Here is a 42,763-nt window from a genome sequence, read left to right on the forward strand (position 1 = left end):
CCGGCGGCCCACCACCGACTCCGACCGGCCCCGCACCGGCCACCCGCAGCCCAAGGCGCGACGCCCGCCGAAATAGACCCGGCCCACTCGGGAAGGCCCCCCGGGGAACCCGACCCGACCGCCCGCCCTGTCCGCCGCTGCAGGCTGGTTTTCGCCGACCAACACACCCGTCTCGCCGAGAACTTCAAGCCTCGGGCCCCGCACGCCGCCGCTGGCGGCACACACCACGACCCGGACCGGCCCCGGACCGGCACTCCGCAACCAAAGGCGCATCATTCGCCGAAAACACCCCAACCTACCCGGAAAGACCTCCAGGCAGACTCAACCCGAGCGCCCGCTCACCCGCCGCCGCAGGCCGCCGCCTCGCCACGCAACGCACGGCGACCACGAGCGCCCGGCACCCGGCACCTACGCCTAGCCCCCACCCCCGGCCCCGCCCCCAGCCCCGGCCCCGGCCCGCGTCAGCGCGGTGACACCACCACCGCCAGCAGCCCCGGGCCCGCGTGGGCGCCGATTACCGCGCCCACCTCGCTTACGTATATCTCCCGCAGGTTCGGGAGGCGCTCCTCGAGGTGTGAGGCCAGGGCCTCCGCTCGGTCCGGGCTGGCCAAGTGGTGTACGGCGACGTCGACCGGGCCCGCGCCCGCGTGTTCCACCGCCAGTTCCTCCAGGCGGCTGATCGCGCGCGCCGATGTGCGGACCTTTTCCAGTGGGCCGACCAAGCCGTCGCTCACGTGCAGCAGCGGCTTCACCGCCAGCGCCGTGCCCATGAAGGCCGCCGCCGCCCCGATCCGGCCGCCTCGGCGCAGGTATTCGAGGGTGTCGACGTAGAAGAGGGCCGAGGCCGCCTGGGCCCGCTTCTCCGCCGCGATCGCCGCCTCCTCCAGGGTCGCGCCGTCCCGGGCCGCCTCGGCCGCCGCCAGTACGGCGAAGCCCATCCCCATCCCGAGCGTGCGCGAGTCCACCACCCGCACCGGCACCTCGGCGTCCCGTGCGGCCAGCAGGGCCGCCTCGTACGTGCCGGACAGCTCGCTGGAGAGGTGGATCGAGACGATTCCCGTCGCGCCCTTCTCGGCGAGTTCGCGGTAGGTCTCCGCGAACGTCTCGGGCGCCGGCCGCGAGGTGGTCACGATCCGGCGCTGGCGCAGGGCGTCGGCGAGCTGGGCCGGCGTGGCCTCGATGCCGTCGTCCAGCGGCCGCCCGCGCAGGACGACCTTGAGCGGGACCACCACGAGGCGGTGCCGCTCCACGAGCTCCTCGGGCAGGTAGGCCGTGGAGTCCGTGACCACGGCGAGATCGGTCGGCATCGTCGGCATGAGCGGGCAACCACCCGGATGTGAGACGACAGGGGGGCGGGTCGGTGTCCCGGCTACCCGGGGTCGGGTCGCCGATTCGGGACACCACAATCAATTTTCGGTCACCATGCCACGCCCCGGCACGCGGGTGGCGCGCGCCACGGTGCGGCCGACGCGTCCCGTCGTGGGGGCTCGCCGCCGGCACCACATGTTCAGGTCAGCCGCTTGCTTTCGGGTCGATCGGAGCGGCCGCGCCGATCGGAGCGGCCCGGCCGATCCGACGAGTCGGACGCACCCGAGCCCCCCGACGGACCCGGCAAGCCCGACGGGCCCGGCAGCCCCGACGGGCCCCGACCGCCGGCTCCACCCGCCCCGCCCTCCTCTGCGTACGCCCGCAAGGCCGCCGCCTCGCGCTCGACGTCGGTGCCGAGGCGGTCCAACTCGTCCTCGCCCAAGTGGCGTTCGCGGTCCTGGACGGCCCACCGCAGGGAGGCCGCGGCGTGCTCGATGCGGTCCGCGCGGTCCTTGAGGCCCGGCAGTTCGCGGTCGACCCGGGTCCGGTCCGGCTCGCGTTCGAGCAGCTTCAGGTCGGTGTCCAACGCCTTGGCGAAGTCGTCCAACCGGCGCAGCAGCGCGACCGCGTCGGACAGCTGGGCGTCCTGCGCGTAGCCCGCCTCCAGCACCCGCCGGGTCTGGTCGAGCGAACGGCGCACCGAGCCGCGCATCCGGGCCGCCTCGCCGGCGCCGCCGGTGAGCGTGTACGAACGGGCCTTCGACGCGGCGTCCTCCACCATGCCGCGCACACGCGGCGCGTGCCGCTCGATCCGGCGGTGCACGGCGCGGCGCATCATGGCGATCAGGCCCACCACGACGCCCACGAGGACCAGACACGCGACCACGCCGACGCCCAGCACCACGCCCAGGGTCTCGGCGCCATCGGCCAACGAGTCGGTGGGCGCGGGAACGTCGGCGAGGGCCACGAGGCGTCTCCTGCCTGGTCGGGGCCGGAAGGTACTCACTCACACTAACCCCGCCGGGAGGCTCCGCTACGCACGCGCCGGGAAAACCCCGTCTTCCGGGTCGATCGTCACCGACCGGAAACACCCCCGCCACCGACCGGAAATCGCCACACCGAAGCGCCACTCGCCCGAGCCGAGCAGCCGAGAAGCCGAGCAGCCGAGCAGCCGAGCAGCCGGACGGCAGGGAAGCCGGGCAGCCGAGAAGCCGGACGGCAGGGCCGCCCCACACGGGAGCGACCGACCGACCCACCTCCGCCCGGCCCGGCAGCCCGGTCGGCCGCCCCACCCGGAGCGGCCGACCCACCAACCCCCTACGCCGGAACCACGTTCACCAGCTTCGGCGGCTTCACGATCACCATCCGCACGCCCGCCCCGTCCAGCGCCGCCACGATCGCCGGATCGGCCAGCGCCAGCGCCTTCAGCTCGTCCTCGCCGATCGTCGGCGGCACCTCCAGCCGGGCCCGCACCTTGCCCTTGACCTGCACCACGCAGGTGACGGTGTCCTCGACCAGGTAGGCCGGATCCGCCTGCGGGAACGCCTCGTAGGTGACCGTGTCGCCGTGCCCCAGCCGCGACCACAGCTCCTCGGCCACGTGCGGCACCAGCGGCGCGACCATCAGGACCAGCTTCTCGGCGATCTCGCGCGGCACGGCCGGCAGCTTGACCAGCGCGTTGTTCAGCTCGATCGCCTTGGCGATGGCGGTGTTGAAGCGCAGCGCGTCCATGTCCCGCCGCATGCCGTCGATCGCCTTGTGGGTGGCGCGCAGCGTGGCCTCGTCGGCCGGCTCGTCGACCACGGTCGGCATGCCGGTGTGCTCGTCCACGATGTTGCGCCACAGCCGCTGCAGGAAGCGGTACGAACCGACCACCGCGCGGGTGTCCCACGGCCGGGAGATCTCCAGCGGGCCCATCGACATCTCGTACAGCCGCAGCGTGTCCGCGCCGTACTCCTCGGCCATCTGGTCGGGAGTCACCGAGTTCTTCAGCGACTTGCCCATCTTCCCGTACTCGCGGCTGACCGCCTGCTCACCCAGGAAGAAGCCGCCGTCGCGCTCGTCGACCTCGCTCGCCTCGACGTAGACGCCGCGCTCGTCCTTGTACGCGAACGCCTGGATGTAGCCCTGGTTGAACAGCTTGTGGAACGGCTCGAACGAGGACACGTGGCCCAGGTCGAACAGCACCTTGTGCCAAAAGCGCGAGTACAGCAGGTGCAGCACCGCGTGCTCGACTCCGCCGACGTACAGGTCCACGCCGCCGGTGTGGCCCTCGTGCCGCGGCCCCATCCAATACTTCTCGACCTCGGGGTCGACCAGCACCTCGGAGTTGGTCGGGTCCAGGTAGCGCAGCTCGTACCAGCACGAACCGGCCCAGTTGGGCATGGTGTTGGTCTCGCGGCGGTAGCTCTTGGGCCCGTCGCCCAGGTCCAGGGTGACGTTCACCCAGTCGGCGTTGCGCGACAGCGGCGTCTCGGGCTTGGTGTCCGCGTCGTCCGGGTCGAAGGTGCGCGGGCGGTAGTCGTCGATCTCGGGCAGCTCGACCGGCAGCATCGAATCGGGCAGCGCGTGCGCGACGCCGTCCTCGTCGAAGACGATCGGGAACGGCTCGCCCCAGTAGCGCTGCCGGGAGAACAGCCAGTCGCGCAGCTTGAAGTTGACCGTGCCCTCGCCGATGCCGCGCTCGGTCAGCCACTCGGTGATCGCCTTCTTGGCGTCGGCCACGCCCAGCCCGTCCAGGGCGATGCCCTCGCCGGTGCTGTTCACCAGCGCCGCGTCGTAGGACACGAACGCGTCGGCCCAGTCGGTGGTGTCCTCGACCGAGCGGTCGTCGCTCGGCCGGACCACACACCGGATCGGCAGCTCGAAGGCCCGCGCGAACTCGAAGTCGCGGTGGTCGTGCGCCGGGACCGCCATGATCGCGCCGGTGCCGTAGCCCATCAGCACGTAGTCGGCGATGAAGATCGGCACCCGCTTGCCGTCGACCGGGTTGGTCGCGTAGGCACCGGTGAACACGCCGGTCTTGTCCTTGCCCTCGCTCTGCCGCTCGACGTCGCTCTTGGACTGGGCGAACCGGCGGTACGCGGCGATCGCCTCGGCCGGCGTGGCCGCGCCGCCCGTCCAGACCGCCGGGACGCCCTCGGGCCACGCGTCGGCCACGATCGTGTCGACCAGGTCGTGCTCCGGCGCCAGCACCATGTAGGTGGCGCCGAACAGCGTGTCGGGGCGGGTGGTGAAGACCTCGATCGGCGCGGCGTCGGTGGCGAACGAGACCCGCGCGCCCTCGGATCGACCGATCCAGTTGCGCTGCATGATCTTGATCGGCTCGGGCCAGTCCAGCCGGTCCAGGTCGGCCAGCAGCCGGTCGGAGTACGCGGTGATCCGCATCATCCACTGCCGCAGATTCGCCTTGAACACGGGGAAGTTGCCGCGCTCGCTGCGACCGTCGGCGGTGACCTCCTCGTTGGCCAGCACGGTGCCCAGGCCCGGGGCCCAGTTGACCGGGGCCTGCGAGACGTACGCCAGGCGGAACTCGTCCAGCACGGCGGCACGCTCGGTGTCGGTCAGGTCGGCCCACGCGCGCCCGTCCGGGGTGGGCCGCTCGCCCTTCTCGAACTGCTCGACCAGTTCGGCGATCGGCCGCGCCCGACCGACGCCGCCGTCGGCGCCGGGCGCCTCGGGGTCGTACCAGGAGTTGAAGATCTGCAGGAAGATCCACTGCGTCCAGCGGTAGTACGCCGGGTCGGTGGTGGCCACCGACCGGCGCTGGTCGTGGCCCAGGCCCAGCCGGCGCAGCTGGCGGCGCATGTTGGCGATGTTCGCCTCGGTGGTCACGCGCGGGTGGGTGCCGGTCTGGACCGCGTACTGCTCGGCGGGCAGGCCGAAGGCGTCGTAGCCCAGCGTGTGCAGCACGTTGTGGCCGGTCATGCGCTTGAACCGGGCGTAGACGTCGGTCGCGATGAAGCCCAGCGGGTGTCCGACGTGCAGGCCCACACCCGAGGGGTACGGGAACATGTCCATCACCATCATCTTGGGCCGCCCGGCGACCTTCTCCGGCTCGGCCAGCGGGCCGGCCGGGTTCGGCGCCTCGAACGTGCCGTCGGCCTCCCAGCGGTCCTGCCACCGCGCCTCGATGTCGCCGGCCAGGACTGCGGTGTAGCGGTAGGGCTCGGTCGGGGCGTCGGTGTTGCCGGCAGGGCCCTGCGTCATCTCGGTCATCGTCCTCAACCATCGGGGTGTGGGCAGCCGTCGACTGCTTCTCCGGTTACGGCCGCTTCCGCGAAACGGTCGGTTCTGGAAACGAAAAGACCCCTCGCTCAGGAGGGGTCGCCGCGCCGAGTCGGGTGGGAGTGGTCTCCACCCGGCCTGCTCAGCGCGGCCCGGTAAGCAGCAGTACGGCACGCATGGCCCCAGGTTACCGCAGGACGCGGTCGGCCCGGGGGCAGCACCCGGGCCGCATCGCTCACAATCCCGGGGCGGGCCCGGTGGACAGCGACAACACCAGCAGGATCTGGGCGAGATGGTAGGCGCCGGCGATCAGCACCGGGGCGTACGGCGTCGGGGCGCGGAACCGGTTCCAGGCGACGAGGGTGTCGGAGACGTAGAACAGGAACGCGCCGGCCACCGCGCTCGGCCGGCCGGTGGCCGCGGCGGCGACGACCATCACCGACACGACGCCGACGTAGACCGGCACCATGCCGGTGTAGGCGGGCGCGGTCTCGCGCGCGCCGGTGACCAGCCGGACCGCGTACGCCCCCGCCGCGAACAGCACGACCACGATGCCCGCGGCGGCCCACAACCAGGACCAGCCCATGCGCTGGAAGCCGCCGACGTAGACGCCGTGCGCGAGCAGCGAGGCGGCCACGGCCCCGGCGAACCAGCGGGGCGCGAGCACGTCCCGCGCCAGCGACAACGCGAGCGCGACGCTGAACAGCGCGCGCAGTGCCCCGTCGACGTCGTCGAACGACCAGACGACCACGATCAGGGCACAGATCACCGCGGGTTTCAGGAGACGATCGAGCGGGAGTCGTTCCCGGGCGACGGCCACCCAGTCGGCGATCGCGAGCAGGCTCGCGAGCACCAGCACGAGTACGGCGGTGAAGGTCACGTCCGGCGACACTACTGGCCGGAAACCGGACCATTCGCCCACTCGTTCGACCCGTCACGCAACCGTGACGGGAAAGACCCCAATCGTGATCACCGATGCCGACCGGGGGCGACAAACCGACCCGGCTCGCCGCCTCATCGCGCTCGTGGCCCCGCCGACTCGGGGGGCGTCGAGCGGGCGTAGCGGGTGGTCAAGGCGCGCAGGTGGGCGACCAGTTCCGGCGGCTCGGTGACGTCGAAGTCGTGGCCGAGCAGGCCCAGGTGCACGGCCAGGGTGTCGAGCGAGTCGGCACCGGTGTCCAGCACGCAGGTGTGCGCGTCGACCACCTCGACGGTGCCCACGGCCGGGTTGATCCGCTCCAGCACCTCGGCGGCGGGCGCGTGCACCAGCACCCGGGCGCGGTATCGCCAGGCGGCGGCCGAGACCTTGCCCGCGACGTACCGCGCCGCGTCGCCCTCCGGATCCTCGCGCGGCGCGAACCTCGGCCCGGTCGGGGTGCGCGGGGTGAGCCGGTCGACCCGGAAGGTGCGCCAGGCGTCGCGGTCCACGTCCCAGGCGACCAGGTACCAGCGGCGCCCCCAGTTGACCACCCGCTGCGGCTCGACCGTGCGCCGCGTGGCCGCGCCGGTGTGGTCGCGGTAGTCCAGGCGCAGTCGCTCGCGGTCCCGGCAGGCCGCGACCAGGACGGTCAGCGCCTCGGTGTCCACCCTCGTGTCCGGCCGATCCGCGGGCACCGACACCGCGTAGCGCTGCAACGCGCGCACCCGGCGGCGCAGGCGCGCGGGCAGCACCTGTTCGAGCTTGGCCAGGGCCTGTACCGAGGTCTCCTCCATGCCCGCCATCGCGCCTCGGGCGACGGTGGTCAGGCCGACGGTGACCGCGACCGCCTCGTCGTCGGTCAGCAGCAGCGGCGGCATCGCGGCACCGGCGGCGAGCCGATAGCCGCCGGTGGAGCCGCGGGAGGCGTCGACCGGATAGCCGAGTTCGCGCAGCCGGTCGACGTCCTTGCGGATCGTGCGACCGGTCACGCCGAGTCGTTCGGCCAGTTCCGAGCCGGGCCATTCACGGGGGGTCTGGAGCAGGGACAGCAGGCGCAACAACCGCGCGGAGGTTTCCAACATTTTCTCAGCGTGCCGCCTCGATAGGATCGTAGTGTTCCTAATTCGATCCTAGTCTTCCTCCCATGGAGAACAGCAGCAGCACCGCAGCCGAGACCGTCGCCGACACCACGATCCGCCCCTTCCGGGTCGAGATCCCGCAGGCCGATCTCGACGACCTTCGCGACCGGCTGGCCCGCACCCGCTGGGCCGCGGACGTCCCGGGCGTGCCCGCCTGGACGCGCGGGGTGCCGACGGACTACCTCCGGGACCTGGCCGCTTACTGGGCGGACGGGTTCGACTGGCGCGCGGCGGAGGCACGGCTCAACGCCTTCCCGCAGTTCGTCACCCGGATCGACGGCCAGGACGTGCACTTCGCGCACGTACGCTCCGACCGGGCCGACGCCCCGGCGCTGCTGCTGATCCACGACTGGCCGGGCTCGTTCGTACAGTTCGTCGACGTGATCGAGCCGCTGTCGCGCGATTTCCACGTCGTGGTCACCGACACTCCCGGAGTCGGCTTCTCCGGCCCGCTGTCCGGCCCCGGCTGGACCACCGGCCGGATCGCGGGCGCGTTCACCGAGTTGATGGCCCGCCTGGGCTACGCGCGCTACGGCGTGCAGGGCAACGGCGGCGGTGCGTGGATCGCGGGCGAGATGGGCCGGATCGATCCGGAGCACGTGATCGGGATCCACGTCAACGGCCTGGTCACCTTCCCGTCCGAGGACCCGGCCGACTTCGTCGGGCTGACCGACGGCGAGCAGGCCAGGCTCGCCCGGCTCCAGGAGTTCCGCGACGACAGGATGGGCTTCAACGCGATCCAGTCGACCCGGCCGCAGACGCTCGCCTTCGGGCTGCACGACTCGCCCGTCGGCCAGCTCGCGTGGATCGTGGAGAAGTTCAAGGAGTGGACGGACCCCGCGAGCGTGCTGCCCGAGGACGCGGTGGACCGGGACACCCTGTTGACCAACATCAGCGTGTACTGGTTCACCGGCACCGCCGGATCCTCGGCCAACCTCTACTACGAGATGGCGCACGACCCGGGCGCGTGGGCGCCGAAGGAGCGCGGCACGGTGCCGACGGCGGTGGCCGTCGCGCTGCCGCAGGACGTGGCGATCCGCCGGTTCGCCGAGCGCGACCATCATGTGGTGCGCTGGACCGAGTTCGAGCGCGGCGGCAACTTCCTGTCGCTGGAGCGGCCGGAGTCGCTGATCGGCGACGTCCGCGAATTCTTCGCGGACCTGGACCGGTGAACGCGGTACGGACCTGAACCGATGAACACGCGGGCCCGGCGCGCGGGGCCCGAAACGGCCGAAGGCCGCCTCCCGGTTCGGGAGGCGGCCTTCGACGCGGTGTGGAGCTACGGAGAATTGAACTCCGGACCTCTTGCATGCCATGCAAGCGCTCTACCAACTGAGCTACAGCCCCGCGCGAATACGTTATGAGTCTACCCGGTCGGTCACCGTGCTCACGACCAAGGGTGGTTTGAGCGGCGGCGGGGTGCGCAACGGCCCGGCCAGGCGCAGCACGATCGCGGCGGCGAGGCCGCTCATGGCCGCGTACAGGTGCCCGAAGTCCCAGATGCTGTGGTCCACGATCACCGGCAGGACGACCCAGACGAACATCACCGCGGTGCCGGCCAGGCGGATCCAGCCGGACATGATCAGCACCGCCGCGACGCACGAGCCGACCTCGACGTAGCTGACTCCCACGTCGGTGGCGAACGCGATCTTCGCCGGCAGCCGCCCCGCCCGGATCGCGCCCTTCTCCACCGCGGCGGTGATCAGCGAGCCGAACACGTGCGCGCTCGCGCCGATCAGCAACATCCGAGGCGGCCCGTAGCGGCGCTCGGCCCAGGCCACCACGGTGCCGAACACGATCACGTACGTGGCCAGGCCGGACCCGTGGTCGGCGACCCAGAAGGCGCTGGTGAGCAGCGCTTCCACCGGGTCGTCGCCGAGGCGGAACAGGTTGGTGCTGTTCAGCTTGGTGAGCAGGTCGATCAGCCGTGGTGGCGACGTGCGTTGCACCACGGTGGACGCGGTGAAGATGGCCATGTAGGTGAAGGTGACGGGTGCGGACAGGACCCACGCGTGCAGTCGCCGGGTCCACGGACTCAGCCGGTTCACCCAACGCCGCGCCCACCACCACCGGTTGCCGAACCCGCGCAACACGTACCACGCGACGACGAGGCCGAGCCCGATTCCGACGATCACGCCGGACCGGTGCCCGAAGCCGATCACGGCCAATCCCGAGCCCGCCCCGGCGCTCAGCCCGTCGTGCTGCGGAAGCGGGCCCGGTAGGCGGAGGGGGTGACGCCCAGGCGGCGCAGGAACGCCCGGCGCAGCGACTCGTCGCTGCCGAGACCGCTGCGCGCGGCGGCGGCGGTGACCGTGGCGCCGGCCGCGAGCAGCGCCTGGGCCGCCTCGATCCGCACCGCCTCGACGTACACCGCCGGCGTCGAGCCGACCCGCTCGTGGAACAGTCGGGTCAGGTGGCGCGGACTGAACCCGCCGAGCCGGGCCAGCGCGGGCAGCGAGTGGTCGGCCGCCGGATCCGCCGCGACCGCGTCGAGCACCGGGCGCAGCGGGTCGTCGGCGCCGGGCGGGGTGCGCGAGGGCACCGAGAACTGCGACTGGCCGCCCGGTCGGCGCAGGAACACCACCAGGTCGCGGGCCACCTCGCGGGCCAGGTCGGCGCCCTCGTCGGCCTCGACCAGGGCGAGCGCGAGGTCGATGCCGGCGGTGACCCCGGCCGAGGTGTAGACCGGGCCGTCCCGGACGAAGATCGCGTCCGGCTCGACCGTGATCGCCGGGTGGTACCGGGCGAGCAGCGCGGCGTGCCGCCAGTGCGTCACCGCCCGCCGCCCGTCCAACAGGCCGGCCCGGGCCAGCACGAACGCCCCCGTGCACACCGACGCGATCCGTTCGCAGACCTCGGCGAGCGCGGCCACCGCGTCGAGCAGCGCGAGCGGCGGCGCGTACTGCGGGAACTCGACCGATCCGGGCACCACGAGGGTGTGCGCGGCGTCGATCTCCGCCGCGGCGGCGTCCACCATGAGCCGGGTGCCGGCCGAGGTGGTCACCGGCTCACCGGTCGGCGAGCACAGCGTCACGGTGTACGCCCCGCCCATGCGCTCGGCGGTGCCGAACACCTCCAGCGGTGCGCTCACGTCCATCAGCCGTACTCCGTCGTAGCCGAGCACGGCCACATTCCTGCGTCGCATGACATCCAGGCTAGCCGTCGACCGTGTCCGAATCCGAGGGATCGGTGTCCGAATGGACATGGCCCGGAACGGGCACGGAACGCGAGGCTCGACGCAGACGGAAACCCGCCACCTCCACGAAAGGACCGACGCCATGTCCGAACGCATCGCCGACGTCGACATCCCCGACAGCGCGCTCGCCAAGGAGGCGACCGAACTGGTCCGGGACACCGCCGGCCCGCTGCTCTACGACCACTCGCGCCGCGTGTACCTGTTCGGCGCGCTCCAGGGTCGCCGCCGGGGCCTGGCCTTCGACCCGGAACTGCTCTACGTGGCCGCGCTGTTCCACGACCTGGGACTGACCGCCGAGCACCGCGACTCGCAACAGCGCTTCGAACTGGACGGCGCCGACGCGGCGCGCGACTTCGTGCTCCGACACGGCCTCTCCGCCGAGCAGGCCCGCATCGTCTGGACCGCCATCGCCCTGCACACCACCCCCGGGATCCCCACCCGGATGGAGCCCGAGGTCGCCCTGGTGACCGCCGGCGTCGAACTCGACGTGCTCGGGATCGGCCTCGACGACCTCTCCGAGCAGGCGCGGGCCGCCGTGGTCGCCGCGCATCCCCGCCCGGACTTCAAGCGGCGCATCCTGCGCGCGTTCACCGAGGGCATCGAACATCGGCCGCAGACCACGTTCGGCAACGTCAAGGCGGATGTCCTGGACCGGTTCGTCCCCGGCTTCGAGCGCACGAACTTCGTCGACGTGATCGAGCAGTCGGGGTGGTCCGAGTGAGGCCGCCGCTGCCCCCGTTCACCGAGGCCGACGCCCGCGCCAAGGTGCAGGCCGCCGAGGACGCCTGGAACACCCGCGACCCCGAGCGCGTCGCACTCGCCTACACCCCCGACTCGGTGTGGCGCAATCGCGACCGCTTCGTCACCGGCCGCCCGGCCATCGTCGCGTTCCTGACCGAGAAGTGGGCCCGCGAGCAGGACTACGCGCTGCGCAAGGAGTTGTGGTCCTACACCGCCGACCGCATCGCGGTTCGCTTCCAGTACGAGTGGCACGACGGCGCCGGTGCCTTCTGGCGCAGCTACGGCAACGAGTTGTGGGAGTTCGCCGACAACGGCCTGATGCGGCGGCGCGAGGCGAGCATCAACGACGTCCCGATCACCGAGGCCGACCGGCGCATCCACGGGCCTCGGCCGGTCGAGGAGCACGGGGTCGGATTCCCGCTCGCGTGAGGGGTCGGGGGTGGTGCGGGGACGCGTCGACCGTCCCCGACCCCACCCCCGAACACCACCTCGACCCCGACCGGCCCGACCCGACACCCTCAGTCCCCGCGTCCCCCGCACTCCCCCGCCCACGGGTGGGTGAGCTCCTGGCAGCGCCGCCAGAACCAGGCCCGGTCCGGCCGGCTCTCGCGCGTGGTCGCGCGGTAGTGGGTCGGGCGCGGGAGGCGGTCCTGCCAGAACAGCCCGGTGGTGCGGCCGGGTTCGTCGGCCGCGCACAACCACACGGCGGTGTCCGCGCCCTCCTCGGGGCTGCGCAGCAGCGGTGCGGTCAGCCGCCGGAAGGTGGGCATCGACGCGCGCAGCCCCGGGGTGTCGGTCCAGCCGGGGTGGGTGGCGTGCACGACCGGGCCGCCGTCGCCCAGGTGTTCGGCCCACAGTTCGGCGAGCACGACCTGCATGCGTTTGGTCCGGGCGTGGGCGACGGTCGGCCGGTACGGGGCGCGCTCGTACTCGATGTCGTCGACCGGCAGCCGCTGGGTGTACATCCCGCCCGAGCTCATCCACACCACCCGCGCGCAGGAGGCGGCGTCGGCGGCGAGGAGCCGGGTGAGCAGGTGCGGTCCGAGCACATGCACCGCCAGGCACACCTCGTGCCCCTCGGCGGTGACCGCACGCTCCCGGGGCAATGCGCCGGCGTTGTGCACGAGCGCGTGCGGCGGACCCTGTTCGGCCCGCAGCTCCTTCGCGAAGCGGGCCACGTCCGGCAGGCTGCCCACGTCGCAGCGGCGCACGGCGAGGTCGGCGCCGGGCACCAGTTCGGCGACCCGCCGGCCGGCCGCCTCGGCCCGCGCCTCGTCCCGCCCGACCAGCACCACGGTCGCGCCGAGCCGGGCCAGGCCGGTCACCGCCGCCTCGCCGATCCCGGACGAGGCCCCGGTCACCACCACGGTGCGCCCCTTGAGCGCGGCCTGCTCGGGGTCGGCCGCGAATCCCGACCGCCGCACCCGGTACCCGATCCGGCTGTATCCGGGCACGATCGCCCGGTCCATCGCCCGCTCCCAGAACCGACTCTCCGTCATCGCACGCTCACCTTCGTCGAGATCCCGAAGGGAGAATGCCCGGAACAGGGCTTTCACACTTTTTCCACCGATGCCGGATCGAGGGTGAATCGAGGGTGCGTCGAGGACGCAAAAAAGACCGCCTCCCGGACGAATCCGGAAGGCGGTCCCACCATCTCTGTGGAGCTACGGAGAATTGAACTCCGGACCTCTTGCATGCCATGCAAGCGCTCTACCAACTGAGCTACAGCCCCGCTATTCACCTGGGTCGGTGGGCTTGCCCGCCTGACCACGAGTACTTTACACGCTCCCCCACACCGCTTCCAAACGCCTTTCCCGGCGTCGATCGCGGGTGACCGGGGATGCGCGGAGCGCGCTCGTCGAGGCACACCGCCCACCCCCGGTCCCGCCCCTAGTGGCTGCCGACCGGCCTGACCATCCCGGCCATGGCGCCGCCGTCGACGACCAATTCGGTGCCGGTCAGGTAGGACGCCGCGTCGGAGGCGACGAACGCCACCACCTCGGCGACCTCCTCCGGGGCGGCGATCCGGCGCAGCGGCACGGACGGGTACTTCCCCGCGCCCCGCTCCAGCCCGACCGCGGCGATCATCGGGGTGTCGATGGTGCCCGGGTGTACCGAGTTGACCCGGATGCCGTGCTCGCCGACCTCCAGGGCGACGGTCTTGGAGAGTCCGCGTACCGCCCACTTGGTCGCGCCGTAGGCCGCGTGTCCCGGCATGCCCTCCAGGCCGGCCTGGGACGAGATGTTGACGATCGAGCCGCCGCCGCGCGCCTTCATCGCGGGCAGCACCGCCTGCATGCCGTGCCAGACGCCGAAGAAGTTGACCCGCATGATCCGCTCCACGCGCTCCGCCGTCTCGTCGGCGAAGCCCCTGGTCCAGTAGATCGCGGCGTTGTTGACCAGGATGTCGAGGCCGCCGAACGCCTCGACCGCGACGTCCACCACCGCGGCCCAGTCCGCCGGATCGGACACGTCGTGCCGGACGAAGCGCGCGGCGGCGCCCAGTTCGGCGGCCACTCGCTCACCCTCCTCGGTCAACAGGTCGGTGAGCACCACCCGCGCCCCGGAGGCCACGAACAACCGCGCCTCGGCCGCACCTTGCCCACGGGCGGCCCCGGTGACGATCGCCACCTTGCCGGTCAGATCAGCCATGCCCACGCACCCCATCCACCCCGTCCACGCCGTCCACGGAAACCACGCCGTCCACCGGACCCGCCCCGCCCGTCACCGGACGCGGCACGATCACCCGCCTCACTGCCCCATCACGTACCGGACCGTCGGCCCCGTGGTCCACCCGCCGTCCACCGCCAGCTCCGCGCCCGTCACATACGAGGCCGCGTCGGAGAGCAGGAACGCGACGGCCGCGCCGATCTCGCTCGGCTCGCCGACCCGGCCCATCGGGGTGTTCGGGTAGTTGCCCTCGCCCTCCCGGATGCCGACCGAGGACGTCATCGGGGTGTAGATCATGCCGGGGTGCACCGAGTTGACCCGGATCCGCGCCGGGCCCAACTCCACCGCGGCGACCTTGCTCATGCCGCGCACGGCCCACTTGGACGCGCCGTAGGAGCCGGTCATCGCGAGCCCCATCAGGCCCGCCGCGGAGGAGACGTTGACGATCGACCCGCCGCCGTTCGCCTTCAGGTGCGGGATCACCGCCTGCATGCCCAGCCAGACGCCGGTCAGATTGACCTTGATCACGAACTCGAAGTGTTCGAGCGTCTCGGTGTCGAACATCGTCCCGGTGGACACGCCCGCGTTGTTGACCAGCCCGTCCACACGACCGAACTCGGCCACGGTGAAGTCGACGACGGCCTTCCACTGCTCCTCGCTCGTCACGTCGTGCCGGTGGAAGCGGGCGTGCGCGCCGAGGGCGGCGGCCGTCTCGGCCCCTTCGTCGAGCAGATCGGTGACGACCACCCGGCCGCCGGCGTCGACGATCTGCTTGGCCGCCGCGGCGCCCAGGCCGCGGGCGCCGCCGGTGACGATGACGACCTTGTCGGTCAGATTGGGGCCCTGGAGTTCAGCCATGATGCGTTCCTTCGATCCGTGCCTGCCGACTTCTCGGCTCGCATTTGCATAGTACAACTAAGCAAATCGGAATCCGACCGAACGGTTGCCGGCCGGTCCACCCGCTGCCGCCGCTACCCCCGCACCGGCGGCACGATGCCCGCCGTCGAACCGCCGTCGATCACGAACTCGGTACCGGTGATCCACGAGGACGCGTCGGAGGCCAGGAACGCCACCAGTTCGCCGATGTCCTCCGGCTCGCCCACCCGACGCAGCGGCACGGTGGGGAAGTTGCCCGGCCCGCGCGTGAAGCGGTCGCCGATCATCGGCGTGTCCACGGCGCCCGGGTGCACCGAGTTGACCCGGATCCCGTACTCCCCCAGCTCCAGGGCGGCGGTCTTGGTCAGACCGCGGACGGCCCACTTGGAGGAGCCGTAGGCCGCGTGTCCCGGGATGCCCTGGAGGCCGGCCAGCGAGGAGATGTTCACGATCGACCCGCCGCCGTTCGCCCGCATCAGCGGCGCCACCGCCTGGATCCCGTGGAAGGCGCCGAACAGGTTGACCTTCAGGATCCGGTCCAGACCCTCCGGCGTCTCCTCCAGGATCGGCTTGGTCCACATGACGCCGGCGTTGTTGACCAGCACGTCCACCGGGCCGAACTCCCGCACGGCCAGCTCGACCACCGCCGCCCAGTCCGCCGCGTTCGACACGTCGTGCCGGACGAACCGGGCCCGGGGACCGATCTCCCCGGCGACCCGGGCGCCCTCGTCCTCCAGCAGATCGGTCAGCACGACGCGGGCCCCGCGGCGGGCGAACAACCGCGCCTCGGCCTCCCCCTGGCCCCGTGCCGCACCGGTGACGATCGCCACCTTGCCGGTCAGATCGATCGAGTCGCTCACGGTAACTACCTCCCAGTCGTCGGGCCCTCGGCCCCGGGTCGGCCGGATCCGGTCCTCCGCACCGGATCCGGCCGGTCGGTCTCGCTCGGGACACCGGCGCCCACGCGCCGCGTCCCGAACGAAGTCTCGATCCCTCAGGCCCCGTACTTCGCGCGGAAGTGCGGAATGACCTGCTCCCCCCAGATCCGGATCGTCTCCATGCAGTCCGCCTGCGGGACCGTGCCCATCTGGATCAGGCACATGATCTCGTCGGCCCCCGCGTCGATCAGCTTCTGGACGTAGCCGATCGCGTCCTCCGCCGTGCCGTACGCGTGGTTCACGTTGTAGGTGGCGGTGGCGTTCACCGTGACCGGGATCTTCGCCTCGTGCAGCATCGCGACCTGCTGTTCGGCCGCCTCGTGGATGACCGCCACCTCGTCCCGGCCCTCGACCACGGCCTCGTCCGGGATGCCGGACCTGCCGCCGGAGAACCAGTGCGCGATCGACTGGGCGAAGAAGCGCTGGCCGCGCGCGCCCACCTGGCGGGCCCGGGCGCCGTCCTCGGAGACGATCGTCGGGCACAACGCGACCAGGTGGTCGTTGGTCACCGAGGACACGAACCGCTCCCCGGTGCGCTCCTTGATCGCGTCCCGGTAGATCCGGTTGAGGTTGGCCACCTCCTCCGGGCCGGCGAAGCCGAGCACCAGCGCGCCGACGCCGTACTCCGCCGCCTCGACCAGGCTCGGCTGCTTGCTGCAGGCCAGGAACAGCGGCGGGTGCGGGGTCTGCACCGGGCGCGGCAGGATCGGGTGCGAACCCTCGATGTCGAGCACGTCGCCGTGCCACTCCAACTCGTCCCGCTGCCACGCGGCGCCGATGATCCGCAGCGCCTCCTCGACCTGGGCCTTGGTCTGCTCGATGTCCACGCCGCACAACGAGGACTCCTGGAGCGTGCCGCCGCGGGCCGCGCCGACGTCGAGCCGGCCGCCGGACAGCGTGTCCAGCATGCCGATGCGCTCGGCGACCCGGGCCGGGTGGTTGAAGTTGAACGGCATGCAGACCGCGCCGTGGGCGATCCGGATCCGGCTGGTGCGCGCGGCCACCCAGGTCAGGAAGATCTCCGGGGCGCTCATGTGCGAGTACCACTTCGTCGAGTGGTGCTCCACGGCCCAGATGCGGTCGAAGCCCATGCGCTCGGCGTATACGGCCTGCTCCACGGAGTCGAGGATGACCTCACGCTCGTGTTCCGCCGTGGGGTTGGCCATCTGGGCTTCGAAGATCATCGAGAACTGCATGCCGTACTCCTGGTGCGCGAGGCGTGGAATACTTCAATTAGATGTATGACGACCAGTCAGGTCAATAGCCAACTGACGTAGAATCAGAAAAAGTCGCCGCGTACCGATGGAGGCCACGATGACGGGGGATCCGCTCCCGAAGCTGCCCGCGACCGCGTGGGCCGTGCTCGGCCTCTTGTCGTTCCCGGGCGAGCGCTCCGGCTACGACCTCAAGAAGTGGGCCGACGCGTCCCTGCGCTTCTTCTACTGGAGTCCGGCGCTCAGCCAGATCTACAGCGAGCTCAAGCGCCTGGAGCAGCTCGGCTTCGCCGTCTCGCGGATCGCCTCGCAGGACGAACTGCGCAACAAGCGGCTGTACCGCATCACCGACTCCGGCCAGGAGGCGCTGGCCGCGTGGGCGCGCGAGACCCCGGCGGGGCCGCCCGTGCTCAAGCACGGCGTCGCGCTCCGGGTCTGGCTCGGCCACCTCAGCGAGCCGGAGGAACTGCGCAAGACCCTGGTCGAGCACCGCGACTACGCGGCGAGCACGCTCGTCGAGGTGCGCGCGAGCGAGGACACCGCGCAGGACCGCTGGCCGTTCCCGGCCCTGGTGCTCAAGTGGAGCGAGCGCTACTGGCAGGCCGAGCGCGACCTCGCCGACGGCATGCTCGCCGACCTGGAGGACCTGTACCGCAAACGGGAGGGCGAGGCCGCCGGGTGAGGACCCGGTGGGGATGACGCGAAAACGGTCTCGGAACCGGGTGTGAACCCGGTTCCGAGACCGTCACATGTCTCGCGTCGCGACCGTCAGTCGTCGTCCCCGATGACCGGTTCCGGCAGCGTCCCCGCGTTGTGCTCCAGCAGGCGCCATCCCCGGGCTCCCGGGCCGAGCACCGACCAGCAGCAGTTGGACAGCGCGCCCAGCGCGCCCCAGGTCTCCCGGGGCAGGCCCAGCAGCGCGCCGAGTCCGCAACGGATCGCGCCGCCGTGCGAGACCACCACGAGCGTGCCGTCCTCGGGCAGCTTCTCGACCGCGAGGCCGATCGCCTCGGCCATCCGCTCGGCGACCTCGCTCTCCAGCTCGCCGCCGCCGCGCCGGACCGGCTCGCCGCGCCGCCAGGCGGCGAACTGCTCGGGGAAGGTCGCCTCGATCTCGCGATTCGTCAGCCCCTGCCACTCGCCCGCGTAGGTCTCACGCAGCGCCGGGTCCAGGGCGACGGGGACGTCGACCAGCCGGGCCAGCTCCGCCGCGGTGTCCACGGTGCGGGTCAGGTCGGAGGACACGATCGCGTCCGGGCGCAGCGCCGCGAGCAGCCGGGCCGAGCGCCGGGCCTGGGCCAGGCCCTCGTCGGTCAGCGGGATGTCGGTCTGGCCCTGGAAACGCCGCTCGACGTTCCACGTGGTCTGGCCGTGCCGCCACAGCAGGACCCGGCGGCCGGTGCCGCTCAGAGCGCGCCCTCCGCCGCCCCCGCCGCCTCGGCGGCCCTGGCCTGCTCGTTGCCGCGCAGCACCGCTTCCGGCAGTTCGATCCGCGGGCAGTCCTTCCACAACTTCTCGAGCGAGTAGTAGGCCCGCTCCTCGGCGTGCTGGACGTGCACCACGATGTCGATGTAGTCGAGGAGGATCCAGCGCCCTTCGCGCTCGCCCTCGCGGCGGACCGGCTTGGCGCCGAGCCCGCGCAACGCTTCCTCGACCTCGTCCATGATCGCCTTGACCTGGCGGTCGTTGGACGCGGAGGCGAGCACGAACACGTCGGTGATCGTGACCACCTCGCTCACGTCGTAGGCGACGACGTCGGTGGCGAGCTTCTCTGCACATGCCACGGCAGCCGCGGTGGCGAGCTCCAGGGCGTGGGGGGTTGCGGTCACGATTCGCTTCCTGCGGACGACAAGGGGATTACCGTTCAGGGTCTCACACGCGGGGCGTGCGACGGCGACTCGTTATTTCCCGACCGGCCGGGTCGGAGCCGACCCGGCCGGGCTCCCGGCCCACCGGTCCACGCGGGAACGGCGGGCCGAAAAGCGCCGCCGCTACGACTTGGGCGCCTCGAACGCGTAGTCCTGACCGAGCGTGACCACCACGTCCGCCAGCATCTCCCCCGTCGCCTTCTTCACCGAGGTCGGCGGCAGGTGCAGGGTCAGCGCGGCCTGTTCCGCGTCCACCTTGCGGGCGTCGTTGGAGTACTGCACGACCGACGTGGGCTGTGCGCGCTTGCCCGACGCGCCGCCGGGGACGTAGGTGACGCCCGCGTTCAGCAGTTTGGCGTGCGCGTCCTCCTGGGCGCCGTTCTTGCCGCTCGCGTCCTCGACCATCACGCGTGCCGGACCCGCCTCGACCCGGCCCTGGCGTACGGTGCCGCCCAGCAGCTCGCGCACGATCGGGACGGCGGCGTTGATGTCCAGGATGCCCTCCGGCGACACCGGCAGCGCCCGGACCTGCAACAGCTTCGCCTGGGTCGCCTTCGCCAGGTTCGCCAGGAGCGTGCTGAGCTTGTCGTCCGGCAGCGAGGGATCCGGCAGGTTCGCCATGTTGGCGAGCAGCGTCAGGACCGCGTCGGGCTGGGTCGGGAACGCGGTCAGCAGGCCCTGGAGGACCCGGCCGAACCGGTCTCCGGTCACCGTCGGCGACTCGCCCGGCTGCTTGTACGTGGCGAAGGCCAGCGCCGCGACCCCGTTCGCCGGGTTGCGGCCCTGCCCGACCAGGACCTTGCCGTCCTGGCCCTTGATCTCGACGTCGGCGTTCAGCTGGATGCCGCCCGCGAGGTCGACCAGGCCCTGCAGGACCGGCTCGGAGACCACCCAGGAGCCGTCCAGCTTGACCCCGAGCAGGTCGGACAGCGCGTCCCGGGACGCGCCGGGCCCCTCGTCGGCCATCAACTGGCCGAGCGGGAAGGAGCTGTTGTCGGAGTTGACGATGGTGACCGAGGACACGCTGACCATGGACGCGGTGTTCTTCGCCGGGTCGACGGTGAGCAGCGCGTTGGCCGAGGCGCGGCCGTCCTTGCCGCGCAGTTGCACCAGCACGCCGCCGTTCTTGCCCGGCGCGGCGACCTTCTTCTCGTCCCGCAGCCAGGTGTCCCAGGCGAACCAGCCGCCGACACCGAGCAGCGCCACCGCGATCACCACGACGAGGGCGATCAGCCGGGTCCGGATCGCCCGGCGCTTCTCGTCCCGGCGCTCGGAACGCGTCTCGGCGAAGGAGAGCCAGTCGATGACGTCCTCGGCCTGCTCGCTCTCGTCGTCGACGAAGGCGAACTCGTCCGAGCCGTAGCCGGGTCGTCCCGGCCGCCCCGGACCCGGGCGGCGGGTCCTCGGCGGCGGCACCCGACCGTCCCCGGTCGAGCCGGCCTCGGCCCTCGCGGCGGGCGGGGCCGACGCGGTCGAGTCGCCCTTCGCCCCCGCGGACCGCGAGCGCGACGGCCGCACCGGCGTCGACCCCGCCGCGACCCCGATCGAGGCCGGGTCCGTACCGGCCGCCGGCAGCGACGCGGCCGACCCGGGCCGGCTCGCCGGCACCACGGGCGGCGTGGGCGGCGCGGGCGCGGCGGGGGGCTGCTCGTAGTACGCGGTGGGCTGCTGCGGTTCGGGGCGGCCCTGCGGCGCGTCCGGGTATCCGCCCCGGTTGCCCTGCTGCGGATACGCCTCGCCCGAAGGGGCCGCCGGATCATAGGCGTTGGGGTTGTACGCGTTCGGGTCGTACGGGTTCGGGTCGTACGCGTTGGCGTCGTAGCCGCCGGAGGTGTAGCCGGTGGGGTCGTACGTGCCGGGGGTGTACGCACCCTGCGGGTAGGCGCCGGCGTCGGGGGCGTAGCCCGTGCCGTAGCCGCCGCTCCCGTCGTACGTCCCGGCGCCCGTTCCCTGGCCGTACCCGTTCGGGTCCGGACCGGGATTCGCCGCCGGGTAGGCCCCGGACCCGTACGCGTTCGGGTCGTAACCACCCGCGCCGTAACCGGTGTTCGGGTCATAGGCCGCGTTCGGGTCGTAACCGGCGTTCGGGTCGTACGGGTACTGCTGCGGCGCGAAGTTCACCGGCTCCAGCCCCTCCGGGCCCGATCCCGCCGGCGGCTGTGCGGGGTATCCCGGGTGTCCGCCGTCGCCCCGCCCCGAGCCGTACGGTTCCTGCGTCTGCCCGCCGTCCCCTCGCTCGGTGCCGTAAGGCTCCCACTCGCGCCGGTCGTCGTTGCTCACGAAGCTCCCCGGTACAGCCCCCGCTTGCTGATGTATTGAACGACCCCGTCCGGTACCAGGTACCAGACCGGATCGCCCCCGGCCACCCTTGCACGGATGTCGGTCGACGAGATGGCCAGTGCGGGGACCTCCACCAGGCTCACGCCGCCGTCCGGGAAACCCGGGTCGGACAGAGTGTGCCCCGGACGGGTGCAACCCACGAAATGCGCGAGCTCGAACATCTCGTGCGCGTTGTGCCAGGAGAAGATCTGGGACAGCGCGTCGGCGCCGGTGATGAAGAATATTTCGGTGCCCTCGGGCGAGGACTCGCGCAGGTCGCGCAGGGTGTCGAGGGTGTACGTCTCGCCCTCGCGGTCGATGTCCACCCGGCTCACCGAGAACCTCGGGTTGGACGCGGTGGCGATCACCGTCATCAGGTATCGGTCCTCGGGCGAGGACACGTCCTGCGCGGACTTCTGCCAGGGTCGACCGGTCGGCACGAACACGACCTCGTCGAGCTCGAACTGGCCCGCCACCTCGCTCGCGGCGACGAGGTGCCCGTGGTGGATGGGATCGAAGGTGCCGCCCATGACACCGACACGTCTGTTCCGCTCGCTCATGGCGCGAGAATCTATCGTTCCGCGCTCCCCGAGCGCGCGCCCCTACTCCTTGACCGCCCCCGAGGTGATCCCCGCGACGATCCGCTTCTGGAAGACGAGCACCAGGACGACCACCGGAATGCTCACCACGACGGAGGCCGCCGCGATCGCGGCGGTGGGCTGCTGGAACTGCGAGGCGCCGGTGAAGAAGGCCAACGCGGCGGGTACGGTACGGGAGTTGTTGGTCGAGGTCAGCGACACCGCGAAGACGAAGTCGTTCCAGGCGAAGAAGAACACCAGGATCGCGGTGGTCACCACGGCCGGCACCGCCATCGGCGCGATCACGTATCGAAACGCCTGCCACGCGGAGGCGCCGTCGATTCGCGCGGCGTCCTCCAGGGCCCACGGGATCTGCTTGAAGAACGAGGTCAGCGTCCAGATCGACAGCGGCATGGTGAACGACAGGTAGGGCAGGATCAGCCCGATCCAGGTGTCGAACAGGCCGATCGTGCGCCACATGTCGAACAGCGGGCCGACCACCGCGATGGTCGGGAACATCGCGATCGCCAACGCGCCGAGCAGGATCAACCGCTTGCCCGGGAACTCCATCCGCACGATCGCGTACGCGGTGCCGGTGGCGCAGGCGACCGCGATCGTGGTGGCGATCAGCGAGATGCCGATCGAGTTGCGCAGCGCGTCGGTGAAGAGGTCGTTGCGAAAGACCGTGCGGTAGTTGTCCAGGCTCCAGGTCCTGGGCAGGAACTGCGCGTTGTTGATGTCGTCGCCGCCCTTGAAGGACAGCGAGAGCATCCAGGCCAGCGGGAGCACGGTGATCCCGATCACCACGACGCCGACCAGGGTGCGCACGCCCTCGCGGGCCGGGCTCGGCTGACTCACGCGGGGCTCCCGAGCTTGCTCACGTCGGTACGGAAGAGCTTGATGAACAGGAACGCGATCAGCAGCACACAGGCGAACAGCAGCACCGAGATGGCCGAACCCAGACCCAGGGCGGTACGGCCGACCAGTTGGCGATAGGCCAGGAACGACACCGTCTCGGTGTCGTTGGCGCCGCCGGTCATCACGAAGACCGAGTCGAAGATGCGGAACGCGTCCATGGTCCGGAACAGCAGCGCGACCAGGATCGCCTGCTTCATGATCGGCAGGGTGACCCGGGTGAGCCGCTGCCACGGCCCCGCGCCGTCCACCCGCGCGGCCTCGTGCACGTCCGGGGAGACCTGGATCAGGCCGCCGAGCAGCAGCAGCGACATGAACGGCGTGGTCTTCCAGATCTCCGAGAGGGCGATCACGAACAGTGCGGTCCAGCGGTGGTCGAACCAGGCGACGTCGGTGCCCAGCCAGTCGTTGACGAACCCGGTGGACGGGTCGAACGCGTAGCGCCAGGCGTAGGCGGAGACGACCGTGACGATGCCGTACGGGATCAGCACGATGGTGCGCAGCGTGCGCCGCAGGTACAGCGCGCGCTGCATCAGTTGGGCGAGCCCGAAGCCGATCACGAACTCGACCGAGACGGTGACCACGGTCAGCGCGAGGGTGGTCCACACGTCGGTCCACCACAGCGGGTCCTTGAGCACCACCCAGTAGTTCGACAGACCCGCGAACGAATCGGCGTCCGGGGTGGTCAGCCGCTTGTGGAAGAGCGAGAGCCACACGGCGTCGACCAGTGGCGCGATCGCGACCGCGAGCATGATCAGCACGGCGGGTGCGGACAGCAGCCAACCGGTGCGGCGCATGCGCTGCGCGTGGTCGAGCTGTTTCCGGGGCTTCTTGTGCCGAGGCGCGGTGCGGGTCGCGGATGCCGTGCTCACAGCAGCACCTTGTCGTGCAGGACCCCGGTGATGAGGTCGTCGGTGGCGCGGGGGGCGGAGTTCGGGTCGACGTCGGCGGGCGGGTGGTACTCGCGCTGCACCGCCGCGGAGACGTCGTTGTAGTAGGGGGTGCGCGGACGCGGACCGGCCTGGTCGAGGGACTCCTTGATCAGATCCGCCATCGGCAACGCCGCGCGGACGCCCGGATCGTCGTAGGCGGCGGCTCTGGCCGTGGTCTCCTTCGACTCCAGCATGTAGGTGATCTGGTTCTCCAGGGTGCCCGCGCAGCGCACCGCTCTCACCGCCTCGGCGGGGTGTTCGCCGTAGCGGCCGACGCCCAGTGAGATCCCGCCGAACGGCGGCTTGGACGGCTTGTCGGGATCGGTCCGCGGGTAGCGGGCCCAGCCGTAGTCGTCCAGTACCTCGCGCGAGAGCTCGCCGCCGTCGACCGCCTCGGCCGCGGCGCCGCGCGCGTACGTCCAGTTGATCATGAAGCCGCCGGAGCCGGACTGGAACACGGTCCGGGTGTCGTCCTCGATCGAGGTGGCCAGGTTGGTCGGTGCGGCGGAGGAGCGGCCGAGGCGGCGCATCACCTCGGCTGCTCGCCTGCCCGCGCCGCCCTCGCGCAGTGCGGGCGTCAGGTCGACACCCTTCTCCACGTCCCGCACGATCGCCCCGCCGGCGCCGGTGACCAGGCCGTTGACCCACACGGTCAGGCCCTCGTAGCGCTTGGCGGGCACCGCGACGGTCTTGTGCGTCTTCTCCGCGGCGGTGATCAGGTCGTCCCAGCCGATCGGCCGGGTGAGGTCGAGTCCGGCCTCGGCGGCCACCGACTTGCGGTACCACAGGAGTTGGGTGTTGGCCCGGAACGGCGCGGCGACCAGTCGGCCCCGCCACCCCGAGGACTCCACGGCGCTGCTCAGCATGCCGTCGGTCAGCGTCGCGGCCTCGGCCGCCGTGAACGGGCGCAGGAAGCGCGCCTCGGCGAACTCCGGTACGAAGACGGGGTCGAGCGCCATCACGTCGATCGAGGAGTCCTTGGCGGCGAGCCGGCGCACCAGTTGCTCGCGCTGTCCGGACGCGTCGGTGGGCAACACCGAGACCTTGACCCGATAGGCGCCGCCGGACGCCCGGCTGCACCGGTCGGCGAGCTTTTGATAGGCCCCGTTGTCCGGCGGTACGTACCAGTTCAGCTCGGGCGCCCCCGAGCCACCGCCCCCGCACCCGACGACGACGGAGGCGACCAACGCGAGCGCGACGGCCAGGAGCCCGTGACGACGAGGCATGTGGTTCACCTGATCAGCAGATCAAGGAACCAACCTCCATCCCGCCAACTCCCCCGAATGGTGGCGTGTCGATGTCGGGTGTCGCAACGAGCGGCGGGGGTGCGGGGGTGCGGGGGTGCCGCCGGGTCAGTCGGGGATCGTGGCCAGGGTCCAGGCGCCGTCGGCTTCGATCTCGATCAGGCAGGGGCCCTTGGGCAGGATCGACTCGCCCTCGTAGTCGCCGATCACGTTGGCCAGGGTGCCGAGATAGGCCTCGTCGCCGCCGTGTTCGGTGAAGGTGCCGACGATGAAGTTGCTGCCGCCGGCGTGCGTCATCGCGACCACCGTGCGCGGGCCGGCCCAGCGCACCGTCTCGGGGCCGGTGCCCTCCAGCCGGTCGGTGAGCGGCCGGGCGGCCTCGGGGGTGAGCAGGCGGACGGTCCACGCGCCGTCGGCCTCGATCTTCAGGCGCGAGGTACGCGTGCCGCGTTCGTCCACCAGGGCCCGGCTCCGGTGCGTGCCGATCGTGTTGGCCAGGAGCTTGTCCGTCTCCAGGTCGGCGTCCAGCGTCCAGACCACGAAGTTCTCGGTGCCCCGGGCCTCCAACTCGATCAGGAAGGGGCCGGCGTCGACGGGGCGCTCGATGGAGAGGACCCGGTCGCCGCGGCCCTCGTACTCGACGGCGGGCGCGGGGCGGGGCGAGAGCGGGGCGGCGTCGGCGGGGTCGGGGTCGGGGTCGGGGTCGGGCGCGGCCTGCGGTTCCGGCAACTGCTCGGCTTGGAGCGGTGGTTCCGGCACGACGTCGGCCGAGGCGGCCGGCGCGGGTTCGGCCTCGGACCCGACCTCGGGTTCCGGAGCGGGCTCGGGGTCGACCGCGGGCTCGGCCTCGGACACCCGTGCGGGCTCCGCCTCCGACCCCCCGGCCGGTTCCGGTGCCGGCTCGACGTGCGCCGCCGCGTCCGGTACCACCGGGTCCGCCATCACCGCGGCCGTGAACAGCGCCTGGTCGGGCTCCGCGCCCAGGTCCCGCACCAATTGGTCCAGGCCCGCCTCGTAACCCTGTCCCACCGCGCCGAACCGCCACCCGTCCCGCCGATAGACCTCGGCCAGGATCAGCGCCCGTTCCCGGGTCGACTCGCCCACCGGCAGCACGAATCGGCCGATCTCGCCGTCTGCGCCGAGCAGACGCAGGTGCGACCCGGCACCGAACCCCGGCTCCCGCGCGCCGATCGCGAACACCAGCCGGTCCACCGCGTCGTCCACGGCGGACAGGTCCACGTGGAACTCGGCGATCCCGGTCCCGCCGGCCACGAGCGCGACCGCGCTCGTCAGCGACGCGGGCCGGGCGGTACAGACCACATCCAGATCCGCCGTCCCGAGGCTGAAGCAGTACGCGGCCAGGCCCTCGCCCGACACGTCGAACTCCACCCTGATGGCGGATTCGTCCAGCCTCGTCTTCTCGCCCATGGCGAATGTACGCATCGAGCCCTCCCCGGCCTCCCCTGACCTGGCGTCACCTTAACGCGCATGACGAAGCGCCGGGCGGCAACGGGCCACCCGGCGGGAACGGGGAGGTTCGGCGAACCGGACGCGGCCGTCCGGGTTCGGACCGCGGGCTCAGCGGTCCTTGTTGAAGCGCGTCACGACGAACAGCAGGATGAGCAGCGTGGCCAGCGCACCGATGCCGGCACCCAGCGCGTTCAGGTTCTCGTGCTTGCCGCTCTCGTTGGCCAGCGTGGTGAGGACGGTCGTGGCGTGCTGGGTCATCCGTGGTCAGCCCTTGCGTAGTTTTTGCCGACGTGTGCGGACGACATCGTACGGGCGCGGAGGGTGAGGCGCGCGGCCAGGTTCCAGGGACGACCCTCGGCCCCGGGGGTCGGATGTGCCTAGGGTGGACGTGGATTGCTCGAGGCTAGGGGGCGCAGCATGCCGGACGACAAGACGGTCGGACCGTTCGAGGGACGCCGACGATTCCCCGGGATCTCCTCCCGGGCCTACGAACATCCCTCCGACCGCGCCGCGCTGGTGGCGATGCGCCGGCTCAGCGGTTTCGATCTCGTACTGAAACAGATGTCGGGTCTGGTGTCCGAGCGGGCGATCCGACTCGCCTTCCTGGCGGGGTCGGTCCGGGCGGGCGAGCAGCAGTTCCACCGCCTGCACGAGATGGCCCGCGAGTCGGCGTACATCCTGGATCTGCCCACCGTGCCGGAGCTGTTCGTCACCCAGGACCCGCAGCCGAACGCGATGGCGATCGGCATGGACAAGCCGTTCATCGTGGTCACCTCGGGCCTGGTCGAACTGCTCGACGACGACGAGATGCGCACGGTGATCGGGCACGAGACCGGGCACATCCTGTCCGGACACGCCGTGTACCGCACGATGTTGCTGATCCTGACCCGGTTCGCCGCCGCGCTGTCCGGGATCCCGCTGGGCACGATCGGCGTGCACGCGATCATCACCGCGTTGCAGGAGTGGTTCCGCAAGTCGGAGGTGTCCTGCGACCGGGCGGGCCTGCTGGTCGGCCAGGACCCCGAGGTGTCGATGCGCGCGCTGATGAAGGTCGCGGGCGGCTCGCAGCTGCACGAGATGAGCACCGACGCGTTCCTGGAGCAGGCCGCCGAGTACGAGGGCGCCGGCGACCTGCGCGACAGCGTGCTCAAGTTGATGAACCTGTTGGGCCGTTCCCACCCGTTCCCGGTGGTCCGGGTCGCCGAACTGCGCAAGTGGGCGGACGGGGACGACTATCGGCGGATTCTGGCCGGCGAGTATCCGCGTCGCGAGGACGACCCGAACGCGTCGGTGCGCGAGGAGGCCAAGGCCTCGGCGAACGCCTACCGCGAGTCCGTACGCACCACCACGGACCCGCTGTTCGGCCTGCTGCGCGACCTCGCCGACGGCGCGGCGGACGCGGGCGGCAAGCTCCGGGACCGGTTCGCCGGCCGCCGCGGCGAACCCGGGCCGACGCCGGACGGTGAGACGCCGCCCGACGGTCACACGCCGCCGTCGAGCGGGGGGAAGCGAGCACCCGAGGGCGGGGCCGGGGGACGGCCCGCGTGAAGCGGCTCGCTCTCCCTATATATAGGCGTCACACAGGCCACACCCGTGGGCACCGGCGATCACGGGGCCGGTGGACCGCCACTGGCAGCACTGCCAAGTAGTCGGATAGTCACATAAAGCAGCAATGCCGGTCCCGCCTCCTCACCGGGGGCGGGACCACTAATCTTCCCGGGTGACTGCAAACGGGGAGCAACCGGATCGGGTTCCGTGGGAGCCGTCCCGCGCGAATCCACCACCGGGTCGGCCGGAGCCGCCGGCGTGGCAACAGCACGCGGACCACGCGTACCCGCCGCGCACCGGCCCCGAGCCGGGCGAGGGTTGCCTGTACACGGTGGTCCGCTGGCCCGCCCGGATCATCGCGCTGGTCATCGTGGTCCCGCTGCGCCTGCTGTGGGAGTTGGTGCGGCTGATCGGCCGGGGGATCAAGTTCCTGTTCTGGGACTGGTTCCTGTATCCGATCCTGCGGGGGCTGAAGAAGCTGCTGTGGGACTGGTTCCTGTACCCGGTGCTGAGCTTCGTCGGCCGCCACATCCTCGTCCCGCTCGGCAACGCGCTCGCGTGGGTGTTCACCCGGCTCGTATACCGACCGCTCGCCTTCCTGTTCCGCCACCTCCTGCTCGTGCCCGGCGCGTGGTTGTGGCGGCACGTGTTGCGGCCGATCGGGCGCGCGACGCTGCTCGCCCTGCGGTTCGCGTGGGACGTCTCCACCGCGGTGCTCAACTTCCTGATCGTCCGGCCACTGTCCTGGTTGTGGCGCGCGGTGCTGGTCCCGATCGGTCGCGGCATCGCGGTGGTCTGGCGGCATCTGGTGGTGCTGCCGGTGGCCTGGGCCTGGCGCAATGTGCTCACGCCGATCGGCAGGGCCATCCGCGCCGTGGGGCGAGTTCTGGTCGTGGCGCCGTGCCGCTGGGTCGGTCGGGCCGTTCTCCGGCCGATCGGCAGGGCCACCGCCGAGGTGTTCAGAGCCCTCGGAATCGGGGGGCGCTGACCCGACCCGTCCCATGGCCGTAGTCTTGGAACGACTTCTGTCCATCCCCTTGAGTCGAGGACTGAGCGAAACTGGCACGACGTACGCCCGAGGGACCGCCGCCCGCGCCGACGGTCCAGCGACTGCGCCTCCGGTACACCAAGCGCGGCCGCCTCCGGTTCACCAGCCACCGGGATTTCCAGCGCGCGTTCGAGCGGGCCCTGCGTCGGGCGGAAGTGCCGATGGCCTACTCCGCCGGTTTCACCCCCCACCCCAAGGTCTCCTACGCGGGAGCGGCGCCCACCGGCGTCGCCAGCGAAGCCGAATATCTCGAGATCGGCGTGGCCACACACTGTGACCCCGCCCGTCTGCGGGATCTGCTGGACGCGTCGCTGCCGAACGGTCTCGACATCGTCGAGATCGTCGAGGCACAGGGCGGCAACCTCCCCGAGCGCCTGGAGGCGTCGGTCTGGGAGCTGGCCCTGGACGGGGTCGCTCGCGAGGAGGCCGAGCGCGCGGTCACCGCGTTCCTGGCCGCCGAGACCGTCGAGGTCCAGCGGATGAGCAAGAACGGGATGCGCACATTCGACGCCCGGGAGGCGGTGATCGCACTGACCGTCACCACCCCCGACGGAAACGACGCAGGTCACCAGGGTGTCGATGCGGGTAGTGCCGCACCCTGTGCGATACTGCGACTGGTTGTCCGGCACACCACACCCGCCGTTCGACCCGACGACGTTCTGTCCGGTCTTCGCACGGTCGCCGAACTTGTGACGCCCACCGCCGCCGCGGTCACCCGCCTGGCGCAGGGGCCGCTCGACGCCGCGACCGTTTCGGTGACCGACCCGCTCGCGCCCGACCGCGCGACATCGGCGGTGGAGCACACCTCGCAGGGGGACGAGGAACTCCGAACCGGCCCGCAGGGCGGTGCAGAACCCGTCGTCGAAGCCTCGAATCGGTGACGACCGGGTACACGAGGCCCAAGGCTTGAATTTCCGACAGACTTATCGCCCGGATCACGGCCGCAAGGCCGGGACCGGCGAGTGAGAGAGAAGCTTCCGCGCGGCGCCCTGCGTTGGAGCGCCCGGAAGCGTGACGGGAGACAGACCCGCATGCTCGACACCGAGCCCAACGACACGCCTGAGACATCAGGTACTTCCGGGGTTGTAAACCCCGGTACTTCCGACAACGACAACAGTACGAAGGACGACACGGCCACGACGTCGGCACCCCGCCGCCGTCGGCGCGCCGCGAGCCGTCCGGCCGGACCGCCGAGCGTGCCCTCTCCCGAGGCCGCGCCGGTTCCGGCCGCGGTGACGCCCGAGGCCGACGAGGAGGAGCCGGAGGTCGACGAGACCGCACCGGTCGACGCCGCGCCGGAACCCGAGCCGGAGCCGGAGCCCGAGGCGCCGCGACGGACGCGGCGTACCCGCAAGCGGGTGACCGCGCCGGTGACCGACACGGCCGCGATCGTGGCCGCGCCGACGGAGGCGGTCGAGGCCGCGCCGACGGAGGTCGTCGCCGAGAGCGAGGCCGCCGCGCCGGCCGAGGAGGAGGCGCCGCGTCGGGTCCGGCGTACCCGCAAGCGCGCGGTGCCGGCCGTCGAGGAGGCCGAGGCGGCACCCGTCGCCGAGGTCGAGCCGGTGGTCGAGGCCGAGCCCGAGGCGGCCGCCGAGCCGCCCGCCCCGTCGTCCCGGCGCAAGACGCCGCCGCCGGTCTTCCAGCCGCTGTTCCAGGCCCCGCAGGCCGCGGTCTTCGCGGCGCCGCAGCGTGCCGCCGAACCGGTGGCCGCGCCGGCCGAGGACACCGTCCCGGCCGAGCCGGAGAGCACGCCCGAGGAGCCCCGCAGTCGGCGTCGCCGGCGCCGCGCGCTGCCGGCGGACGAGGTGCACGGCGCGGCCGAGGCCGAGCCGCAGGACTCGCGCTACCAGGACGAGCAGGAGCGGCACGCGGGCCGCCCGGTCGCCGCCGCCGAGCCGGTCGAGCCGACCGAGGAGCCCGAGGGCGCCGAGGCGCACGAGGCGCACGAGGACGAGACCGACGGCGACCGCCCGACCCGTCGCCGCCGGCGCGGTGGCCGACGCCGCCGCGGTCGCGGTGACGACGGCGCCGAGGACCACGGTTCCGACGAGGACGACGAGCAGCGGATCGAGGGCGTCGGCGACGGCCCCGACGAGGACGCGGACCCCGACGACCCGAGCGAGGCCGGCGCGACCACCAGCAGCCGCCGTCGCCGGCGGCGCCGTCGTCGCGACGGGGCCGCCGACGAGCCCGCCGGCGAGCCGCAGGACGATCCCGAGCGCACCGTGGTCAAGGTCCGCGAGCCGCGCAAGCGCGACGTGCTCGCCGACAGCCCGACCGACGAGGTGCAGGGCGTCAAGGGCTCGACCCGCCTGGAGGCCAAGAAGCAGCGCCGCCGCGAGGGGCGCGAGCAGGGTCGCCGCCGGGTGCCGATCATCACCGAATCGGAGTTCCTGGCCCGCCGCGAGGCGGTCGAGCGGGTCATGGTCGTGCGCCAGAACGGCGACCGCACCCAGATCGGCGTGCTCGAGGACGACGTGCTCGTCGAGCACTACGTGAACAAGGAGCAGGCCACCTCCTACGTCGGCAACGTCTACCTGGGCAAGGTCCAGAACGTGCTGCCGTCGATGGAGGCCGCGTTCGTCGACATCGGCAAGGGCCGCAACGCGGTGCTGTACGCCGGTGAGGTCAACTTCGAGGCGGCGGGCTTCAGCGGTCCGCGCCGGATCGAGGCCGTGCTCAAGCCCGGCCAGTCGGTCCTGGTCCAGGTCACCAAGGACCCGATCGGCCACAAGGGCGCCCGGCTGACCAGCCAGGTCTCGCTGCCCGGCCGCTACCTGGTGTACGTGCCCGAGGGCACGATGACCGGGATCAGCCGCAAGCTCCCGGACACCGAGCGGGCCCGGCTGAAGACCATCCTCAAGAAGATCGTGCCGGAGAACGCGGGCGTCATCGTGCGCACCGCCGCCGAGGGCGCGACCGAGGAGGACCTGACCCGCGACGTGACGCGGCTCCAGGCCCAGTGGGAGGACATCAAGAAGAAGTCCAAGATGATCACGACCAGTTCGCCCTCGCTGCTGTACGGCGAGCCGGACATGACGGTCCGGGTCATCCGCGACATCTTCAACGAGGACTTCTCCAAGCTGATCGTCTCGGGCGACGAGGCGTGGAACGTCATCCACGAGTACGTCGGCCACGTGGCCCCCGACCTGGCCCCGCGCCTGTCGCGGTGGACCAGCGAGGTGGACGTCTTCGCGACGTATCGCATCGACGAGCAGCTGATGAAGGCGCTGGACCGCAAGGTCTGGCTGCCCAGCGGCGGCTCGCTGGTGATCGACCGCACCGAGGCGATGGTCGTGGTCGACGTCAACACCGGGAAGTTCACCGGTCAGGGCGGCAACCTCGAGGAGACCGTCACCCGCAACAACCTGGAGGCGGCCGAGGAGATCGTCCGCCAGCTCCGGCTGCGCGACCTCGGCGGGATCATCGTCGTCGACTTCATCGACATGGTCCTGGAGGCCAACCGCGATCTGGTCCTGCGTCGCCTGATGGAGTGCCTGGGCCGGGACCGGACCAAGCACCAGGTCGCCGAGGTGACCTCGCTCGGCCTGGTCCAGATGACCCGCAAGCGGGTCGGCCAGGGTCTGCTCGAAGCCTTCTCCGAGAACTGCGAGCGGTGCAACGGGCGCGGTGTGATCGTGCACATGGACGCGCCGGAGACCAAGGGCCACGGCAACGGCGGACACACCCACGGCGGCAACGGCGCGGCGAGCGGCGGTGGGCGGCGCAAGCGCAACAAGGGCAACGCCGACCGCAACGGCAGCGGGCCGATCACCGAGATCGTCGAGACGGACGAGTCGGTCGAGCGGGACGTGCCGGAGTTCGACGAGGTCGCGGAGGTCGCCGAGGTGCCCGCGGTCGCCGAGACGATCGAGGTCGTCGAGGTCGCGGAACCGGTCGAGGTCGCGGAGCCGGTCGAGGTCGTCGAGGCGGAGGTCGTACCGGAGCCGGTGGCGCCGGTCGAGGTCGTCGAGGTGCCGGTGGTGGAGGCCCCCGAGGCCGAGCCCGCGGTGACCGAGGGCGCGGACGTACCGGCCGAACCGGTCGTGGCCGCCGAGGCCGCCGAAGAGGCCGAGGAGGCCCCCGCGCCGGCCAAGCGGGTGCGCAAGGCCGCCGCCAAGAAGACGGCGGCCAAGAAGACCGCGGCCAAGACCACGGCGGCGAAGAAGACCGCCGCCAAGGCGCCCCGGAAGTCGGCCAAGAAGGTCGCCGCCGAGGCGGCCGAGGCCGAGGCCGTCGAGCAGCCGACCGAGTCGGCCGCGCCGGAGGCGGCGCCCGAGGCCGCACCCGCCGCGGCCGCCAAGGCGCGCAAGGCCGCCAAGAGCACGCGGGCCGCGAAGACCGCCGCCGCCGCCGAGCCGGCGACCGAGGCTCCGGCCGAGGCCGAGGCGGCGCCCGCCAAGCCGGCCAAGGCCGCCGCCAAGCCGCGCAAGACGTCGCGGCGGGCGACCCGGCCCGCCGGACCGCCGGAGGGTGCCGTGGACGGCGCCGAGCCGGTGCCGGCGGCGAGCGGAAGCTGAGCCGTGACGGGTCCGCTCCGGGGTGCCATCCCCCGGGCGGACCCGTTTGGCCTTCGGCCCCGGGCATCCTGTAACCTTTGCCCTTGGTGTGCTTAGGCACAGGCTCCTGAGCAACCACCCTCCGGATCGCAAGCTTCGGAGGAGGCCCCCGATTTCTGTTCGGTGTGGCTGGCTTCAGGGGCTCGGACCCTGCAGAGAGAGAGATCCACGGTGTACGCGATCGTTCGCGCCGGTGGCAGGCAGCACAAGGTTGCCATCGGTGACGTCGTCCAGGTCGACCGCATTCGCGGTGCGGCGGGCACGGCAGTTGAGCTCCAGGCCATTCTCGTCGTAGACGGTGAAGCCGTGACGAGTGACCCGTGGGTCCTCGCGGGTGTGAAGGTGACGGCCGAGGTCGTCGACCACACCAAGGGCAAGAAGATCGACATTCTGAAGTACAAGAACAAGACCGGTTACCGCAAGCGCATGGGTCACCGCCAGCAGCACACCCAGCTGAAGATCACCGGCATCAACTCCGGGAAGTAGGGAGAAGCGACATGGCACACAAGAAGGGTGCGTCTTCCACCCGGAACGGCCGTGACTCGAACGCGCAGCGCCTCGGCGTCAAGCGCTTCGGCGGCCAGGTCGTCAACGCCGGCGAGATCATCGTCCGCCAGCGCGGCACGCACTTCCACCCCGGCACCAACGTCGGTCGCGGTGGCGACGACACGCTGTTCGCGCTGTCGGCCGGCGCCGTGCAGTTCGGCACCGCGCGCGGTCGCCGCGTCGTGAACATCGTCCCGGCGGAATAATCACGCCGCGGCATTCGCTTCGACACCCGAGGGCGGACCCTATTCGGTCCGCCCTCGGGTGTTTGTCCACAGTGTTCGCTCCCCGCTCGGGAGCCGAGGAGGAATCCACGTGACGACCTTCGTCGACCGCGTCGTGCTGCACGTCGCGGCGGGTAACGGGGGCCACGGCGTGGCCTCGGTGCACCGCGAGAAGTTCAAGCCGCTCGGCGGCCCCGACGGGGGCAACGGCGGTCGCGGCGGCGATGTCACGCTGGTCGTCGACGCCAACACCACCACGCTGCTCGAATACCACCACCACCCGCACCGCAAGGCCACCAACGGCAAGCCCGGCGCCGGCGCCAACCGCACCGGACCCAACGGCGCCGACGTGATCCTGCCCGTGCCGGACGGCACCGTGGTCAAGCGACTGCTCCCCGACGGCGACGAGGAATTCGTCGAGGACCTGGTCGGCAACGGCGCCAGCTACGTGATCGCCCAGGGCGGTCGCGGCGGCCTCGGCAACGCCGCGCTGGCCTCGCCGCGCCGCAAGGCCCCCGGCTTCGCCCTCCTCGGCGAACCCGGCGAGGCCGGCGACTTCGTCCTGGAGTTGAAGACCGTCGCCGACGTCGCGCTCGTGGGCTTCCCCAGCGCCGGCAAGTCGTCGCTGATCGCCACGCTCAGCGCCGCGCGGCCCAAGATCGCCGACTACCCGTTCACCACCCTGGTGCCGAACCTGGGCGTGGTCACCGCCGGCGACGTCGTCTACACCGTCGCCGACGTACCCGGACTGATCCCCGGCGCGAGCGAGGGCAAGGGCCTGGGCCTGGAGTTCCTGCGGCACGTGGAGCGCTGCAAGGCGCTGGTCCACGTGCTCGACTGTGCGACGCTGGAGCCCGGCCGCGACCCGATCTCCGACCTGGACACCATCGAGGCCGAACTCGCCGCCTACGGCGGCCTGGAGGACCGGCCCCGGATGGTCGCGCTGAACAAGGTCGACGTGCCCGACGGCAACGACCTGGCGGAAATGGTCACGGCCGAGTTGGAGGCACGCGGGCTGAAGGTGTTCCCGGTCTCCGCGGTCAGCCGCGCGGGGCTGCGCGAGTTGTCCTTCGCGATGGCCGCCCAGGTGCAGGGTGCCCGCGACGCGGCGCCCGCGCCGGAGGCCACCCGCATCGTGCTGCGCCCGACCGCGGTCGACGACAGCGGCTTCACCGTCACCCGCCGCGACGAGGCGTTCATCGTGCGCGGCGCCAAGCCCGAACGCTGGGTGCGCCAGACCGACTTCGCCAACGACGAGGCCGTGGGCTACCTGGCCGACCGGCTCGCCCGGCTCGGGGTCGAGGAGGCCCTGTGGTCGGCGGGCGCGGTCCCCGGCGCCGAGGTGGTCATCGGCGACGACGTCACCGGCGTGGTCTTCGACTGGGAGCCGACCGTCGCGGCCGGCGCCGAGATGCTGGGTCGACGCGGCGAGGACCACCGCCTGCAGACGCACCGCCCGGCGGTGGACCGGCGCCGCGAGCGCGAGGCGATCGAGACGCAGTACGAGGAGTTCGACCCGTTCTCGGACGACTCCTGACGCCTCGCGGTCCGGTGGTTCTCCACCGGCGCCGCGGTCCGGCGACCTGCTCGAATTTCCCGACCGGAAAGCGGGGCCTGAAGTGCACAGTGGGGCCGACGCGGCGCGCGAGGACGTGACCTCCGCGCGCCGCATCGTGGTCAAGGTCGGTTCGTCCTCGTTGACGACCGCGCAGGGTGGCCTGGACCCGGATCGGGTCGACGTCCTGGTGGACGTGATAGCGGCCAAGCGGGCCGAGGGGATCGAGGTCGTCCTGGTCTCCTCCGGGGCGATCGCCGCCGGCCTCGCGCCGCTGGGCCTGGCCCGCCGACCACGCGACCTCGCCACCCAGCAGGCCGCGGCGAGCGTGGGTCAGGGGCTGCTCGTGGCCCGCTACACCGCCTCGTTCGCCCGCTACGGCCTGCGGGTGGGCCAGGTACTGCTCACCGTCGACGACGTCACCCGCCGCGCGCACTACCGCAACGCCTACAACACGTTGGACAAGCTGCTGGCGATGGGCGCGGTGCCGGTGGTCAACGAGAACGACACCGTGGCCACGGAGGAGATCCGCTTCGGCGACAACGACCGGCTCGCGGCCCTGGTCGCGCACGTCGTGCACGCCGACCTGCTGGTCCTGCTGTCCGACGTGGACGGGCTGTACGACGGCGATCCGGCGAAGCCGACGTCCTCGCGGGTTCCGTTCGTGACCGGTCCGGCCGATCTCGAAGGCATCGAGATCGGCAAGGCCGGCAAGTCCGGGGTCGGCACGGGCGGGATGGTCACCAAGGTCGAGGCGGCGGGCATCGCCACCTCCGCCGGCATCCCCGTGGTGCTCACCGCGACCCGCTTCGCGTCCGACGCACTGGCCGGCAAGGACACCGGAACCCTCTTTCACCGCACCGGAGTTCGCACCGCGGACCGGCTCCTGTGGCTGGCCCACGCGAGCACCGCGCGCGGTCGGCTCGCGCTCGATCCCGGCGCCGTACGGGCCGTGGTGGAGCGGCGCAGTTCGCTGCTGCCGGCCGGAATCACCGGTGTACAGGGCGGTTTCGTCGCGGGCGATCCGGTGGACCTGGTTGACGAAAACGGTCACATCGTGGCCCGCGGACTGGTCAACTTTGATGCGAAGGAACTGCCGGGCCTGCTCGGGCGATCCACCCGGGACTTGGCCCGAGAGTTGGGTCCGGCCTACGAGCGCGAGGTCGTCCACCGCGACGACCTCGTGCTGCTGCGCCGCTGAGCGACGACCACCGAAGATCAGCAGCTCGCCGACGGGAGGCCGGCCGTGCCGGAGCGTGGGGACCGCCCCTGGGGACAGCCGGCGACGCCGGCGCGGACCGAACCGGACGGCGCGGGCCGAATGTGGCACATCACGCTGACCCTGGCCGGCCCACCCGGCGACCCCGAGGACGTGCGGCGGGCGCTGGAACGCCTCGCCCATGAGCACCCGTTCCTGCTCGCCGGCCGCTACGCCGCCGACCACGCCGAGGTGCGCTACTGGGAGGAGGCCCCCAACCTCCACGACGCCGCGGCGATCGCGCTGCGCCTCTGGGGCGAACACCGCCAGAGCGCGGACCTGCCCCCGTGGGAGCTGATCGGCCTGGAGGTCGTCGACCGCGCCACCTACCAAAAACGCGCCGCCGCCCCGGCCCCCCTCCCGATCCAACCGGGCCGCGTACAGCCGTTCTGAGGGCGGTACGACGTGGGCCGGGCGTGCCGCGGGCTACGGCACGGTCGCCATGCGGGCGCAGGTGGTGGGCGCGGTGGGGTGGAAGGGGTCGATCCGGCCGTCCTGGGGTGGGACGTCGGCCGGGGTGGGGCCGGTGAAGGCGGGGTGGAACCAGGTGGCGTTGTCCGGGGTGCAGGCTTGGGGGCCGGCCACGGTCAGGATGCGACGGACCTGGAGGAGGCCGTCGTGCAGCATCGACGCGTCGGTGTGGAAGTCCCAGACCCGGTGCACCACGAAGCGGGTCCAGCCCGGGCCGCCGACCTGGGCGACGGCGTAGACGAACACCACGTCGGCGGTGACCACGAGGTCGCGCCGCGCCTGCTCGGCGGCCATGATCGTGCCGGCCGCCCGGGGTGCCGCGTCCAGGACCCGGATCTCCGCCGGGTCGAAGCGGGTGATCCAGCCGGTGGGCGCCGACACGTCGTCGTCGCGGGGGGCGGCCAGGGCCGCGCCGAGTTGGTCGCGCTGTTCCCGGCGCAGCAGCGGCAACGCCGCCCACGGCCGGCCGTTCCCCAGGACGGTCGGGTCGAGCTGGGTGTCGACCACGAACTCGCGGACCAGGTCGATGGCTTGGCCCACCTGGGTGGCGGAGTAGTGCGCCGTCTCGCGGCGTTCGCCGGTGACGATCCCGGCGGCGCCCCGGGCCCAGCCCGCGGCCGGTCCGCCTGCCATCGGGTCGGCGGGGAGCGGGCCGGTCGCGTAGCCCACGGGCGGGGTGAGCGAGACCCGTTGCAGGACGGCGGGGCCGACCTCCGGGTGCGATCCGGCGGTGCCGGCCCGCCGGGCGCCGAGGAAGGTCGCGCCGCCGACCACCAGCAGGACGACCAGCACACCCGCCACGCCGCGCAGCGTGCGCAGCCGGACGCCGAGCACCCGGCGCTGTCGATGCGGTCGTTTGCCCGCGTGCAGCCGCTCCCGCGCGGAGGGCTCGTGCAGGTCCGCCGCACGGACGAAGGTCGCGTCGAATACGACGGCGCTGAACTCGTCCTCGCCGTCGGGCCCACCCCTGTTCGGGCCTTCGGGGGGTACTCCCCGTCCGGACATACCATCAGCTTAAGTCGCGCGCGAGCGGGTGGATATGCGCCCGGGCGCGGGGTTGCGGCGGGTCCGCGGCGAGGTCGAGGTGCTGTCGACCTTTCGGAACCGGGTCCCGGCGCCGCGCGGGCCCGCCCTCCTCAGCCGGGCCCCGAACGTGCCACCGCCGCTTGGGACGGTGCGGGCGTCGTCCCGCCGGCCGCGCCCGAATCCCCCGGGGCGACGGTGATGCGCACCTGGGAGGTGTCCTGTCCGGGCGGCGCCGGCACCGGGTTGTTGTCGGTCGTCGCGCTGCGGCCGGTGCCCACCGACGGTTGCCGGGGCGCGGTCGGTCCCTGCGAGGATCCGCTGCGGTAGACGGCGGTGACCGCCATCGCCACCACGCCGACCCCCATCAGCAGGGCCAGCACCCAGGCCACTCCGCGCCGCCAGCGTGTGGTCCGCGCGGCCTTGGCCCACGGCTCGCCCGCGAACCAGGCCGGCACGTGCGGCAACATCGGCGCGGTGTCGTGTCCGGGTACGGTACGGGCCCGCCACGGGTCCTCGCCGTCGGGTGGATACGTCCCGTCGTCGAACCAGTCGGAGCGGTCGGCCTGTTCGGCCGTGCGATCGGTCCGCTCGGGCGCGGCCGCGGTGGGTGTGGGCGCAGCGTCGATCGCCGCGCCACGCTCGTTCGCCGAGGGTTCGTGTACGCGGGCCGCGCGCACGAACGACTCGTCGAAGACGACGGAGGAGAGCTCGTCCTCCGAGAACTCGGGAAAGTCTGGGCCGTCCGGGAACTCTGGCCCTGGTGAATCGGGCACTCCTAGACAGTATTACCGCAGGCACTCCGATGGATACCGATTCAAGGCACCGGTCCGGGGCCCTTTGCCGCGCGGCGCCGGGTCCCGGCCCGGCGCGCCGTCCCCGGCCGGGTGGTCGCGGAGCCGATCAGGAGCGCACGTGGCCGTCGCCGACGACCACGTACTTCGTGCTGGTCAGCTCGGGCAGCCCCATCGGGCCGCGCGCGTGCAGCTTCTGCGTGGAGATGCCGATCTCGGCGCCGAAGCCGAACTGGCCGCCGTCGGTGAACCGGGTCGAGGCGTTGACCATCACGGCCGTGGAGTCGACCAGGGCCACGAACTCGCGGGCCGCGGCCTGCGAGGTGGTGACGATCGCCTCGGTGTGGCCGGAGGAGTGCCGGCGGATGTGCGCGACCGCGTCGTGCAGCGAGGGCACCACGGCGGCGGCGATGTCGTAGGACAGGTATTCGGTGTCCCAGTCGGCGTCGGTGGCGGGCACCACGTCGGCCGAGTATGCCTGTACCGCGGCGTCGCCGTGCACGGTCACGCCCGCGTCCTTCAGGGCCGCGAGCGCGAGCGGTACGAAGGCGTCGGCCACGTCGCGGTGCACCAGCAGCGTCTCCGCCGAGTTGCACACGCTGACCCGGTGCGCCTTGGAGTTGACCAGGATGTTCACGGCCCTCTCCAGGTCGGTGCTCGCGTCGACGTAGACGTGGCAGTTGCCCACGCCGGTCTCGATCACCGGCACGGTCGAGCCCTCGACCACGGTGCGGATCAGGCTCGCCCCGCCGCGCGGGATCAGTACGTCGACCAGGCCGCGCGCGGTCATCAGCTCCTTCACCGAGTCGTGCGTCTCGCCCGGCACCAGCTGGATCGTGTCGGCGGGCAGGCCGGCCGCGACGACCGCGTCGCGCATCACCGCGACGATGGCGGTGTTCGAGCGGTAGGCGGACGAGGAGCCGCGGAGCAGCACCGCGTTGCCCGACTTCAGGCACAGCGCGGCGCCGTCGACGGTGACGTTGGGGCGGGCCTCGTAGATGATCCCGACCACGCCGAGCGGCACGCGCACCTGACGCAGCTCCAGGCCGTTGGGCAGGGTCGAGCCGCGCAGCACCTCGCCGACCGGGTCGGGCAGCCCGACCACGTCGCGTACGTCGGAGGCGATCGCGGCGATCCGCTCGTCGGTCAGGGTCAGCCGGTCGATCATCGCCTCGCCGGTGCCGTTGGCCCGGGCCCGCTCCACGTCCTCGACGTTGGCCGCGACGATCTCCGCCGAGCGGGCCACGAGCGCGTCGGCGAGCGCGAGCAGCGCGTCGTCCTTGACCCGCCGGGTCAGTGGCGCGAGGACGGCGGCGGCCTCCCGCGCGCGACGGGCGGTGTCGAGGACTGCGGACGCTGCGCTGCTGGTCATGCCCGCAAGCCTACCTAGCGACGTGGTGATCGACACGACGATTTCAGGGGTCGAGACGCTTCCGCCCGACGACCGGGCCGGACACAATGACGCCCCCACCCTTCACCGAGGCGAGGAGCCATCCGTGACCGCTGTCCAGGCCCGCCGGCACGGCATCGCCGACCTGCTCACACGTACCGCCGCCCGACTGCCGGACCGGCTCGCCGTGGTGGACGGCGAGCTGCGGCAGACGTTCGCCGAACTCGACGACACGGTCTCGCGCGCCGCCGGGGCACTGGCCGCGCGCGGCATCGGCAAGGGCGACCGGGTGGTGCTGCTCGCCCGCAACTCGCACGGCTTCGTGGTGGCCTACTTCGCGCTGGCCCGGCTCGGCGCGATCTCGGTCCCGGTGAACTTCATGCTCACGGCGCCCGAGGTCGGCTTCGTCCTGGAGCACGCGGGCGCGATCGCCGTGCTGGCCGGCCCCGAGCTGACCGCCACCGCCGACGCCGCCCTGGCCGACCGCGAGGCACTGCGCGTGGTGCTCGGCCCGGCGGCTCCGGGGTGGGAGCCGTTCGCCGAGCTGGTCGCCGAGGGCGGCCCGGTGCCGGACGTGGCGCTCCTGGACGACGACCCGGTACAGATCATGTACACCTCGGGCACCGAGTCCCGCCCCAAGGGCGCGGTGATGACCGGCCGCAACCTGATCGCCCAGTACGCGACCGCGATCATCGACGGCGGGATGGCCGCCGACGACGTGGAGATCCATGCCCTGCCGCTCTACCACTGCGCGCAGTTGCACTGCTTCCTCACTCCGGACGTGTACCTCGGCGCGACGTCGATCATCCTGCCCGCGCCGGACCCGGCCACGCTGCTCGCCACCATCGAACGCGAGCGGGTGACCAAGCTGTTCTGCCCGCCGACGGTGTGGATCGCGCTGCTGCGCCACCCCGACTTCGACACCCGGGACCTGTCCGGGCTGCGCAAGGGCTACTACGGCGCGGCCGCGATGCCGGTCGAGGTGCTGGGCGAACTGCGGCGCCGGTTGCCGCAGTTGCGGCTGTACAACTTCTACGGCCAGACCGAGATGTCGCCGGTGGCCACCATCCTGGGCCCGGACGAGCAGGAGCGGAAGGCGGGTTCGGCGGGACGCGCGGGGCTCAACGTACAAACCGCCGTGGTCGACGACGAGGACCGCCCGGTGCCGCCCGGCGAGGTGGGCGAGATCGTGCACCGCGGGCCACACACCATGCTCGGCTACTGGAACGACCCGGATCGCACCGCCGAGGCGTTCCGCAACGGCTGGTTCCACAGCGGCGACCTCGGCGTGCTGGACGCCGAGGGCTACCTCACCGTGGTCGACCGCAAGAAGGACATGGTCAAGACCGGCGGCGAGAACGTGGCCGGCCGAGAGGTCGAGGAAGCCATCCACGCCCACCCGACAGTGGCCGAGGCCGCGGTCTTCGGCGTCCCCCACCCGTACTGGATCGAGGCGGTCACAGCGGTGGTCGTCCCCCGCCCGGGCGAGCAGATCACCGCAGAGGAGGTGATCGAACACTGCAGGACCCGCCTGGCGGGCTTCAAGGTCCCCAAGTATGTGGTGATCGCCGAGTCACTCCCCAAAAACCCCAGCGGCAAAATCCTCAAACGCCAACTCCGGGACGAACACGCAAAGTTGGCCTCCGAGTAGCGCACGGCACCCGACAGCCGGGCACGGGGGCGGGGTCGGGGGCGGGGTGGGTGGCCAGGCCGGGTCGGGTCGGGTCGGGTCGCGTACTCCGGGTGACCTTCCCGAGTGGGCCGGGCGCTTCCGGCGTGCGTTGCGCCTTGGG

At 72.0% G+C, this 42,763-nt stretch carries 38 protein-coding genes and 2 tRNA genes; 14 read left to right on the plus strand and 26 right to left on the minus strand.

All coding sequences use genetic code 11. The features are described from left to right. Positions 1–461 precede the first annotated feature (461 nt). The 5 genes from EMA17_RS20480 to EMA17_RS20500 all read right to left on the minus strand — a co-directional run bounded on the left by EMA17_RS20480 (position 462) and on the right by EMA17_RS20500 (position 7,536). Positions 462–1,307, minus strand: a complete 846-nt coding sequence (locus EMA17_RS20480; RefSeq protein WP_126638511.1) for a DegV family protein — start codon at positions 1,305–1,307, stop codon at positions 462–464. A gap of 200 nt (positions 1,308–1,507) precedes the next feature. Further along, complete coding sequence (locus EMA17_RS51875; RefSeq protein WP_160161483.1) at positions 1,508–2,275, minus strand: hypothetical protein; 768 nt, start codon at positions 2,273–2,275, stop codon at positions 1,508–1,510. Positions 2,276–2,625: 350 nt separating this feature from the next. Further along, entirely contained in the window at positions 2,626–5,526 is a 2,901-nt protein-coding gene (gene leuS / locus EMA17_RS20490; RefSeq protein WP_126638513.1) for a leucine--tRNA ligase, read from the minus strand. Positions 5,527–5,770: 244 nt separating this feature from the next. Continuing rightward, positions 5,771–6,415 carry a lysoplasmalogenase family protein gene (locus EMA17_RS20495; protein WP_160161484.1) on the minus strand — a complete coding sequence of 215 codons (645 nt, stop codon included), beginning with the start codon at positions 6,413–6,415 and terminating at the stop codon, positions 5,771–5,773. 134 nt (positions 6,416–6,549) lie between these two features. Beyond that, a complete protein-coding gene (locus EMA17_RS20500) occupies positions 6,550–7,536 on the minus strand; it encodes a helix-turn-helix transcriptional regulator (protein ID WP_126638515.1) in 987 nt (328 codons plus the stop codon). A 62-nt stretch (positions 7,537–7,598) separates the two neighbouring features. On the opposite strand from EMA17_RS20500, the gene EMA17_RS20505 reads away from it, so the two are divergent. Next, on the plus strand, positions 7,599–8,765 hold the full coding sequence (locus tag EMA17_RS20505; protein ID WP_126638516.1) for an epoxide hydrolase family protein: 1,167 nt from the start codon (positions 7,599–7,601) through the stop codon (positions 8,763–8,765). A 102-nt stretch (positions 8,766–8,867) separates the two neighbouring features. Here EMA17_RS20505 and EMA17_RS20510 read toward each other — a convergent pair. The 3 genes from EMA17_RS20510 to EMA17_RS20520 form a co-directional block, all read right to left on the minus strand. Continuing rightward, positions 8,868–8,940: transfer RNA gene (locus EMA17_RS20510), tRNA-Ala, on the minus strand. An 11-nt stretch (positions 8,941–8,951) separates the two neighbouring features. Then, the gene (locus tag EMA17_RS20515) at positions 8,952–9,728 is read right to left on the minus strand and encodes a rhomboid-like protein (protein ID WP_126638517.1); all 777 of its coding nucleotides are present in this window, start codon (positions 9,726–9,728) and stop codon (positions 8,952–8,954) included. 53 nt (positions 9,729–9,781) lie between these two features. Next, positions 9,782–10,738: a GlxA family transcriptional regulator gene (locus EMA17_RS20520; protein WP_126638518.1), complete on the minus strand. Its 957-nt coding sequence runs from the start codon at positions 10,736–10,738 to the stop codon at positions 9,782–9,784. A 133-nt stretch (positions 10,739–10,871) separates the two neighbouring features. Between EMA17_RS20520 and EMA17_RS20525 the strand changes: the two genes are divergently transcribed. Further along, positions 10,872–11,510 (plus strand): HD domain-containing protein, encoded by a 639-nt coding sequence (locus EMA17_RS20525; RefSeq protein WP_126638519.1) that lies wholly within the window; start codon positions 10,872–10,874, stop codon positions 11,508–11,510. Continuing rightward, entirely contained in the window at positions 11,507–11,959 is a 453-nt protein-coding gene (locus EMA17_RS20530) for a nuclear transport factor 2 family protein (protein ID WP_371863022.1), read from the plus strand. Before EMA17_RS20525 ends, EMA17_RS20530 begins: the two co-directional genes overlap by 4 nt. An 89-nt stretch (positions 11,960–12,048) precedes the next feature. On the opposite strand, the gene EMA17_RS20535 is transcribed toward EMA17_RS20530, so the two are convergent. The 6 genes from EMA17_RS20535 to EMA17_RS20560 form a co-directional block, all read right to left on the minus strand. Further along, a complete protein-coding gene (locus tag EMA17_RS20535; protein ID WP_126638521.1) occupies positions 12,049–13,029 on the minus strand; it encodes an SDR family NAD(P)-dependent oxidoreductase in 981 nt (326 codons plus the stop codon). Positions 13,030–13,189: 160 nt separating this feature from the next. Beyond that, a tRNA-Ala gene (locus tag EMA17_RS20540) sits at positions 13,190–13,262 on the minus strand. A 158-nt stretch (positions 13,263–13,420) separates the two neighbouring features. Next, entirely contained in the window at positions 13,421–14,182 is a 762-nt protein-coding gene (locus tag EMA17_RS20545; RefSeq protein WP_126638522.1) for an SDR family NAD(P)-dependent oxidoreductase, read from the minus strand. A 99-nt stretch (positions 14,183–14,281) separates the two neighbouring features. Then, positions 14,282–15,058, minus strand: coding sequence for a glucose 1-dehydrogenase (locus EMA17_RS20550; RefSeq protein WP_126638523.1), 777 nt, complete (start codon positions 15,056–15,058; stop codon positions 14,282–14,284). Positions 15,059–15,171: 113 nt separating this feature from the next. Then, positions 15,172–15,936: an SDR family NAD(P)-dependent oxidoreductase gene (locus EMA17_RS20555; RefSeq protein WP_246126781.1), complete on the minus strand. Its 765-nt coding sequence runs from the start codon at positions 15,934–15,936 to the stop codon at positions 15,172–15,174. Between the two features lie 134 nt (positions 15,937–16,070). Beyond that, positions 16,071–17,210: an LLM class flavin-dependent oxidoreductase gene (locus tag EMA17_RS20560; RefSeq protein ID WP_126638524.1), complete on the minus strand. Its 1,140-nt coding sequence runs from the start codon at positions 17,208–17,210 to the stop codon at positions 16,071–16,073. Between the two features lie 118 nt (positions 17,211–17,328). Between EMA17_RS20560 and EMA17_RS20565 the strand changes: the two genes are divergently transcribed. Further along, complete coding sequence (locus EMA17_RS20565; RefSeq protein WP_246126782.1) at positions 17,329–17,910, plus strand: PadR family transcriptional regulator; 582 nt, start codon at positions 17,329–17,331, stop codon at positions 17,908–17,910. An 86-nt stretch (positions 17,911–17,996) separates the two neighbouring features. On the opposite strand, the gene EMA17_RS20570 is transcribed toward EMA17_RS20565, so the two are convergent. From EMA17_RS20570 to EMA17_RS52565, 9 genes are all read right to left on the minus strand, one after another. After that, positions 17,997–18,638, minus strand: a complete 642-nt coding sequence (locus EMA17_RS20570; RefSeq protein WP_126638566.1) for a histidine phosphatase family protein — start codon at positions 18,636–18,638, stop codon at positions 17,997–17,999. Then, positions 18,635–19,057: a ribosome silencing factor gene (gene rsfS, locus EMA17_RS20575; protein ID WP_126638526.1), complete on the minus strand. Its 423-nt coding sequence runs from the start codon at positions 19,055–19,057 to the stop codon at positions 18,635–18,637. Before rsfS ends, EMA17_RS20570 begins: the two co-directional genes overlap by 4 nt. Before the next feature lie 162 nt (positions 19,058–19,219). After that, positions 19,220–21,376 carry an LCP family protein gene (locus tag EMA17_RS20580; protein ID WP_126638527.1) on the minus strand — a complete coding sequence of 719 codons (2,157 nt, stop codon included), beginning with the start codon at positions 21,374–21,376 and terminating at the stop codon, positions 19,220–19,222. Continuing rightward, a complete protein-coding gene (gene nadD, locus EMA17_RS20585) occupies positions 21,373–21,975 on the minus strand; it encodes a nicotinate-nucleotide adenylyltransferase (protein ID WP_126638528.1) in 603 nt (200 codons plus the stop codon). Before nadD ends, EMA17_RS20580 begins: the two co-directional genes overlap by 4 nt. A 42-nt stretch (positions 21,976–22,017) precedes the next feature. Then, complete coding sequence (locus tag EMA17_RS20590; protein ID WP_126638529.1) at positions 22,018–22,851, minus strand: carbohydrate ABC transporter permease; 834 nt, start codon at positions 22,849–22,851, stop codon at positions 22,018–22,020. Continuing rightward, positions 22,848–23,780: a carbohydrate ABC transporter permease gene (locus EMA17_RS20595; RefSeq protein WP_126638530.1), complete on the minus strand. Its 933-nt coding sequence runs from the start codon at positions 23,778–23,780 to the stop codon at positions 22,848–22,850. Before EMA17_RS20595 ends, EMA17_RS20590 begins: the two co-directional genes overlap by 4 nt. Next, positions 23,777–25,066, minus strand: a complete 1,290-nt coding sequence (locus tag EMA17_RS20600; protein WP_126638531.1) for an extracellular solute-binding protein — start codon at positions 25,064–25,066, stop codon at positions 23,777–23,779. Before EMA17_RS20600 ends, EMA17_RS20595 begins: the two co-directional genes overlap by 4 nt. A 126-nt stretch (positions 25,067–25,192) precedes the next feature. Next, complete coding sequence (locus tag EMA17_RS20605) at positions 25,193–26,527, minus strand: TerD family protein (protein ID WP_126638532.1); 1,335 nt, start codon at positions 26,525–26,527, stop codon at positions 25,193–25,195. 135 nt (positions 26,528–26,662) lie between these two features. After that, positions 26,663–26,812 carry a hypothetical protein gene (locus EMA17_RS52565; protein WP_170222196.1) on the minus strand — a complete coding sequence of 50 codons (150 nt, stop codon included), beginning with the start codon at positions 26,810–26,812 and terminating at the stop codon, positions 26,663–26,665. A gap of 159 nt (positions 26,813–26,971) precedes the next feature. Between EMA17_RS52565 and EMA17_RS20610 the strand changes: the two genes are divergently transcribed. From EMA17_RS20610 to EMA17_RS20650, 9 genes are all read left to right on the plus strand, one after another. Further along, positions 26,972–28,102: a M48 family metallopeptidase gene (locus tag EMA17_RS20610; RefSeq protein ID WP_246126783.1), complete on the plus strand. Its 1,131-nt coding sequence runs from the start codon at positions 26,972–26,974 to the stop codon at positions 28,100–28,102. A 172-nt stretch (positions 28,103–28,274) separates the two neighbouring features. Then, the gene (locus tag EMA17_RS20615) at positions 28,275–29,090 is read left to right on the plus strand and encodes a hypothetical protein (protein WP_126638533.1); all 816 of its coding nucleotides are present in this window, start codon (positions 28,275–28,277) and stop codon (positions 29,088–29,090) included. A 71-nt stretch (positions 29,091–29,161) separates the two neighbouring features. Continuing rightward, positions 29,162–30,031, plus strand: a complete 870-nt coding sequence (locus EMA17_RS20620; protein WP_126638534.1) for a TIGR03936 family radical SAM-associated protein — start codon at positions 29,162–29,164, stop codon at positions 30,029–30,031. Positions 30,032–30,181: 150 nt separating this feature from the next. Next, positions 30,182–33,670, plus strand: a complete 3,489-nt coding sequence (locus tag EMA17_RS20625; protein ID WP_126638535.1) for an Rne/Rng family ribonuclease — start codon at positions 30,182–30,184, stop codon at positions 33,668–33,670. A gap of 210 nt (positions 33,671–33,880) precedes the next feature. Then, positions 33,881–34,195 (plus strand): 50S ribosomal protein L21, encoded by a 315-nt coding sequence (gene rplU / locus EMA17_RS20630; RefSeq protein WP_078977259.1) that lies wholly within the window; start codon positions 33,881–33,883, stop codon positions 34,193–34,195. Positions 34,196–34,206: 11 nt separating this feature from the next. Continuing rightward, positions 34,207–34,461 carry a 50S ribosomal protein L27 gene (rpmA, locus tag EMA17_RS20635; protein ID WP_020550744.1) on the plus strand — a complete coding sequence of 85 codons (255 nt, stop codon included), beginning with the start codon at positions 34,207–34,209 and terminating at the stop codon, positions 34,459–34,461. Between the two features lie 109 nt (positions 34,462–34,570). Next, entirely contained in the window at positions 34,571–36,016 is a 1,446-nt protein-coding gene (gene obgE, locus EMA17_RS20640; RefSeq protein ID WP_126638536.1) for a GTPase ObgE, read from the plus strand. 115 nt (positions 36,017–36,131) lie between these two features. Beyond that, positions 36,132–37,235, plus strand: coding sequence for a glutamate 5-kinase (proB, locus tag EMA17_RS20645; RefSeq protein WP_126638567.1), 1,104 nt, complete (start codon positions 36,132–36,134; stop codon positions 37,233–37,235). 45 nt (positions 37,236–37,280) lie between these two features. Further along, positions 37,281–37,685, plus strand: coding sequence for a DUF8830 family protein (locus EMA17_RS20650; RefSeq protein WP_246126784.1), 405 nt, complete (start codon positions 37,281–37,283; stop codon positions 37,683–37,685). A gap of 33 nt (positions 37,686–37,718) precedes the next feature. Here the strand turns inward: EMA17_RS20650 and EMA17_RS20655 are convergent, their stop codons facing one another. The 3 genes from EMA17_RS20655 to EMA17_RS20665 all read right to left on the minus strand — a co-directional run bounded on the left by EMA17_RS20655 (position 37,719) and on the right by EMA17_RS20665 (position 40,952). Then, positions 37,719–38,768, minus strand: coding sequence for an SCO2583 family membrane protein (locus EMA17_RS20655; protein WP_126638537.1), 1,050 nt, complete (start codon positions 38,766–38,768; stop codon positions 37,719–37,721). A 131-nt stretch (positions 38,769–38,899) separates the two neighbouring features. Further along, the gene (locus EMA17_RS20660) at positions 38,900–39,562 is read right to left on the minus strand and encodes an SCO2584 family spore wall biosynthesis protein (RefSeq protein ID WP_126638538.1); all 663 of its coding nucleotides are present in this window, start codon (positions 39,560–39,562) and stop codon (positions 38,900–38,902) included. 127 nt (positions 39,563–39,689) lie between these two features. After that, positions 39,690–40,952 carry a glutamate-5-semialdehyde dehydrogenase gene (locus EMA17_RS20665; protein WP_126638539.1) on the minus strand — a complete coding sequence of 421 codons (1,263 nt, stop codon included), beginning with the start codon at positions 40,950–40,952 and terminating at the stop codon, positions 39,690–39,692. A 124-nt stretch (positions 40,953–41,076) separates the two neighbouring features. Here EMA17_RS20665 and EMA17_RS20670 point away from each other — a divergent pair, with 124 nt between their 5' ends. Further along, the gene (locus EMA17_RS20670; protein WP_126638540.1) at positions 41,077–42,621 is read left to right on the plus strand and encodes a fatty acyl-CoA synthetase; all 1,545 of its coding nucleotides are present in this window, start codon (positions 41,077–41,079) and stop codon (positions 42,619–42,621) included. Positions 42,622–42,763 lie beyond the last annotated feature (142 nt).

This window comes from Embleya hyalina (assembly GCF_003967355.1).
GTDB lineage: Bacteria > Actinomycetota > Actinomycetes > Streptomycetales > Streptomycetaceae > Embleya > Embleya hyalina.

Bases quoted from the DNA above. Each gene is read 5' to 3' on its own strand.
- EMA17_RS20610 (WP_246126783.1), top strand. From the start codon at position 26,972: ATGCCGGACGACAAGACGGTCGGACCGTTCGAGGGACGCCGACGATTC.
- EMA17_RS20545 (WP_126638522.1), bottom strand. From the start codon at position 14,182: ATGGCTGATCTGACCGGCAAGGTGGCGATCGTCACCGGGGCCGCCCGT.
- EMA17_RS20480 (WP_126638511.1), bottom strand. From the start codon at position 1,307: ATGCCGACCGATCTCGCCGTGGTCACGGACTCCACGGCCTACCTGCCC.
- EMA17_RS20605 (WP_126638532.1), bottom strand. From the start codon at position 26,527: ATGCGTACATTCGCCATGGGCGAGAAGACGAGGCTGGACGAATCCGCC.
- EMA17_RS20525 (WP_126638519.1), top strand. From the start codon at position 10,872: ATGTCCGAACGCATCGCCGACGTCGACATCCCCGACAGCGCGCTCGCC.
- EMA17_RS20565 (WP_246126782.1), top strand. From the start codon at position 17,329: ATGACGGGGGATCCGCTCCCGAAGCTGCCCGCGACCGCGTGGGCCGTG.
- EMA17_RS20665 (WP_126638539.1), bottom strand. From the start codon at position 40,952: ATGACCAGCAGCGCAGCGTCCGCAGTCCTCGACACCGCCCGTCGCGCG.
- nadD (WP_126638528.1), bottom strand. From the start codon at position 21,975: ATGAGCGAGCGGAACAGACGTGTCGGTGTCATGGGCGGCACCTTCGAT.
- leuS (WP_126638513.1), bottom strand. From the start codon at position 5,526: ATGACCGAGATGACGCAGGGCCCTGCCGGCAACACCGACGCCCCGACC.
- EMA17_RS20535 (WP_126638521.1), bottom strand. From the start codon at position 13,029: ATGACGGAGAGTCGGTTCTGGGAGCGGGCGATGGACCGGGCGATCGTG.
- EMA17_RS20655 (WP_126638537.1), bottom strand. From the start codon at position 38,768: ATGTCCGGACGGGGAGTACCCCCCGAAGGCCCGAACAGGGGTGGGCCC.
- EMA17_RS20505 (WP_126638516.1), top strand. From the start codon at position 7,599: ATGGAGAACAGCAGCAGCACCGCAGCCGAGACCGTCGCCGACACCACG.
- EMA17_RS20625 (WP_126638535.1), top strand. From the start codon at position 30,182: ATGCTCGACACCGAGCCCAACGACACGCCTGAGACATCAGGTACTTCC.
- EMA17_RS20500 (WP_126638515.1), bottom strand. From the start codon at position 7,536: ATGTTGGAAACCTCCGCGCGGTTGTTGCGCCTGCTGTCCCTGCTCCAG.
- EMA17_RS20520 (WP_126638518.1), bottom strand. From the start codon at position 10,738: ATGCGACGCAGGAATGTGGCCGTGCTCGGCTACGACGGAGTACGGCTG.
- EMA17_RS20550 (WP_126638523.1), bottom strand. From the start codon at position 15,058: ATGGCTGAACTCCAGGGCCCCAATCTGACCGACAAGGTCGTCATCGTC.
- EMA17_RS52565 (WP_170222196.1), bottom strand. From the start codon at position 26,812: ATGACCCAGCACGCCACGACCGTCCTCACCACGCTGGCCAACGAGAGC.
- EMA17_RS20600 (WP_126638531.1), bottom strand. From the start codon at position 25,066: ATGCCTCGTCGTCACGGGCTCCTGGCCGTCGCGCTCGCGTTGGTCGCC.
- rpmA (WP_020550744.1), top strand. From the start codon at position 34,207: ATGGCACACAAGAAGGGTGCGTCTTCCACCCGGAACGGCCGTGACTCG.
- EMA17_RS20560 (WP_126638524.1), bottom strand. From the start codon at position 17,210: ATGCAGTTCTCGATGATCTTCGAAGCCCAGATGGCCAACCCCACGGCG.